The 55,719-nt window shown below is 71.9% G+C and carries 52 protein-coding genes and 3 tRNA genes (1 of these 55 only partly in view); 25 read left to right on the top strand and 30 right to left on the bottom strand.

The genetic code is table 11. From position 1 onward, the window contains the following. The 9 genes in view from JNB62_RS14700 to ftsH are tightly spaced (at most 11 nt apart) and all read right to left on the bottom strand, a layout consistent with a single transcriptional unit that may run on beyond the window. On the bottom strand, positions 1-387 hold the 5' portion of the coding sequence (locus tag JNB62_RS14700; RefSeq protein ID WP_220301646.1) for a Rossmann-like and DUF2520 domain-containing protein. It extends 327 nt beyond the left edge of the window; only the first 387 of its 714 coding nucleotides appear in the window; its start codon is at positions 385-387; its stop codon lies beyond the left edge, outside the window. Further along, positions 384-2,081 carry a PH domain-containing protein gene (locus JNB62_RS14695; protein WP_223231169.1) on the bottom strand — a complete coding sequence of 566 codons (1,698 nt, stop codon included), beginning with the start codon at positions 2,079-2,081 and terminating at the stop codon, positions 384-386. Before JNB62_RS14695 ends, JNB62_RS14700 begins: the two co-directional genes overlap by 4 nt. After that, positions 2,078-2,716: a PH domain-containing protein gene (locus JNB62_RS14690; protein WP_220301645.1), complete on the bottom strand. Its 639-nt coding sequence runs from the start codon at positions 2,714-2,716 to the stop codon at positions 2,078-2,080. The genes JNB62_RS14695 and JNB62_RS14690 overlap by 4 nt, the downstream gene beginning before the upstream one ends. Then, entirely contained in the window at positions 2,655-3,155 is a 501-nt protein-coding gene (locus tag JNB62_RS14685) for a DUF3180 domain-containing protein (RefSeq protein WP_220301644.1), read from the bottom strand. The genes JNB62_RS14690 and JNB62_RS14685 overlap by 62 nt, the downstream gene beginning before the upstream one ends. Continuing rightward, a complete protein-coding gene (gene folK, locus JNB62_RS14680) occupies positions 3,152-3,706 on the bottom strand; it encodes a 2-amino-4-hydroxy-6-hydroxymethyldihydropteridine diphosphokinase (RefSeq protein WP_220301643.1) in 555 nt (184 codons plus the stop codon). The genes JNB62_RS14685 and folK overlap by 4 nt, the downstream gene beginning before the upstream one ends. Next, positions 3,703-4,086, bottom strand: coding sequence for a dihydroneopterin aldolase (gene folB / locus JNB62_RS14675; protein WP_220301642.1), 384 nt, complete (start codon positions 4,084-4,086; stop codon positions 3,703-3,705). Before folB ends, folK begins: the two co-directional genes overlap by 4 nt. Then, positions 4,059-4,880: a dihydropteroate synthase gene (gene folP / locus JNB62_RS14670; protein WP_220301713.1), complete on the bottom strand. Its 822-nt coding sequence runs from the start codon at positions 4,878-4,880 to the stop codon at positions 4,059-4,061. The genes folB and folP overlap by 28 nt, the downstream gene beginning before the upstream one ends. 11 nt (positions 4,881-4,891) lie before the next feature. Beyond that, positions 4,892-5,482 carry a GTP cyclohydrolase I gene (folE, locus tag JNB62_RS14665; RefSeq protein WP_220301641.1) on the bottom strand — a complete coding sequence of 197 codons (591 nt, stop codon included), beginning with the start codon at positions 5,480-5,482 and terminating at the stop codon, positions 4,892-4,894. Positions 5,483-5,491: 9 nt separating this feature from the next. Further along, positions 5,492-7,498 (bottom strand): ATP-dependent zinc metalloprotease FtsH, encoded by a 2,007-nt coding sequence (gene ftsH / locus JNB62_RS14660; RefSeq protein ID WP_220301640.1) that lies wholly within the window; start codon positions 7,496-7,498, stop codon positions 5,492-5,494. Between the two features lie 187 nt (positions 7,499-7,685). Between ftsH and JNB62_RS14655 the strand changes: the two genes are divergently transcribed. Next, entirely contained in the window at positions 7,686-8,726 is a 1,041-nt protein-coding gene (locus JNB62_RS14655) for a hypothetical protein (protein WP_220301639.1), read from the top strand. Positions 8,727-8,744: 18 nt separating this feature from the next. Here the strand turns inward: JNB62_RS14655 and hpt are convergent, their stop codons facing one another. Further along, positions 8,745-9,296, bottom strand: a complete 552-nt coding sequence (gene hpt, locus JNB62_RS14650; RefSeq protein WP_220301638.1) for a hypoxanthine phosphoribosyltransferase — start codon at positions 9,294-9,296, stop codon at positions 8,745-8,747. Between the two features lie 13 nt (positions 9,297-9,309). Then, a complete protein-coding gene (gene tilS, locus JNB62_RS14645; protein WP_220301637.1) occupies positions 9,310-10,308 on the bottom strand; it encodes a tRNA lysidine(34) synthetase TilS in 999 nt (332 codons plus the stop codon). A gap of 245 nt (positions 10,309-10,553) precedes the next feature. On the opposite strand from tilS, the gene ppa reads away from it, so the two are divergent. Then, positions 10,554-11,087: an inorganic diphosphatase gene (ppa, locus tag JNB62_RS14640; RefSeq protein ID WP_220301636.1), complete on the top strand. Its 534-nt coding sequence runs from the start codon at positions 10,554-10,556 to the stop codon at positions 11,085-11,087. Between the two features lie 69 nt (positions 11,088-11,156). Here the strand turns inward: ppa and JNB62_RS14635 are convergent, their stop codons facing one another. Further along, positions 11,157-12,443 carry a M23 family metallopeptidase gene (locus JNB62_RS14635; RefSeq protein WP_220301635.1) on the bottom strand — a complete coding sequence of 429 codons (1,287 nt, stop codon included), beginning with the start codon at positions 12,441-12,443 and terminating at the stop codon, positions 11,157-11,159. 319 nt (positions 12,444-12,762) lie between these two features. Between JNB62_RS14635 and JNB62_RS14630 the strand changes: the two genes are divergently transcribed. The 3 genes from JNB62_RS14630 (at position 12,763) to JNB62_RS14620 (ending at position 13,075) form a co-directional block, all read left to right on the top strand. Continuing rightward, a tRNA-Glu gene (locus tag JNB62_RS14630) sits at positions 12,763-12,835 on the top strand. A 21-nt stretch (positions 12,836-12,856) separates the two neighbouring features. After that, positions 12,857-12,930, top strand: a tRNA-Asp gene (locus tag JNB62_RS14625). A gap of 72 nt (positions 12,931-13,002) precedes the next feature. Next, positions 13,003-13,075, top strand: a tRNA-Phe gene (locus JNB62_RS14620). Between the two features lie 95 nt (positions 13,076-13,170). Here JNB62_RS14620 and JNB62_RS14615 read toward each other — a convergent pair. Continuing rightward, positions 13,171-13,767 carry a hypothetical protein gene (locus tag JNB62_RS14615; RefSeq protein WP_220301634.1) on the bottom strand — a complete coding sequence of 199 codons (597 nt, stop codon included), beginning with the start codon at positions 13,765-13,767 and terminating at the stop codon, positions 13,171-13,173. Between the two features lie 146 nt (positions 13,768-13,913). On the opposite strand from JNB62_RS14615, the gene JNB62_RS14610 reads away from it, so the two are divergent. From JNB62_RS14610 to JNB62_RS14600, 3 genes are all read left to right on the top strand, one after another. Beyond that, positions 13,914-14,522: a TetR/AcrR family transcriptional regulator gene (locus tag JNB62_RS14610; RefSeq protein ID WP_220301633.1), complete on the top strand. Its 609-nt coding sequence runs from the start codon at positions 13,914-13,916 to the stop codon at positions 14,520-14,522. Between the two features lie 120 nt (positions 14,523-14,642). After that, a complete protein-coding gene (locus JNB62_RS14605) occupies positions 14,643-16,022 on the top strand; it encodes an MFS transporter (RefSeq protein WP_308291818.1) in 1,380 nt (459 codons plus the stop codon). 41 nt (positions 16,023-16,063) lie between these two features. Beyond that, positions 16,064-16,429 carry a VOC family protein gene (locus JNB62_RS14600; RefSeq protein WP_220301632.1) on the top strand — a complete coding sequence of 122 codons (366 nt, stop codon included), beginning with the start codon at positions 16,064-16,066 and terminating at the stop codon, positions 16,427-16,429. Between the two features lie 16 nt (positions 16,430-16,445). Here the strand turns inward: JNB62_RS14600 and JNB62_RS14595 are convergent, their stop codons facing one another. Continuing rightward, entirely contained in the window at positions 16,446-17,042 is a 597-nt protein-coding gene (locus tag JNB62_RS14595; RefSeq protein ID WP_220301631.1) for a TetR/AcrR family transcriptional regulator, read from the bottom strand. Between the two features lie 108 nt (positions 17,043-17,150). Between JNB62_RS14595 and JNB62_RS14590 the strand changes: the two genes are divergently transcribed. Together JNB62_RS14590 and JNB62_RS14585 are read left to right on the top strand one after the other, a co-directional pair. Continuing rightward, the gene (locus JNB62_RS14590) at positions 17,151-18,170 is read left to right on the top strand and encodes an aldo/keto reductase (protein WP_220301630.1); all 1,020 of its coding nucleotides are present in this window, start codon (positions 17,151-17,153) and stop codon (positions 18,168-18,170) included. Between the two features lie 83 nt (positions 18,171-18,253). Beyond that, positions 18,254-19,297 (top strand): CorA family divalent cation transporter, encoded by a 1,044-nt coding sequence (locus JNB62_RS14585; RefSeq protein WP_220301629.1) that lies wholly within the window; start codon positions 18,254-18,256, stop codon positions 19,295-19,297. On the opposite strand, the gene JNB62_RS14580 is transcribed toward JNB62_RS14585, so the two are convergent. From JNB62_RS14580 to JNB62_RS14565, 4 genes are all read right to left on the bottom strand, one after another. Further along, positions 19,275-19,673 carry a VOC family protein gene (locus tag JNB62_RS14580; protein WP_220301628.1) on the bottom strand — a complete coding sequence of 133 codons (399 nt, stop codon included), beginning with the start codon at positions 19,671-19,673 and terminating at the stop codon, positions 19,275-19,277. The two genes, JNB62_RS14585 and JNB62_RS14580, sit on opposite strands and share 23 nt — an antisense overlap. A gap of 86 nt (positions 19,674-19,759) precedes the next feature. Further along, positions 19,760-20,461: a helix-turn-helix transcriptional regulator gene (locus tag JNB62_RS14575; protein WP_220301627.1), complete on the bottom strand. Its 702-nt coding sequence runs from the start codon at positions 20,459-20,461 to the stop codon at positions 19,760-19,762. A 21-nt stretch (positions 20,462-20,482) separates the two neighbouring features. Further along, entirely contained in the window at positions 20,483-21,037 is a 555-nt protein-coding gene (locus JNB62_RS14570) for a dihydrofolate reductase family protein (protein ID WP_220301626.1), read from the bottom strand. 132 nt (positions 21,038-21,169) lie between these two features. After that, complete coding sequence (locus JNB62_RS14565) at positions 21,170-22,099, bottom strand: hypothetical protein (protein WP_220301625.1); 930 nt, start codon at positions 22,097-22,099, stop codon at positions 21,170-21,172. A gap of 391 nt (positions 22,100-22,490) precedes the next feature. Here JNB62_RS14565 and JNB62_RS14560 point away from each other — a divergent pair, with 391 nt between their 5' ends. The 3 genes from JNB62_RS14560 (at position 22,491) to JNB62_RS14550 (ending at position 27,035) form a co-directional block, all read left to right on the top strand. After that, positions 22,491-22,967 carry a DUF2975 domain-containing protein gene (locus JNB62_RS14560; protein ID WP_220301624.1) on the top strand — a complete coding sequence of 159 codons (477 nt, stop codon included), beginning with the start codon at positions 22,491-22,493 and terminating at the stop codon, positions 22,965-22,967. Next, positions 22,967-23,227, top strand: coding sequence for a helix-turn-helix domain-containing protein (locus tag JNB62_RS14555; RefSeq protein ID WP_220301623.1), 261 nt, complete (start codon positions 22,967-22,969; stop codon positions 23,225-23,227). Before JNB62_RS14560 ends, JNB62_RS14555 begins: the two co-directional genes overlap by 1 nt. Before the next feature lie 352 nt (positions 23,228-23,579). Beyond that, on the top strand, positions 23,580-27,035 hold the full coding sequence (locus JNB62_RS14550; protein WP_220301622.1) for an SCO7613 C-terminal domain-containing membrane protein: 3,456 nt from the start codon (positions 23,580-23,582) through the stop codon (positions 27,033-27,035). Between the two features lie 6 nt (positions 27,036-27,041). On the opposite strand, the gene JNB62_RS14545 is transcribed toward JNB62_RS14550, so the two are convergent. Further along, complete coding sequence (locus JNB62_RS14545; RefSeq protein ID WP_220301621.1) at positions 27,042-27,557, bottom strand: glycine cleavage system protein R; 516 nt, start codon at positions 27,555-27,557, stop codon at positions 27,042-27,044. 21 nt (positions 27,558-27,578) lie between these two features. Further along, positions 27,579-27,944, bottom strand: coding sequence for a hypothetical protein (locus JNB62_RS14540; RefSeq protein WP_220301620.1), 366 nt, complete (start codon positions 27,942-27,944; stop codon positions 27,579-27,581). 134 nt (positions 27,945-28,078) lie between these two features. Here JNB62_RS14540 and JNB62_RS14535 point away from each other — a divergent pair, with 134 nt between their 5' ends. Continuing rightward, positions 28,079-29,233 carry a polysaccharide deacetylase family protein gene (locus tag JNB62_RS14535; protein ID WP_220301619.1) on the top strand — a complete coding sequence of 385 codons (1,155 nt, stop codon included), beginning with the start codon at positions 28,079-28,081 and terminating at the stop codon, positions 29,231-29,233. A gap of 30 nt (positions 29,234-29,263) precedes the next feature. On the opposite strand, the gene JNB62_RS14530 is transcribed toward JNB62_RS14535, so the two are convergent. Further along, entirely contained in the window at positions 29,264-30,445 is a 1,182-nt protein-coding gene (locus JNB62_RS14530; protein ID WP_220301618.1) for a glycosyltransferase, read from the bottom strand. 121 nt (positions 30,446-30,566) lie between these two features. On the opposite strand from JNB62_RS14530, the gene JNB62_RS14525 reads away from it, so the two are divergent. From JNB62_RS14525 to JNB62_RS14495, 7 genes are all read left to right on the top strand, one after another. Continuing rightward, positions 30,567-30,830, top strand: a complete 264-nt coding sequence (locus tag JNB62_RS14525) for a glutaredoxin family protein (RefSeq protein ID WP_220301617.1) — start codon at positions 30,567-30,569, stop codon at positions 30,828-30,830. Positions 30,831-31,370: 540 nt separating this feature from the next. Continuing rightward, the gene (gene kynA, locus JNB62_RS14520; protein WP_220301616.1) at positions 31,371-32,219 is read left to right on the top strand and encodes a tryptophan 2,3-dioxygenase; all 849 of its coding nucleotides are present in this window, start codon (positions 31,371-31,373) and stop codon (positions 32,217-32,219) included. Continuing rightward, a complete protein-coding gene (locus JNB62_RS14515; RefSeq protein WP_220301615.1) occupies positions 32,219-33,199 on the top strand; it encodes a hypothetical protein in 981 nt (326 codons plus the stop codon). Before kynA ends, JNB62_RS14515 begins: the two co-directional genes overlap by 1 nt. Further along, a complete protein-coding gene (locus JNB62_RS14510; RefSeq protein WP_220301614.1) occupies positions 33,186-34,442 on the top strand; it encodes a kynureninase in 1,257 nt (418 codons plus the stop codon). Before JNB62_RS14515 ends, JNB62_RS14510 begins: the two co-directional genes overlap by 14 nt. Before the next feature lie 220 nt (positions 34,443-34,662). Continuing rightward, entirely contained in the window at positions 34,663-36,051 is a 1,389-nt protein-coding gene (locus tag JNB62_RS14505) for an MFS transporter (protein WP_223231168.1), read from the top strand. Positions 36,052-36,547: 496 nt separating this feature from the next. Next, a complete protein-coding gene (locus tag JNB62_RS14500; RefSeq protein ID WP_220301613.1) occupies positions 36,548-38,347 on the top strand; it encodes an aldehyde dehydrogenase family protein in 1,800 nt (599 codons plus the stop codon). Further along, positions 38,344-40,017: a GMC family oxidoreductase gene (locus JNB62_RS14495; protein WP_220301612.1), complete on the top strand. Its 1,674-nt coding sequence runs from the start codon at positions 38,344-38,346 to the stop codon at positions 40,015-40,017. The genes JNB62_RS14500 and JNB62_RS14495 overlap by 4 nt, the downstream gene beginning before the upstream one ends. A 434-nt stretch (positions 40,018-40,451) precedes the next feature. Here JNB62_RS14495 and JNB62_RS14490 read toward each other — a convergent pair whose 3' ends face one another. After that, positions 40,452-41,699, bottom strand: coding sequence for an FAD-dependent monooxygenase (locus JNB62_RS14490; RefSeq protein ID WP_223231167.1), 1,248 nt, complete (start codon positions 41,697-41,699; stop codon positions 40,452-40,454). Between the two features lie 105 nt (positions 41,700-41,804). Between JNB62_RS14490 and JNB62_RS14485 the strand changes: the two genes are divergently transcribed. Next, positions 41,805-42,389 carry a TetR family transcriptional regulator gene (locus tag JNB62_RS14485; protein WP_220301610.1) on the top strand — a complete coding sequence of 195 codons (585 nt, stop codon included), beginning with the start codon at positions 41,805-41,807 and terminating at the stop codon, positions 42,387-42,389. Between the two features lie 429 nt (positions 42,390-42,818). Here the strand turns inward: JNB62_RS14485 and JNB62_RS14480 are convergent, their stop codons facing one another. From JNB62_RS14480 to ypfJ, 3 genes are all read right to left on the bottom strand, one after another. Further along, positions 42,819-44,384, bottom strand: coding sequence for a DEAD/DEAH box helicase (locus JNB62_RS14480; RefSeq protein WP_220301609.1), 1,566 nt, complete (start codon positions 44,382-44,384; stop codon positions 42,819-42,821). 343 nt (positions 44,385-44,727) lie between these two features. Further along, positions 44,728-45,759 carry a prolyl aminopeptidase gene (pip, locus tag JNB62_RS14475; RefSeq protein ID WP_220301608.1) on the bottom strand — a complete coding sequence of 344 codons (1,032 nt, stop codon included), beginning with the start codon at positions 45,757-45,759 and terminating at the stop codon, positions 44,728-44,730. Further along, a complete protein-coding gene (gene ypfJ / locus JNB62_RS14470; RefSeq protein ID WP_220301607.1) occupies positions 45,756-46,631 on the bottom strand; it encodes a KPN_02809 family neutral zinc metallopeptidase in 876 nt (291 codons plus the stop codon). The genes pip and ypfJ overlap by 4 nt, the downstream gene beginning before the upstream one ends. 95 nt (positions 46,632-46,726) lie before the next feature. Here ypfJ and JNB62_RS14465 point away from each other — a divergent pair, with 95 nt between their 5' ends. Genes JNB62_RS14465 through JNB62_RS14455 form a run of 3 tightly spaced genes read left to right on the top strand, consistent with a single transcriptional unit; the run spans position 46,727 to position 50,098 of the window. Next, complete coding sequence (locus JNB62_RS14465) at positions 46,727-47,776, top strand: malate dehydrogenase (protein ID WP_220301606.1); 1,050 nt, start codon at positions 46,727-46,729, stop codon at positions 47,774-47,776. 39 nt (positions 47,777-47,815) lie between these two features. Further along, complete coding sequence (locus tag JNB62_RS14460; protein ID WP_220301605.1) at positions 47,816-49,585, top strand: cation:proton antiporter; 1,770 nt, start codon at positions 47,816-47,818, stop codon at positions 49,583-49,585. 45 nt (positions 49,586-49,630) lie between these two features. After that, positions 49,631-50,098: a recombinase family protein gene (locus JNB62_RS14455; RefSeq protein ID WP_220301604.1), complete on the top strand. Its 468-nt coding sequence runs from the start codon at positions 49,631-49,633 to the stop codon at positions 50,096-50,098. Positions 50,099-50,564: 466 nt separating this feature from the next. On the opposite strand, the gene JNB62_RS14450 is transcribed toward JNB62_RS14455, so the two are convergent. The 5 genes from JNB62_RS14450 to JNB62_RS14430 form a co-directional block, all read right to left on the bottom strand. Continuing rightward, positions 50,565-51,311, bottom strand: a complete 747-nt coding sequence (locus JNB62_RS14450) for a hypothetical protein (protein ID WP_220301603.1) — start codon at positions 51,309-51,311, stop codon at positions 50,565-50,567. Continuing rightward, on the bottom strand, positions 51,299-52,963 hold the full coding sequence (locus JNB62_RS14445; RefSeq protein WP_220301602.1) for a serine/threonine-protein kinase: 1,665 nt from the start codon (positions 52,961-52,963) through the stop codon (positions 51,299-51,301). The genes JNB62_RS14450 and JNB62_RS14445 overlap by 13 nt, the downstream gene beginning before the upstream one ends. Next, the gene (locus JNB62_RS19455) at positions 52,963-54,303 is read right to left on the bottom strand and encodes an FHA domain-containing protein (RefSeq protein ID WP_220301601.1); all 1,341 of its coding nucleotides are present in this window, start codon (positions 54,301-54,303) and stop codon (positions 52,963-52,965) included. Before JNB62_RS19455 ends, JNB62_RS14445 begins: the two co-directional genes overlap by 1 nt. Next, positions 54,303-55,160 carry a PP2C family protein-serine/threonine phosphatase gene (locus JNB62_RS14435; RefSeq protein WP_220301710.1) on the bottom strand — a complete coding sequence of 286 codons (858 nt, stop codon included), beginning with the start codon at positions 55,158-55,160 and terminating at the stop codon, positions 54,303-54,305. Before JNB62_RS14435 ends, JNB62_RS19455 begins: the two co-directional genes overlap by 1 nt. Further along, positions 55,160-55,719, bottom strand: a 560-nt coding sequence (locus tag JNB62_RS14430; RefSeq protein WP_220301600.1) for an FHA domain-containing protein, incomplete at its 5' end; no start/stop codon positions are given. The genes JNB62_RS14435 and JNB62_RS14430, both read right to left, overlap by 1 nt.

The raw sequence follows: 55,719 nt of genomic DNA, 5'->3' as shown, positions 1-55,719 counted from the left end.
CGAGGTGCCGCTGAACTCGATGGCGGGGTGCACGGCCAGCGGGATCGCCCCCTTCGCGACGGCGGGAGCGAGGATGCCGGTCCCCCACGCCGGGTCGGTGTGCAGGACGAGCTGGCCCGGCTGCCACGCGCCGACGTCGGCGAGCCCGGCGACGAGCCCCTCGAGCTGGTCGTGCGGCACCGCGACGATCACAAGCTCGCTGCGGCGGGCGACCTCGGTCGCGTCGAGCACGGGGACTCCGGGCAGGATCGCCTCGACGCGCTCCGGATCCGACCCCGCGGTGACACCCACCACGGCGTGGCCCGCTCCACCGAGGGCCGCGCCGAGCACCGGCCCCACGCGCCCGGCGCCGATGATCCCGACTCCCAGCCTGCCGTCGCGGGTCATGCCGCCGGCCCCGTGGGGTTCGCGGGCGGAGCCGGCTGGGCCGACGGGACCGCCGGGGCCGCGGCATCCACATCGTCCTCGGCCCAGCGATGGGTCCGGTCGGACTGCGATGCGCGCACCGCCGCGCGGGCCACGTCATCGAACAGGCGCAGCGCAACCTCACGGTCGATCGCCGCCAGGAACGGGGTGACGGGGCCCTGCACCACGTGGGCACGCCCGTTCGTGACGCCGGTCAGGCGATCCAGCGGGCCCTGGTACAGCCCGAAGCTCTGCAGGCGGGCGAGCGGCAGGATCACGATCTTGCGCCACACCACGCCGCGCCGCATCAGGAGCTCGTCGTCGGTCAGCAGGAAGCCGTTGCGGCGGTACGACAGCGGCCGGATCCACCACGCTCGACGCGGCGTGTTCGTGAACGCGTCGTCCTGGGTCGGACCGAACATCCCTTGCTGCACGATGAGCGCCCGCTCCGGCTCGGTCAGCGCGGGCTGCACCAGCCGCAGCACGCGCTCGACGTCGGCCACCGTGCCGACGGGCAGCACGGTCGTGAAGTCGTCGTTGGTGCCGTCCGACGCGCTGCGCCCGGTGAGGCGGTTGATGCGGATCGTCCACCAGCCGGCGGGACGCCACAGGATCGGCTGCGTCACCTCGACCGCGTGGACCCGCCCGGGCGGCAGGATCTCGGTGATGGTCGTGGTGAGGCCGTACGTGATGCGCACGCCGTCGGGCGTCGGTGCGATGGAGTACCGCAGCGACTTGAAGATCGAGCGGACCCAGTACGCGCCGAAGCCGATGATCGCCGGCACGAAGCCGAAGAGCATCCACGTCACGCCCTGCGTGACGCCGACCACGATGGCCACGACGGCGACGAGGAGGCCGACCGTGGACATGCTGAGGACATGGGATGCCACCAGCCGGCCGAGCGGGATGTGCACGACGGACTCCGGCTCGGCCACGGGCGCTTCGGGCCCCTCGATGATCCCGGTGAGCTCGCGGCTGACGGTGAGACCGATCGCCGCGGTGCGTCTCGCCGGACGCGGAGCACCCGCGGGCGGGGCGGCATCCGCGAGCCGGCGGCCCGACGCGAGCCGCAGGATGTCGGCGCGCACCGCCTCGGCGTTCGCGGTCGACAGGTACTCCAGCTTGACATTGGCCGACATGCCGGCGCCGACGACCTCGAGCTTGGCCATGCCCAGCAGCCGGGCGACCATCGGCCGCGTCAGGTTGACGCCCTGCACGCGATCGAGAGGAGCGCGACGCTGGGTGCGGAACAGGATGCCGCTGCGCACCTCGACGTCGTCCTCGGTGATGCGGAAGGTGTGGAACCGCCACGACGTGTAGAACACCGCCACGAGGATGATGAGCACCGCCAGCACCGCCAGCGCGGCGAGCACGTACAGGTTGTTCGCGACGACGAAGTCGATCGGGTCGCCGCCCATCTCCTCCCACTCGACGACCTCGTCGCCGACGCCGGGGGCGAGCCACGGCAAGAAGATGTACACCAGCCGGTCGCGCAGGTTCGAGACGATGATGCCGATCACGACGAGCAGGAACAGCCCGCCCCGCAGCAGCGGGGTCAGCGGATGCAGGCGGTGCCACTCGCCATCGCTCAGCGGGGAGCGGACGAGCTGCGTCGGGGGCGCGGCGGGTCCGTCGACAGGGTCAGGGACCGGCCCCGCGTGGTGCTCAGAAGTCATAGCCCCGTGCGCCGGCTCTCCGCCACCTCGATGAGGTGGTCGCGCAGCGTCTCGGCCGTCGCCTGCGGCAGCCCTGGGATCACGACGCCGGTCGCGGCCGCCGCGGTCACGAACTTGAGCTGCGCGATGCCGAAGCCGCGGTCCAGCGGCCCGTGGGTGATGTCGATCAGCTGCATGCGGCCGTAGGGCACGGCGACGAATCGCTGCCACAGGATGCCGCGCCGGAAGACGAGGTCGTCCTCGCGCAGGCGGTAGCCGATCGCGCGCGCCTGGCGCGGCATGATCGCGAGCGTCCAGATCTGGATGACTGCCAGCACACCGCCGACGAGCCACGCCCACGGCTGGTGCAGCAGGAGCGCCAGCACGAGGGTCGCGACGACCACGACGGCCAGGAACGAGCCGTGCGAGATGAGCTGCACGGTCACGTACTTGGGCGAGATCTGGTGCCACACGCCGCCCTCGAGCACGAGCCGGTTCGCGGACTTCGGCTCGACGATCCGATCGAACGACTGTCCGTCGGCCACGTCGGCCGCGGGCACCGGCGCCGCGGAGGTCGCCGGCGGCTCGGTGGCGTCAGTGACCCTTGAGGCGGGGCTCGAGTCCGGAGTCGTCCCCGGATCCGGGCTGTTCGTCATCGTCGTCCTTCCGGATGGTGCACAGGTGCTCGGCGACGAGTCCGGCGGCCACCAGCACGGCGCCGCACACGGTCGTCGCGATGACCGTTCCCCACGAGCCTATCGACGGCGTGACCGGCCTGGTCGCGAGGAAGATCCACAGTCCGCCGCCCAGACCGCCGATCGCGGCGCCGACGATGCTCGACGCCTTCGCCAGCATCGCGATGCGCAGCGCGCGGAACGGGTTGACGACCGCCTTCGACGTCCCGCGCGTCGCACGCCGGATCGGCACCGCCAGGGCGATCACGATCGCGCCGAGCAGCACCAGCAGGATCGGCAGTGTGACGGCGGGAGTGAACGTCGAGCGCCCGGCCGAGGTCAGCAGCTGGTCGACGAGGAACCCCGCGGCGACCCCGAGGACCGCCGCGACGATGAGCACGCCGGCACCGGTGCGCTTCATTCCGCCCCCTGCAGTCTGCGCAGCGCCTCGTCGACGCGCCCCACCCCGGGGAGCACGGCGTCGGGGTCGACGGCCAGCCACCGACCGAGCACGAAATCACGCTCGGCGGCGCGGGGATGCGGCAGCAGCAGTCGGGGGTCGTCGCTGACCACGTCGCCGTAGGCGATGAGGTCGAGGTCGAGGGTGCGGTCCTCCCACCCCGCCTCCCGTGCCGAGCGCTCGACCGAGCGCACCCGGCCGTGGCGTCGCTCGACGGCGTGCAGGTACTCCAGCAGCACCGACGGCGCCAGACGCGTGGTGAGCACCGCCACGGAATTCAGGTATGCGGGGGCCGCGGCATCCCTTCCCTCGGGCTTCAGCGCGACCGACTCGACGGGCTCGGCGGCCCGCACGGCGTCGACGAGCGGCAGGCGCGCGAGGTCGGTGATCGCGGCGGCCATCGTCTCGGCGCGGTCGCCGAGGTTCGCCCCCAGCGCCACCACGGCCTCGACGGGCGTGCGCGGATGCGGCTCGGCCTCACGGTCGAAGCCCTGCGCCAGTCGCCGGTTCACGCGCCCGCTCCTCCGCCCGCGCCGCGCCGGATCGTCACCGACACGTCGGCGAACGGCACCGTGATCGGCGCGTGCGGCTTGTGGATCGTCACCTCGACCGCGCGCACGAGCGGGTGCCCGAGCAGGTCGTCGGCGATGCGGGCGGCGACGCCCTCGATGAGGTTCAGCGGATCGCTGCCGACGAGCTCCACGATGCGCTCGGCGACCTCGCCGTAGTGCACGGTGTCGGCGACGTCGTCGGATGCCGCAGCCCGCGTCGTGTCGACGAACAGGGTCACGTCCACCACGAACTCCTGGCCGTCGCGCCGCTCGTCGGCGAAGACGCCGTGGTGGCCGAAGGCCCGGACGCCGGTCAGCGTGATCTGGTCGAGGGGTTCCATGCCGCTCCTTCCTCCCAGCTGCGCGCGATGATGAGAGCATCCCGCGTGCCTGCGACATCGTGCACGCGCACCGCCCAGGCGCCGGCCTGCGCCGCCAGGACGCTCGTCACGGCGGTCGCGAGATCGCGGCGCCCCTCGTCGACACCGGCCGGTTCGCTCGACAGCGCCTCGGCCAGGAACCGCTTGCGGCTCGTGCCGACGAGCACGCGCGCGCCCGGTCCGACCAGGCGCTCCAGCCCGCGCAGCACGGCCCAGTTCTGGTCGCCGCGCTTGCCGAAGCCGATGCCCGGATCGAGGATGACCCGCGACGGCGCGATGCCGAGGGATGCCGCCACCTCGACCCGTTCGCGCAGTTCGGCGACCACCTCGCCGACGACGTCGGCGTACTCCGCTCGCGCGTACATGTCGGTCGAGTGCCCGCGCCAGTGCCCCAGGGCGACGTCGGCGCCGGTGGGGGCGACGGCCGCGAGCATGTCGGGATCCGCGAGCCCGCCCGACACGTCGTTCACGATCCGCGCACCCGCCTCGACCGCCGCGATCGCGGTCGAGGCGTTCATGGTGTCGATGCTCACCGGGATGCCGGCCTCGGCGAAGGCGCGCACGACGGGCATCACCCGCTCCTGCTCGACCCGCGGGTCCACACGCTCGGCGCCCGGACGCGTCGACTCTCCGCCGACGTCGAGGATGTCGGCGCCCTGCGCGCGCAGGCGGAGCCCGTGGGCGACGGCGGCGTCGGCATCCGCGTAGCGTCCGCCGTCGCTGAACGAGTCGGGCGTGACGTTCACGATCCCCATGATGAGCGCGGTCACGTGCGGCCGGCTCCGATCAGCGCGACGATCTCGGCGCGGGCGGCGGGTTCGGCGAACTCGCCGCGGGCCGCGATCGTCACGGTCGAGGCATCCGTCTGGCGGGCGCCCCGCATCGTCACGCACTCGTGCGTCGCATCGAGCACGACGAGCACGCCCCGGGCGTCGAGCGACCCGGCGATGACATCGGCGATCTGCTCGCCGAGGCGCTCCTGCACCTGCGGGCGCGACGACAGGATCTCGACGACCTTGGGGAGAGCCCCGAGCCCGACGACCTGCTCGCCGGGCAGGTACGCCAGGTGCGCGTGACCGCGGAAGGGCAGCAGATGATGCTCGCACACGGAGCGGAACAGGATGTCGCGGAGGATCACGGCCCCGGACGGCAGGGTGTCGGGCGCGGGGCCGCGCGACACCGAGATCGTGTGCGCGAGCGGCGCCGCGGCGTCCGCGCCCACTCCCGCGAAGAACTCGGCGTACGCGTCGGCGACCCGCTCGGGCGTCTGCCTCAGTCCAGGGCGTTCGGGATCCTCGCCGATCGCCTCGAGCAGCTCGCGGACGAGAGCGGCGACGCGTTCACGGTCGACGGCCACGGGCGCGCCTCAGGCGGTCGCGGGACGCGCCTGCCCGGACGGACGGCGCTTCGCGGCCTTCTCGGCCGTCGCCTTCTCGGCTTCGACGCTCGCGGCCAGGCCCGCCTCGTCGCGACGCTGCGGCACCTCCACCGGAGGCAGCTCCGAGACGGGGCGCTGCTCGCTCGACAGCCACTGCGGACGCGGGGGCAGCCGCTTGACGTCCTTGAAGATCTCGGCGAGCTCCAGGTGGTCGAGCGTCTCCTTCTCGAGCAGCGCGAGCGCCAGCTTGTCGAGGATGCCGCGGTTGGCGTTGATGACCTCGTACGCCTCGTTGTGCGCCTGCTCGATGAGCTCGCGCACCTGCGAGTCGACGCGCTCGGCGATGCGCTCCGAGAAGTCGCGGCCGTGACCCATGTCGCGGCCCATGAACACCTCGCCCGAGGACTGGCCGAGCTTGACCGGGCCGATGTCGCCGGTCATGCCGTACTCGGTGACCATCTTGCGGGCGATGTTCGTCGCCTTCTCGATGTCGTTCGAGGCGCCCGTGGTCGGGTCGTGGAAGACGATCTCTTCGGCGACGCGACCGCCCATCGCGTACGTCAGCTGATCCTGCAGCTCGTTGCGGGTGACGGAGTACTTGTCGTCCAGCGGCAGCACCATCGTGTAGCCGAGCGCCTTCCCGCGCGGCAGGATCGTGATCTTCGTGACCGGGTCGGTGTGGTTCATCGCCGCCGCCGCGAGCGCGTGGCCGCCCTCGTGGTAGGCCGTGATGAGCTTCTCCTTGTCCTTCATCACGCGCGTCCGGCGCTGGGGACCGGCGATCACACGGTCGATGGCCTCGTCGAGCGCGCGGTTGTCGATCAGCTGCGCGTTCGAGCGGGCGGTCAGCAGGGCGGCCTCGTTCAGCACGTTGGCGAGGTCGGCACCCGTGAAGCCCGGGGTCTTGCGGGCGACGACCTCGAGGTCCACGCCGTCGGCGAGCGGCTTGCCGCGGCCGTGCACCTCGAGGATCTTCTGACGGCCCTTGAGGTCGGGCGCGTCCACGCCGATCTGACGGTCGAAGCGGCCCGGACGCAGCAGGGCCGGGTCGAGGATGTCGGGGCGGTTGGTCGCCGCGATGACGATGACGTTCGCCTTGGGGTCGAAGCCGTCCATCTCGACGAGCATCTGGTTGAGAGTCTGCTCGCGTTCGTCGTGCCCGCCGCCCAGGCCTGCGCCGCGGTGACGGCCGACGGCGTCGATCTCGTCGATGAAGATGATGGCCGGGGCGTTGTCCTTGGCGTTGTTGAAGAGGTCGCGCACGCGGCTCGCGCCGACACCCACGAACATCTCGACGAAGTCCGAGCCCGAGATCGAGTAGAAGGGCACGCCGGCCTCGCCGGCGACGGCGCGTGCGAGCAGGGTCTTGCCCGTTCCGGGAGGGCCGTACAGCAGCACGCCCTTCGGGATGCGCGCGCCGACGGCCTGGAACTTCGACGGGTCCTTCAGGAAGTCCTTGATCTCTTCGAGCTCTTCGATCGCCTCGTCGGAGCCCGCGACGTCCTGGAACGTGACCTGCGGCATCTCCTTGGTCACGAGCTTCGCACGCGACTTGCCGAACTGCATGACCTTGCTGCCGCCGCCCTGTGCGCTCGACAGGAGGAACCAGAACAGCAGGCCGAGCAGCAGCATCGGCAGCAGCAGCGAGAGGAACCCGTCGAACCACGTGGCGCGCGGCACCTCGTCGTTGAACCCGTCCTTCGGGTCGGCCGCGTTGATCGCCTCGACGACCTCGTCGGCGCGGGCCGTGACGTAGTAGAACTGCACGTCGGTGGAGCCCTCGTACTCCTTCGACAGCTTCATGTCGACGCGCTGGTCGCCGTCGGTGTTGACCACCTCGGTGACGGTCTCGCCCTTGAGCAGCTCGAGACCCTCCTGCGTCGAGATCTGCTTCGCGCCGTTCAGGCTCGAGATGAGCGAGAACCCCACGATGAGGAAGACCCCGATCAGCAGGACGTAGAAGAGCGGGTTGCGAGTGATCTTCTTGAAGTCCATGGTGCGGGCCCGAGCCCGATCCCTTTCGTCGACGACCCGTCGCGGGCACGATTACCCCCGTCGACGGTTGTTTCAGGGTACAGCGGGCTTCCTAGGCGCCGTCTGTGCATTCGCCCCGGGCGTAATCCTGACAGCCCCGGTAGCGTGAGGGCCAGGCGCCGCACGAGCCCACGACGAGGAGGACCGCGTGCCCCGGATCCGCACCCGCCTCCGTGCCGTGACCGTCGTGGCCGCGGCTCTCGTGCTCACCGCCTGCGCCTCCGCGCCGCCCGCGGCCGACGCCGAGATCATCGCCGAGATCTCCTGCGCGGGCTCGGACCCACTCGGTGGCGACACCGGACCCCGCGCCGGAGCAGTGCCCGAGGGCTTCGTCCCGGTCGCCGTGGTGCGCTGCCTTCCGTTCCAGACCGCCGAGGACGGCGACGGCGTCTGGTCGGTCACCGCGCGCGAGCGGCTCGAGGGCGACCTCGCTCCGCTGCTGGCCGCGCAGAACTCCCCCGACGACCCGCCGACACTGGGCGCGTGCGCGCTCAGCATGATCATCGCCCCGCAGTTGTGGCTGACGGATGCCGGCGGCCGAGGCATCCGGATCCGCTTTCCCGCCGACGGCTGCGGCCAGCCCAAGGTCGATCTGATCGAGGACGCGATCGCGAAGCTCGACGTGGTGCGCACCGACGAGGACCAGCGGGTGCTCGCCCAGCCGCGGGACGCCGTGGACGCAGGCTGCGAGGCCACGTGGCCTGCGCAGCCGCTACAGCTGGCGCCCGTCGAGGATCTCGAGGCGTCCACGCCAGGGGGTGCGCAGGCCGTGCCCGCGCCGGACCCCGGTGTCACGGGGATCCCGTGGGCGCCGCCGCGCGCTCCGGCGCCCGGCGAAGCTGACGCGCTGACCCTGTGCGCGTACTCGACGGACGAGACCGCGCAGCCCCGGCCCACCCCTTCGCCGCACGCGACGGCATGGACGAGCGTCACCGTCGGCGGGACCGCGTGGTTCACCGGCTCGCGGCGGCTCGACGCCGACGAGACCCGTCTCGTCCTCGAGGCCGTCGCGAACGCGCAGCCGTCGGCGGAGCGCTGCCACGATGAGCCCCGCGCGCTCGTGGTGCTCCACGCGGACGACGGCTCGGCGCCGATCACGGTCGAACTCGACGGCTGCCGCCGCCTCGTCGTCGATCCTCTGACGACCTACCAGGCGTCGCCCCAGCTCATCGGGCTGCTGGCACGATGAGACGCGCGGACGGTCGCGTCAGCTGTAGACGTGCGGCGCGAGCACCGCGACATCGCGAAGGTTGCGGTACTTCTCGGCGTAGTCGAGGCCGTAGCCGACGACGAACTCGGTCGGGATGTCGAACCCGACGTACTTGCAGTGCACCTCGACCTTGGCGGCCTCGGGCTTGCGCAGCAGTGCGAAGACCTCGACGGATGCCGCACCGCGGGCCTCGAAGTTCTCGAGCAGCCAGCTGAGCGTCAGCCCCGAGTCGATGATGTCTTCGACGATCAAGACGTGCTTGCCGAGGATGTCGGTGTCGAGGTCCTTGCGGATCTGCACGACACCGCTCGACTTCGTGCCGGCGCCGTACGACGACACGGCCATCCAGTCCATCGTGACGTGCTTCTTGAGCGACCGCGAGAAGTCGGCCATGACCATGACCGCCCCCTTCAGGACGCCCACGAGCAGCAGATCCCGGCCGTCGTAGTCCGCGGCGACCTGCTCCGCGATCTCGTCGAGCTTGGCCCGGATCTCCTCCTCGGTGACGAGGACTTCGGTGATGTCGCTGGAAACGTCGGCCGCTCGCATGCAGAGAGTCTATTCAGGCCCGGGCTGAGAACTCGATGCGTCCGCCCACGCGGCGGGCGCGGCATCCCGGCAGATCGATGGGTCCCTGCCCCGTCCAGTCCGTCACGAGCCGCGCCACCTCGAGCGTCTGCGACCGCGTGAGGCTCTCGTGGAACTCGCTGGCCACGACGAGCCGGATGATGCGGTGCCGCAGCGCCGCGGGGTTCGCCGCGAGCGCGGCCGCCGACACCGAGATGCCGGCCTCGGCGTGCTCCACGATGTCTTCGATCGTCTCGCCGATCATCTCGTCGAAGGCCGCCGCGTCCTCGCGCAGCTGAGCGGCCGTGCGGGCCAGCGCCTCCGCGATCCCGGGGCCGAGCTCGGCCTCCATCACGGGCAGCACCGTCTCGCGCACGCGCACGCGCGCGAAGCGGGTATCGCGGTTGTGCGGATCCTCCCAGGGTTGCAGTCCGTCCGCGATGCAGGCCGCGCGCGTGGTCGCGCGCCCCACGCCCAGCAGCGGCCGCAGCAGCAGCACACCGTCGATCGCGGATGCCTCGGCCATGCCCTGCAGGCTCGTCGCCCCCGATCCGCGCGCGAGGCCCAGCAGCACGGTCTCGGCCTGGTCGTCCAGGGTGTGCGCCGTGAGGATCGCCGCGGCGCCGAGGGCCGACGCCTCGGCAGCGAGCGCCGCGTACCGAGCTTCGCGTGCGGCCGCCTCCGGTCCGCCGGCCGTGCCGACCGCGACGCGCACGACGCGGGCTTCGAGTCCCAGCGCCTCGGCCTGCGCGGCTGCTGCGGCGGCGGCATCCCCCGATCCCTCTTGCAGGCCGTGGTCGACGGTCACCGACACAGCGCGGAGGCCGCGCTTGGGCGCCTCGAACGCCGTCGCGGCGGCCAGCGCGAGCGAGTCGGCGCCGCCCGACAGCGCGACCACGACGACGCCGCCGGGATCGACGACGGCCAGCGCCTGCCGCACGGCGAGGCGGACCTCGGCGACGGCGGGGTCCAGTCCGGGTCTGCGCTCGTCCACCCGTCAACGGTAGTCATGCAACCGGTCGTTGAGCGAGCGAAGCGAGACGAAACACAGCGGCCCTCGTCGGCATCGCATGTGCGGGGTGGGTATCGACGGCGGGGTGCGACGTTCCGTCTCCGCGAGTCGGTCGCTGAGCGAGGAGCGCAGCGATGAGACGAAGTGTCCTCGCTCCGCTCAACGACCGGGACGGTGGCGGATTAGGCTGGTCGCGGCATCCGCAGACTTTCCGAAGGAGCACCACTATGGGCGCGTACGACGCCGTCATCGAGATCCCGCGCGGCAGCCGCGTGAAGTACGAGGTCGACCACGGCACGGGCCGTGTGTTCCTCGACCGCATCCTGTACACGCCGATGGGCTACCCCACCAACTACGGGTTCTTCGAGAACACCCTCGGCGAGGACGGCGACCCCCTCGACGTGCTCGTGATCCTCGACGTCGACCTCGCGCCGGGCATCCTCGCGAGCGTCCGCCCCGTCGGCGTGCTCAAGATGAGCGACGAGGCCGGCGGCGACGACAAGGTCGTGGCCGTGCTCGCCAAGGACCCGCGCTGGGCGCACATCCAGGACGTCGCCGACATCCCGGAGTACCTGCAGAAAGAGATCGCGCACTTCTTCGAGCACTACAAGGACCTCGAGCCCAACAAGTGGGTCAAGGTCGACGAGTGGGCCGACGCCGCCGAGGCCGAGCGCCTGGTCGGCGAGGCGTTCGACCGCTTCAAGGAGCACGAGGGCCAGACGCTCACGCAGGGCGAGGGCATCGCGCCCAACACGCTCTGACGACAGACATGTGAAGAGGTGGATGCCGGGCGCCCGGCATCCACCTCTTCTCTCTGTTCTGGGGGCCTGTCAGACCGAGATGCCGCGGGCGGCCATGAACGGCACCGGGTTGACGGTGCCGCCGTTGACGTAGACCTCGAAGTGGCAGTGGCAGCCGAACGAGCGACCGGTGTTGCCTTCGCTCGCGATGAGCTGGCCCGCCGACACCCACTGGCCCACGCCCACGAAGATGCCGCCGTTGCGGATGTGACCGTAGCCGGTTCCGATGCCGCCGCCGTGGTCGATCTTGACGTAGTTGCCGTAGCCGCCGTTGTAGCCGGCGTAGACCACGCGGCCCGCGGACGCCGCGTAGATCCCGGCTCCGCAGCCTGCGGCGAGATCGACGCCCGCGTGGAAGGTGCTGGCGCAGCCCTGGCTGCCGCACTGGCTCGCTCGCCAGCCGTACCCCGAGCTCTGCCAGCCGGACGACGGTCGGGCCCAGCCGGAGCCGACGACGGCACCTCCGCCACCGCCGCCTCCGCCGCCACCGCCCGACGCTGCTTCCGCGTCGCGTCGGGCCTTCTCTTCTGCCTCGCGCCGTGCCTTCTCTTCCGCCTCCTTGCGGATGCGCTCGCCCTCCTGGTACTCGGCGATGGTCCTCGCCGTGGTGTCCTGCAGGGCCGCGAGCTGCGCTTCGAGTTCGCCCTTCTTCGCGTTCTGCGCGTCGAGCGCAGCCTGGGCAGCCTCGGCGGCCTGCTGAGCGGCGATCATCTTCTCTTCGGCGATCTTCTGCAGCCTGTCGCGCTCCGTGCGCTGCACGGCAGCCTGGTCGCTGAGGCTCTGGGCCGAGTCGCGGGCGGTGACCGCCTGGGCGTAGAGATCCTGGTTGCGCTCGACGAGCTTGTCCATCGTGCCCAGGCGCGTGAGCAGATCATCGGCCCCCGCGGCGGATCCCGAGAAGAACAGCTCCATCGACGTGTCGTCGCCGCCGTTGCGGTACAGCTGTGCGGCGACACGACCGGCCTTGGTGGCGGCGTCGTCGGCCGCCGCTGCCTGCTCGTCGGCCTGCCGCTGCAGCTCGTCGGCACGCCATGCGGCGACGAAGAACTCCTGCTGCGCGGCATAGAACTCGTCGCCGGCCTGCTTGGCCAGCTGCTGCTTGGCGGCGACTTCGGCTTCCAGACCCGCGATGAGGTTCTGGATGTTGGTGATCTCGGCGGCCTTGGCCGTCTCGTTGGCCTTCGCGGCCTGGACGTCGTCCCACGAGGGGTAGTCCGCGGCGTAGGCGCGACTGCCGAACGGGTTGAGCGCGGTACCGAAAGAGCTCAGGGCGGCGACGCCCAGGATGCCGATGCCCAGCGCGGTGCGGCGGTTCATGCCCGGCCACAGACGCTTCTGCTCGGCAGGCGAAGGGGCGCATCCGCACTCGGGATCTACCTCGTCGGACGCCTTCGTGGTGACGTTGTCGGGCTGCACGGGTCCTCCCCCCTCGCGACGTCAACGTTTTTCACATTAGCAACATCGGTAACATGCGCAACCCCCAGCTCCGCACGTCGAACGCCGCCTTCGGGGAGCGGTCACCCCGCCAGTGTCTCCCCGGAGCGGGCCTTCCACAAGGGCGCCACGCCCTCGATTCGCGTTTTGCCGGATGTTTACGTATGCTTGGTCCTCGGCAGTGAGCCCCTGCGGTTCACCCGGCCCCATCGTTTAGCGGCCTAGGACGCCGCCCTTTCACGGCGGTAGCACGGGTTCGAATCCCGTTGGGGTCACGCCCACAATTCAATAAGCATGGCCCTGTAGCGCAGTTGGTTAGCGTGCCGCCCTGTCACGGCGGAGGTCGCGGGTTCAAGTCCCGTCAGGGTCGCTCCGAGCGACGGGCCCTTTTCTTGAAGAGGGCCTTTCGTCTAGGAAGCGGCAGATCTTGCATGTGCCGCTCGGCTCTGTAGCTCAGTTGGTAGAGCGTTCGACTGAAAATCGAAAGGTCACCGGATCGATGCCGGTCGGAGCCACAAGGGTGATCGTTACAATCACCCCAGGAACCCTCGCGTAGCTTCTACATCGCGGGGGTTTCGTCTTTTCCGCGAGTCGCAAGATGACGACGACGTCACGACCGGAGCGCGAGCACCACGACGACGACGGCGACGAGGACGTCGAGCACGGCGCAGAACTCCGCGAACCTCTGGTCCACGACGCGGTGCGCGCGATGATGGACGAGGTCCCACGCGGCATGGCCGAGCAGCGCCGCGCCGACGAGCACGCCCCCGACTGCGGGACTGAGCTGCACGGCCACGTACGCCAGCGCGCCGAATGCCGCCATGCCCGCGACCTGGAGCGGGAACGCCCACCACGGGCGAGTGCGCCGGGTGACGAGTCCGAACGTCAGGAGCACGGCGGCCAACGCGAACAGCCAGGGCAGCGCATCGACGGCGGCGAACTTGTCGAGGCCGATCAGCGCGAACGTGACGGCGAACGCGATCCACGCTGCCGCGCGGCGGCCCGTGGCACCCGCGGCCAGGTAGACCAGCCCCGAGGCGACCACGACCGGAGCGGCGTCGCGGGCGTCGCCGAGCCCGTACGCCGTGCCGGCGGCGACGAGCACGCCGAGAGCGGCGGGCCACACGCGGCGCCACGACAGCCCGCGGCGATCCTCCCTGCGCCCGATGGAACGCGACTCGTCCGCCACAGAAGGGGGAGCGCTCATCTTCCGCCCACTTTCTTGAACATTGATGTACAAGTACCGGAGACTATACAGCCGTGTTCAGGTTTCACGGAAGGGGGGCGACGACCAGGCCGGGCGCCGACTTCCGGATAAAGTGAACATCGGTGTTTGACCTGAAGGGTGGGCCGATGGCGGAAGTCCGGACCAAGAGCGGCGAACCGGCGAAGACAGCCGAGACCAAGCGGCCAAAGCGCGCTGATGCACTGCGGAACATCGAGGCGATCATCGACGCGGCGACACGGATGCTGGCGGTCGATGCAGACGCGAGCCTGAACGACATCGCCAAAGGTGCGGGCGTGGGGCGCATCACGCTCTACGGCCACTTCGACTCGCGGGCGGCGCTGCTTCGCGCGGTGGCGGATCGAGCTATCGCCCAGAGCGACCGGCAATTGGCCACTCTGGACCTCGAAGGCGATCCTCGGGCCGCACTCGCACGACTGCTGGAAGCCTCGTGGGAGCTGACGCACCGCTACGGAGCCCTGGTGATCGCCGCCTCGCAGGCCCTGTCACCCGAGCAGTTGCAGCGCGTGCACGACGAGCCGGCCGCGCGCGTCCGCGCGCTGCTGGAGCGGGGTCGCGCCGCGGGGGCGTTCCGGGACGACACCCCGATCGAGTGGCAGGTCACCGTGATCCAGGCGATCCTCCACGGGGCATCGACCGCGGTGTACCGCGGGGAGATCGCGGCGGAGGACGCGCCCGGACTCGTCCGCGACACGGCGCTCGCAGCCCTCCGGTAGAGGCACGCCGCCACCCACGGGCAGAGGCGGGGCGGGTCCGTCTCCCGCTCTTGTCGAACATGGATGTACGAGATACCTTTACTCGTACACTGCCGTTCGATTTAGAGGAGGTGCCCCCTCGTGACCGACCCGCAGTTCGCCGCCACCGCGGCATCGGCGCCGCTGGATCCGCGACGCTGGCTGATCCTGGCCGCACTCGGGATCGCACAGCTGATGCTGATCATCGACGTGACCGTGGTCGCCGTCGCCCTTCCAGACCTGGGCGCTGATCTGGGGCTCGACCGTGCGGGAGTCGCCTGGGTGGCGAGCATCTACGCGCTCGCCTTCGGTGGGCTGATGCTGCTCGGCGGCAGAGCAGCCGACATCGTCGGCCCGCGAAGGCTCGTGCTCGCCGGACTCGTCGTGTTCACCGCCGCGTCGATGCTCGCCGGTCTGGCGTCCGGCGTCGAAACGATGCTCGCAGCTCGGGCGCTGCAGGGCGTGGGGGCGGCGATGATGTCGCCGGCCGCCCTGTCGGTGATCGTGCGCACCTTCAGCGGAGCCGAACTGACGCGAGCACTCGGCGTGTGGTCGGCCCTCGGGGGAGCCGGGGCGGCCGTGGGCGTCCTTCTCGGCGGCGTCCTCACCTCCGGGCCGGGCTGGCCGTGGGTGTTCTACGTGAACGTCCCGCTGGGTGTGCTGCTGCTGGTTGCGCTGCGGAGGTGGGTGCCGCCGCTCGCGGGGGACGGCGGCAGGCTCGACGTCGCCGGCGCCGTCCTGGCCACGGCATCCACGGGCGCGGTGGTCTACGGGCTGATCTCGGCCGGCGACTCGGGGTGGGTGAGCGTGCACACGGTGCTTCCCGCGGCCGTAGCGATCGCCGGGTACGCGCTGTTCGCGTGGCGCATCCGGACTGCGTCCACGCCGCTGGTCGAACCGGGGATGCTTCGCCGCAGGCCGATCGTGCGTGGTCTCGCGCTCGTGTTCGTGGCGACGGCACTGATGATCTCGGTGTTCTTCCTCGGATCGTTCGGGCTGCAGCGATCGCACGAGCTCACGGCGCTGGAGACGGGGCTGTCGTTCCTTCCGGTCGCGGCCGGAACGATCCTTGGCTCCGCGCTCGCCGGACGAGTCCTCCCCCGCTGGGGCGTGCGCGCCGTCTCGGTGGCCGGCCTGATGATCGCCGCGATCAGCATGGCCGCGGCAGCCGCGATCCCGTCCGTCGTCGCCCTGATCGTGTCGACGACGGCGGCCGGCTTCGGCATCGGCGCGGGATTCGTCTCCGCAGCCGCAAGCCTCTTCTCCGCCGTCCAGCCCCACGAAGCCGGAGTCGCATCGGGCGCTCTGAGCACCTTCCACGAGTTCGGCGCGGCGACAGGCGTCGCCGCCGTGTCCAGCGTCGCCGCGGCGGCGCTGGTCACTCCTGCCGCGGACGCATTCGCCTCCGGCTACTGGTTCGCCGCAGTGGTCGCCGCCGTCGCCGGCCTGCTCTGCCTCGTCCGTCCGAAAGAACGACGCTGACGTCCCGAGAACACCTGACACGCAGACTGGAGCACACCCTGATGCCTACGAACGCCCGGCCCCTCGACCTCTTCGCGGGGATCCTCGTCGACGACCTGGCGGTCTCCGTCGACTGGTACACACGTCTGCTCGGCGCCGAGCCGTCCTTCCGGCCCGACGACACGGAGGCGGTCTGGACCGTCGACGAGCATCGGTTCGTCTATCTCAAGACGGGCCAAGGCGCACCCGGGAACAGCCTCGTGACCATTCTGGTAGGTGACCTCACGGGGTTCCTCCGCGACGCCGAGGAGCGCGGGGTCATCCGCGATGACCTCGAGGACTACGGTGACGGAGTGCTCAAGGCCGTCTTCCACGACCCCGACGGGAACGAGTTCGGCGTGGGGGTCGTCCCGCCGCAACAGCACTAGCGCCGCTCCACAGGCCTCAGGACGAAGCGCTCTGCGCAGACGCCGCCGTCAGCCCGTCGAGCAGGACGCCCACCATCAGGCCGTCGTACGCTCCGGATTCGGTGCGGCTGTCGACGAGGCGGCTCAGCGCATGGATGAGCTCCTTGGCAGGGACGCCGGGGCGGATCGTCCCGTTGGCCGCGCCGGCGTCGAGGATGCGCTGCACTCTCGGCCCGAGGACCCCGATGAACTGCTCCGGCAGGGGAGCATACGCCGGATCGCCCGAGTGCAGCGCCGCCGCCAGGCCGCGCTTGGTGCCGACGAACCGGGCCAGACTCTCGGCCCACAGACGGATCGCCTCAGCGGGAGGATGTTCCGCCGCGAGCCGGTCCGCCTCCGCCGCGGTCGCGTCCAGTTCGCGCCGGAAGACGGCGGTGATCAGGTCCGAGCGCTGCGGGTAGGCGCGGTAGATCGTGCCGACGCCCACGCCCGCGCGCGCGCTGATCTCACGCATGGGCGCATCGACGCCGAGCTCAGCGAAGGCGGACTTGGCCGCTTGCAGCACCGCTTCGGTGTTGCGCACCGCGTCCGCGCGCTTGCGGCGGGGCTCGGCGGTCTCTGGGCCGACGGTCATCGCAGATCCCCCTTTGCAAACGGAACAGCGTTCCGTATAGTTGCGGAAAGGTGTTCCGCTTGTTCGAGCCTATCGCGTTCGAGGTGTGGACACCGGTTGGAGGACACCATGAAGTACCGCGTACTCGGTCGCACCGGCATCCAGGTCTCGCCCTTCGCGCTGGGCGCGATGATGTTCAGCTCGTTCGGCAACAGCGATCAGCAGGAGGTCGACCAGATGGTCGGGCGCGCGCTCGATGCGGGGATCAACCTCGTCGACACCGCCGACGCCTACGGCGACTCCGAGGAGATGGTCGGACGCGCGCTCAAGGGGCGCCGCGACGACGTCATCCTCGCCTCGAAGTTCTCGCGCCCGATCGGCGACGACCCGAACCACCAGGGCGGATCCCGCCGGTGGATCATCACGGCCGTCGAGAATTCGCTGCGTCGACTGCAGACCGACCACCTCGACCTGTACCAGATGCACCGCCCCGACCCGGCGACGGACATCGAAGAGACCCTCTCGGCCCTGACCGACCTGGTCCGCAGCGGAAAGGTGCGCACCATCGGCTCGTCCGACATGCCCGCCTCCGAGATCGTCGAGGCGCAGTGGGCGGCAGAGCGGCGGGGCCTCGAGCGCTTCCGCGTCGAGCAGCCGCACTACTCCCTGCTCGACCGGGGCGTGGAGCGCGAAGTGCTGCCGATGGCCCAGAAATACGGCATGGGCACGGTCATCTGGAGCCCGCTCGCGAGCGGCATGCTCACCGGCCGCGTCCGCCGAGGCCAGGAGAGCGACCTGCGCCGGACCCGGATGTTCGCCGCGCTCCGGGACGAACGCCGCATCGACGCCGTCGAGCAGTTCGTCGCGCTGGCCGAGGACGCCGGCATCCCTCTCACGCACCTCGCCCTCGCCTTCGTCATCGCCCATCCGGGTGTGACGGCAGCGCTCATCGGCCCCCGGACCATGGAGCAGCTCGACGACCTGCTCGCCGCGGCCGACGTGCAGCTCACGGACGACGTCCTGGACCGGATCGACGAGATCGTCCCGCCGGGCACCGGGGTCGGACGGATGGACCAGGAGTACAACACCCTGCCGATCCTCTCCCCCGGACTGCGGCGGCGAGCGCCGCAGGAGCGCTCGGCGGCGTGACGGACGCGGCGTGGCGAGGCAACGGCCTCGCCACGCCGGTGCGCCGGGTGACGTGCGCACCGGGAGCGCCTTAGGCTCGCCCCATGGGCGACACCGCCGTTCCCGACGGACCGCGTGCGCAGCCGGGAGCCGGCGACTCCCCGCGGCTGCAGGCGTTCCTCGTCACACCCGACATGCAGGAGCTGGCCGACTTCGACCTCCGATCCACCCCGGAGATCGTCGCTCGGGCGCGCCGCCACGACCAGTTCGTCTGGCTTCACGTGACCGACCCCGACGAAGAGACCGTCCACGCGGCGCGCGAGACCCTCGGCATCCACCCCATCGCCGCGGCCGACGTGGCATCGGGCCGGCAGCAGCCGAAGGTGCAGAAGTTCGACGAGCATCTCTTCGTGATGCTGTGGAGCATCCTGGACAGCGCCGACGGGGAGGGACTGGTGCTGGGTCAGACGTTCCTGTACATCGGGGACGGGTGGCTGCTCACCGTGCAGCGCGCCGAAGGCGGCAGGCTCACCGACTTGCGCGGGCTGCTGGCGGACGCACCGCCCGAGCTGCGGAACGGCGCGATGCCCGCCGCGTACACGTTCATGGCGGACGTCGTCGACGGGTACGCGAAGGCTGCCGCCGACGTCGAGACGGAACTGCAGAAGCTCGAAGAGCAGGTCTTCAGCGACTCCGTCGACGAGGACCACCGCGAGATCTACCGGGTCCGCAAAGACATCGGCCGGGTCGACCGCGCGGTGTCGAGCATCGCCGCCGCCCTGCGCGAGAGCACCAGTCACCTGGAGTCGCTCACGGTCGGTAAAGAGCACATCGTGCCCTATCTGCACGACCTCCTCGACGACGCGGCGGGCACCGCTGCGCTGATCAACAACCAGAGCAAGGCGCTGGATGCCGTCCTGTCGAGTCACGAGAACAACGTCGCCGCGCGACAGAACAAAGACATGCGCACCATCTCGGCCGTCGCGGCACTGCTCGCTCCGCCGACCCTGATCGCAGGGCTCTACGGGATGAACTTCAAGAACATCCCCCTCGTGCAGTGGGAGTACGGCTGGCTCGCCATCGGCATCGCCATCGTCGCCATCGACGTCGTGATCTACGTCATGTTCAAGCGTCGCCGCTGGCTCTAGCCGGCGGCGCGGCGGGCCGGCTGAACAAGTTGACGAGGTTCCCGTCCGGGTCGTGGAACAGCGCGGACCGGTTGCCCCACGGCATCGTCGAGGGCGGCAGGACGACGTCCGTCAGTTCGGATTCCAGTCGCGCGAACTCGGCGTCGACGTCCGCCACCTCGAACTCGACGATGATCGAGCGGTTCGACGCGGCGAGGAGGGTGTCGCCGAGCATGGCGACGGTCGCCGGACTCGCGATCGCGAGCGTGGCCCCGCCGCCGCCGATCTGGGCGAACACGGGCGCCGGCCGCACCGCGGTCAGCCCGGTCACGCGCTCGTAGAACGCAGCGAGCCGATCGACGTCGTCGGTGATGATGCGGATGGATGCGAACGGCACGGGTACCTCCTGGCGGATGCGGAATCGACGACCACCAGCCTTGCAAGGGCACGCGACACCGTCATGTCGGTGTTCGCCAGGATTCTTCAGACCAGATCCTGGACGACCGAGCGGAGCGTCCCGTATGGGATCTCGAGGTCTTCCCGCCGGAGCCGGCGGGGCTCGGGGCGCTCGTCGGTGACGTGGACCGAGATCATGCGATCGCCGCGGAACGCCCGAACGCCGTCGCGGAGCCGGCACCAGCCGATCAGGTACCACACGCCGTCCCGGCCGATGGAGCCGAGGGGCTCGACCTCGCGCTCGCTCACGCCGCCGGTGCGATCGCGATAGACCAGCCGCACGACCCGGTCGGCCCGAAGCGCCGCCGCGAACTCCGGCGGAACCGGGTCCTCCGCCTCCGGCTCGAGCAGATGGACGCGGGACGCGACCCGCGTGGCGCGGCGGGCATCCTCGTCGGGCATCACCGCGAGCAGCTTCCGCATCGCCGCCCCGGCCGAGTGCCGGAACGGCCCGCGACGCAGGGATCCGAGTCCGATCAGCAGGGCGAGCGCCTCGTCCGGGGTGAAGCCCATCGGACCGAGCGTCGCCGCCGTGTCGATCGCGTAGCCCCCGGTGCGACCGGCCTCGGCCCAGATCGGCACGCCCGACTGCTGCAGAGCGGACAGATCCCTCTCGATCGTCCGCACAGAGACCTCGAACCGCTCGGCCAGCCAACGCGCGCTGCGGCGCTGCGGCGCGACGGCCCGCAGCTCTTCCACGAGCGCATAGAGACGATCGGTGCGGTTCACGCGTCGCCGACCCCTTCCGGATCAGACGACGCGGTAGCCGAGGTACACGAACCCGTTCGCGAAGCGTCGCTGGTCGAACAGCTCCAGGTCCAGGCGCAGGCCCTCGTCCAAGAACCGCGTGCCGCCGCCGACGACCGCGGGGGCGACCACGACGTGCACCTCGTCGAGCACGCCCGCCCGGGCGGCGGCCGAGGCAAGCCGACCTCCGCCGATCGCGACCGGGGCGGGTGAGGCATCCACGAACTCCCGCACTTCTACGGGGTCGAAGATCGGACGCAGCTCGGTGCGCCGCGTGGTCACCGCCCCGAGACTCGACGAGTACACGATCTTGTCGATGTCGCGCCACTGCAGCGCGAACTCGCGCTCGGCGGCGGGGAGGTCATCGAGGGCGAGGTCGTCCCACACCTTCATGACCTCGTACACCTTGCGGCCGTAGAGGTGGACGCGCGCGGGCGCGACCAGCTCGTTGACGAAGGAGTGGACCTCGGCGTCGGGGGTCGCCCAATCCCAGCGGCCGTCCGGACCGGCGATGTAGCCGTCCAGTGACGCGGAGTTGAAGTAGATCAGCGAGCCCACGTCCGGCACGCTACTCCCCGCACCCGACACCCGCGACACCGGTCCTGACGCGGACGCGGAACGGGCGCCCCGCTGTTCGCGGGACGCCCGTTCCTGCGTGCGGAGGGTGAACTCCGGCAGTGTCACCTGCGATCAGCGCCGGGCCACGGACGCCCGGACCGTCGCGCCGACTCCTGCGAGCAGCGCGATGACGCCCGCCACAGCAAGCCACGGCGAAACCCCTCCGCCCGTGGCCGCGAGCGACGCCGACTGCGCTCGGTCCGCCGCCGGGGCGTCCGCGACGGGCGGAAGCGGCGTTTCTGCCGCGGGCGGCTCGGGCACGACGGCCGGCTCGGGCACGACGGCCGGCTCGCCGGTCGGGCACTCATCCGCGGTGGCGGGCTCCACGCTCGTCTCGGTGGTCACGCTGGGCTGCGCAGCCACCCACGCGCCCTGGGAGGAGTTCCACCGCCAGTCCGTCGTGGTGATCGTGCGGGTGCGCGTGTGCGTGGCAGCTTCGCAGTCGAGGTCGGTGATCTGCCACTCGCCGACATCCACTCGCGCCTGCGGCTTCACCGGCGGGTTGCCTTCCTCTTCGCACGTCACCGCTTCGTGCTCGATCGTCTGCGCGGGAACGTAATCGGGGTTGTCGACCTCGATCGTCGGCTCACCCTGAGCGGGAGTCCCCGGCACGATGGTGATGATGGGCTCGAAGAAGAAGTAGCTGGCGCTCCCGTTGCCCTGGTGCACGACGCCGGGCTGATCGCCCTTGGTGTCGTTCGTCACGCCCACCTCGTGCCAGCCGTCGCCCGGCGGCGGAGTCGGAGTGGCCTCGACGGGTCCGCCTGTCCAGTTCCACTTCACGTATCCGGTGACGACTTCCTGATCCGGCGTGGCGGGGACGTAGTCCGGGTTGTCGATCACGATGGTCGGCTCACCGACCGCAGGGATCGTCTCGGTCCAGGCGGGTGACGGCGTACAGACCGGCGGCTCCGTTTCCGCGGCGCCGGCAGCGGACGCGGTGAAACCCGTCAGACCGCTCGCGAGCAGCAGTGCCGCCACAAAGGTGACTTTCTTCCTCATTCTCTCTCCCCTTCCCAGAGCAGCGGTCACGGCGACCGCTGCCGAGCGGTCGCCGATGGGCGCCGACGGCGGAAGAGACGCATAGAGCAATGAGGCGATGCGGGCGCATCAGCCTTCTCCCGAAGAAATCCCCAGTGGCGAACCAGTCGCCGCTCCCCAGCCGCCGTCCTCGTCGTTCCCGCCCCAAGCGGGCCGACGAGGGACCGCGTCACAGGGCAAGACGGGTAGGACGCCGTTTCATGACGCGTAGCCACGGATTTCTCGAGACCGCGAGGCGAGGGCGACCGTGCGTCGTTCGCAGGCGATCCTCAGGTTCGGCTCTTGCGGGAGAGACGGATGCCGCCACTATTGTTTTTCGATAGGTACATGCCGTTTATCGATAGGTGAAGTGATGCAGCGCACGACGATCGTGGTCTTGAAGGTTCTCATCGCCGGGCTGCTCGCCCTGCTGCTGATCTGCCAGATCTTCGTCGTGCCCGCCGTCGCCGCGCAGTCCGCGATCCGGTACTCCGAGATCGCGTACTTCGAGGTTCCCGGGACGATCGTGGGCATCCTCTTCCTGCTCTGCGTGCAGGTGGTGCTGGTCTGCGTGTGGCGGCTGCTGTCGCTCGTGCGCGAAGACAGCATCTTCAGCGACAGCGCCTTTCCCGACGTCGACGTGAGCCTCGCGGCCGTTGCGTTCGCGACCCTGCTCGTGCTGATCGCGCTGGTCGCTCTGAGCTTCACCGGGTTCATGACGCCCTCGATCACCCTGCTGCTGCTCCTCGGCGTCGTGGTGGGCGCCGGCCTGTCGCTGCTGATCGTGGTGCTGCGCGGACTGCTGCGCAAGGCGTCACAGCTCGAGGCCGACCTGTCGGAGGTGGTGTGATGCCGATCATCATCAACCTCGACGTGCAGCTGGCGAAGAAGAAGATGTCGGTCACCGACTTCGCCGCCGCGATCGACATCACGCCCGCCAACGTGTCGGTGCTCAAGAACGGCCGTGCCAAGGCGGTGCGCTTCACGACGCTCGACGCGATCTGCCGTGTGCTGGAGTGCCAGCCCGGCGACATCCTGGAATGGGTGCCCGACGACCACCCGTCCGCCGCCGCGGCCGCGACGGCCTCCGAAGGCGGGGCGGCCGAATGACCGCGGCCCCGCCGGCGCGCCGGTCGCCGGCGTGGAGCGACACGGCGATCGCCCAGCTGCTCGACGTCGTCCGGTGCCCGGTGTGCGCCGGAGGCATCGTGTCGCAGCGTCGCTGCCCCGCGTGCGGCGCCGACTTCGCCGGGCCGATCGGCCGCGACCTGTGGGTCGCGTCGCAGCGCGCGGTCGAAGCGCTCAAGGCGCGCCAGGCCCTACTCGACCGGGTGCCCTCGCGGCCCGTGCCGGCCCCGCCGCCACGACCGCGGTGGCGGGCGCACCCGGGCCGGCGGCATCCATCCCCGCGGCCGGCGCCGGGGGCGTCGGAGTGTCGGGACCGGTCCGCACGGCCGGCCCCATGCCCCCGCCCGGATCGTCGGCGTCGGTGCAGTCGGTGCTGGCAGTCGCGGGCGCAGGACTGGTCGCCGTCGCCGCGCTCGTGTTCACGTTCTTCAACCCCGACCTCGAGGATCCGTGGGCGCGCACGGCGATCATCGGCGCGATCGCGGCGGCGTTCCTGGCCGGCGCGCCGCTGCTCGCCCGCCGTCGGCTGCGGTTCTCGGCCGAGGCGGTCGGTGCGCTCGGAGTCGCGTTCGTCGCGCTCACGGTGACGGCGGCGCTGCCGTTCGCGCTCAACGGGTGGGTGTCGGCGGCGCTGGCCGCGCTGGCCGCAGGCGGAGCGCTCGCACTGCTCGGCCCGCGGGCGGGCATCCGGGTGTGGCTGTGGTGCGGCGTCGTGGCCCTCGCGTTCGTGCCGGTGCTGCTCGGTCTCGGCGGAGGATGGATGCCGGCGGCCACGGCCGGCTGCCTCGCCTCGGCTGCGGCGTCCGGCGCGCTCGTCGCGCGCGTGCCCCGGACTCCGGAGCGGATCACGCTCACCGTCCTGCAGTTCGGCTTCGTCGTGACCGCGATCGCGACGATCCCGTTCCTCTCCGCCGCGACCGCCGCGCCCACAGCGATCCTCGCGTGCACGACATTCGTCGCCATCGCCGCGGTCGCCGTCGCGTCGGCGCAGCACACCGCCGGCGCGGCGTGGAGCGGCATCGCGGGCGCCGCGATCGTCGCCGCCGCGACGTCGTCGACCCTGGAAGCGCTGTCGTCCCCCGCGGCCGCCACGTGGATCGCCGCCCTGCCGACAGCGGCAGGGCTCGGGCTGGTGCTGGTCGGCACGCTGACACCCCTGCACCGCATGGTGTCGCGCGGCGCGCTGTTCATCGGCGCTGTCGCGGTGGTCGCGGCAGTCGCGGTGGCGCCGACGCTCATCGCGCTGCTGGCCCTCACCGCGACCGTCGCCGGCCGCGGTCGGGTGCGGCTGCTCCCCGACGGGGAGTGGGCCATCACGGCGGGCCTCGCCGACCTCGCGCTGACGCTCGCGCTGTTCGCCGCGATCACGCGCGAAGACGCGGCCGACCGGCTTGTGAGCCCGCGGGCGTCGGGCGACGGAGCGGACGCGGTGGCGGCATCCCCTGTCGCCGGGGTCCAGCCGGGCGAGCCCGGTGTCGGCGACGGACCCGGTGGCGCGGGGATGCCGCAGCCGCTCGGGACGCGCTGGCTCGGGTTCCTCGGCGCGTGGTACGCGGCGCTGGCATTCCTGACGGTGCTGACGCTGCCTGAGGTCGAGCCGTGGGCGCGCATCGCGATCGGGCTCACCGCCGCGGTCTGCGCGAGCGCGGTCGTCGTCACGCTGCTGCGGGACGCGTCGGCGGCCGTCCGCATGCCGCTCGTGGCGGGCGCGCACGCGGCGGTGCTGCTGGCCGCCGTGCTGTCGTGGGGCGATCCGACGCTGACGGTGTGGGCGGGTGCCGCCGTGGTCGCGACGATCGGGATGCTCGCCGTCACGGTGCCGCGCAAGGGCCGGTTCGTGCACGTCGGCGCGGGATTCGCGTACGCGCTCGTGGTGCTCGCGACCGCCCTCGGCCGCGCCGGCGCCGACACGATCGTCACCGTCTGCCTCACCACGTGCGCCGCCGGTGCGGTCGCGATCGCCGCGACGTTCGCGCGGCGCGTGCCCGTCCGCGAGTGGTACGCGGTGCTCGTCGTCACCGCGGTGCCCTTCGCGATCGGCGTGGTGCAGGTGGTGTTCGAGCGCAGCGGGTGGACGGCACTGTCGACCGCCGTCATCTTCTGCCTCGCCCTCGCGCTGACGGTCACGACCCGACCCGCCCTGGCGCCCGTGGTGCGCACGATCGCGGCCGCGGCCCTCGTGCCGTCGATCGCCGTCGTTGCCGTGTGCCTCGGAGCGCAGGCGCTGCCCATGAGCGGATCGCCGGTCGTGCTGCCGGTCATCGCCGCGATCGTCGGCGCGACGCTCGCGTCGGGCGACCGCATCGGCCTGGCGCTCGCGCGCCGGCTGCCGCGCACCGCCTGGCACCCGGCCGGGCTCGCGATCGAGGCGTCCGCACTGCTCACGGCGGCCATCGCGGTCGGACTGTCGCTTGTCCGCACATCCGCAGGACTTCCGACGACGCTGCTCGTGCTCGTGATCCTCGGCGTCGGCTTCGCGGCGACCGCGGTGGCCTCGCCCCGCCGGTACGCGTGGCCGCTCGCCGGCGCCGCGTTCACAGGCGCCCTGTGGAGCGCGTGGGGCATCGCGGGCGTGACAGGTCTCGAGCCCTACCTGCTCCCGCCCGCGCTGGGCGCCGCCACCGTCGCCGTCGTGCTGACCGCGCGCGGCCGCCGCGCGACGGGCCTGTACGCCGTCGCGCTCGGCGCGGCGGTCGTCCCGGTGCTGTTCGCCGCGGGACTGGGCCGAGGGGATGCCGTCCCCTCGTGGCTCGCCGACGACAGCGGCAGCCCGGCCCGGGCGTACGCGCTGGTGGCATCGGCCTGGCTGCTGGTGGCGGCATCCCTCGCCCTCTCTCGGGCGACAGCGCCATGGGCACGGCGCCTGCGCGTGCTGCGCACGCCGACCCTCGCCGTCGCCATCGTCGCGTCGGCCGCGGCAGCGGTGCAGGGCGTGCAGTGGGGCACCGGCGCCACTGCGGCGCCGACCGATCCGGCGATCGTCGGCGCGCTGACGTTCGGGCTGATCGGCGCGGGGGCCGCGGCGAGCGCCGCACGGCTGCTGCACCGCCACGCGACGGCAGGCTCGGCGCTCGCGCGCACGCGCTGGCTGGGTGCTCCCGCGGTGCTCATCGCCGGCATCGCCGCCTGGCCGGCGATCGAGCGGGACTGGCTCGTCATCTGGACGATGTGGGGGCTCGCGATCGGGTTCCTGACGCTCATGGTCGCCGTCGCCGTGCGCGGACTGCGCGGTGCGACCGGGCTGCCTCCGGTGTGGTTCCTGTTCGCGGTGTCGTTCGTGACGGCGGTCGTCGCGTGGAGTCCGCGCGACCTGCGCGTGGAGTGGTTCTCACTGCCGCTCGGCGCGTTCCTGCTCGCGGCGGGCGCCGCGGCGATGCGTGGGGACGCGGTGCCACGCACAACCCCGTCTCTGATGGCGTGGCCGACGGGCTGGACCGGATCATGGGCGCTGCTCGCCCCCGGACTCGTCGTGATGCTGAGCGCGTCGGTCGCCGCGACCTACACCGATCCGCGCACGTGGCGGGCGATCCTCGTGATGGCGATCGCCCTCGTCGCGATCCTCGTCGGGGCGACGCGCCGGCTCGCCGCGCCGTTCGTCATCGGGATCGTCGTGCTGCCGGTCGAGAACGTGCTCGCCTTCGTGGTGCAGATCGGCCGTGGCATCGAGGCGATGCCGTGGTGGATCACGCTGTCGGTCGTCGGCGCCGTGCTGCTCATCATCGCCGTCGCGTACGAGCGCCGGGCCGACGGCGGATCGGGTCTCACAGCGCGCCTGCGCGACCTCTCGTGACGGGCGTCACGAGCCGAGGGTCACGTCGACCTGGATCTCGGTCGCGAGACGCTCCAGCTCGGCGGTGAGGGCGTCGAGATCGACGGATGCCGGCACGCGGGCCTCGACCCTCGCCTCGAAGAGCCTGCCGCCGTACATCGCGGCGTCCGTCGTGCGGGTCGACATGCGGTCGATCGTGACGCCGTGCGCGGTCAGCACCGCGCTGATGTCACGCACGATGCCGGCGCGGTCGTTGCCGACGACCTCGAGGGCCAGCGGACGGCTGCCGGTGGCGATGCGAACGGCCTCGGCGCCGGGGTGGACGGTGACCTTCAGGAGTCCCTCGAGCGACGACAGCGCAGCGCGCAGGGCATCGGCGCGCTCGGGGGCGACCGAGACCTCGATGATGCCCGCGAAGGCTCCCGACAGCTCGGCGAGCTGGCTGGTCTCCCAGTTGCCGCCGTGCGCGCCGACGACGTCGGCCACCGCTGCGACGAGTCCGGACCGGTCGTCGCCGACCACGGTGAGCACGAGCGTCGTCATGGCCTCACTGTACCGAGGCGGTCACCGCGGAGCGAGGGCGTCGCCGACCGGGAACGGCAGCGAGAAGCGCTCGGGGTTCGCTCCCACGGCCGAGGCCGCGCCGTATTCGTCGTCGACCACGACGACGCCCCGCGGGCTCGCCTCGCCGATGCGCACCGGCCGCTCCGAGCCGTCGGGCAGGCGCAGCGTCCACCGGTCCGCCAGATAGCCGATGCCGAGCTCTTCGAGCAGCTCCTCCGCGTCGAGCCAGTCCATCGGCGCACCGTCGCCGGGCGTGCGGTCGCGGCCGAGCAGGTCGAACACGCGGAACCCCTCGCCGTCGGCGCACATCCATCCCAGCACCTCGCCGTCGGGGCGCCGGTGCTCGATCCAGTCCTCGGGCAGCATCCGTCGAGCGTAGCGGTCCCGGCGGGCGCGGTTCTCCACATCCCGGGCCGTCACACGCGCCACGGGACGGCATCCCGGTAGTCTCCAGGGGAGGCGGCCGCGAGGGGAATCGCGGCCCGGATCTGGGGATTCGTATGGCCACATTCGGCACGCCCGCACCCGGGCCCCACAGACGGCGCCGCGGGCGGGTGTTCGCCGGAATCGCGATCGCGGTGGTGGTGCTCGCCGCTGTCGCCGGCACGGTCACCGCCATCTCGATGGCGCGAGCGGGAGCGGGCGCCGCACGCGACGCCGTCCCGACGAGCACCGTCACCCCGACCCCGACACCCACGCCGGCTCCGCTCACCCCCGAAGAGCAGCTGCTCGCGACGACGACCGATCCGGCCGCGTGCGCGGTCAGCTTCGCGGGCGACGGCATCACCGACGCGCCGCAGCTGCAGGTCCAGGGCGCGCTGTACGCGGGCCTGCCGATCCCCGCTCGCGACGGCCTCGTGTTCGCGGGGTGGTACGCGACGCCGGCGGACGCCGCGGCACTCTCGATCCCGGGGCGGGTCAACGGGTCCGAACCCGTCTCCTGCATCGACCAGCGCGTCACCCTCAACGCCGCGTGGGTCAGCCCCGAGCAGAACGCGGCCGAGGACGCCCGCATCCCGATCCTCATGTACCACCAGTTCACGGTGAAGCCCGAGGGCGAGAGCGGCTGGCTGCGCGGCAACTACGCCTACATCGGCGACTTCGACGCCCACATGAACCACATCGCGACCGGCGGCTTCTACCTGCCCACGTGGGACGAGCTGTCGGCGTTCATCGACGGGCGGCTGTTCCTTCCGAACCACTCCGTGATCGTCACCGACGACGACGCCGACCAGTCGTGGTTCGACCTGGCGGTGCCCGTGGTCGACAAGTACCGGGTGCTGGCGACGTCGTTCATGATCACCGCCTACCGGCAGGACCCGGCGCCGAGCACATACGTGCTGCGCCGCTCTCACACCCACGGCATGCACCAGGCCGGCGACAACGGCAAGGGGCGCATGGTCAACTGGACCGCCGATCAGATCGCCGCCGACCTCGAGACCTCGGCCGGCATCCTCGGCGTCAAGGAGGTCATCGCGTACCCGTACGGCCACTACAACGACACCGCGAAGCAGGGGGTCGCACAGGCCGGCTTCGAGATGGCCCGCACGATCGAGCCGGGCTACGTCACGATCGGCACCGACAAGCTCGCCCTGCCGGTGCAGCGCGTCAATTACGGCATGGGGCTGGACGCCCTCATCGGCATGATCGGATGAGTGGATGCCGGGCCCCCGGCATCCACAGGACTACAGCTCTCCGGGGGCCGTGGCCTGCGCGTCGAGCTCTTCGACGAATCCGCGCGCCGGGGATGCCGAGGCGCCGGCCTTGCGCGGCGCGTAGACGACGAGCGAGTGGAACACGAAGCGCACGAAGAACGCGAGGACGAGCGTGATGGCCGTCGCGACGACCGCCGACACGTGGCCGCCAGACACCATGAGCGCCACGATCGGGATGCGGATGACGGCTTCGGCGTTGTTGAACGCGAACGACTTCGCGAACCGCTGCCACACGCCCGACGCGTTCTCGCGCATGTCCTGGAAGACGAACCGCTCCTGCAGCAGGAAGTTGCCGACGATCGTGACTTCGGCGGCGATCACCGCTGCGACGATGTAGTCGACGCCCAGGTGCGTCAGGGCCCACACGATGGCGACGTTGGCGATCGCGCCGAGCCCGCCGATGATGGCGAACAGCGACATCTTGCCGAACCGCAGCGCCGTCAGCTGCGTGAGGAAGTGCACGCCCTGGCGCACCGACGCCTTCGACTCGCCGGCGTGCCGGTCGGCGAAGTCGAAGGGCACCTCCGCGACCCGCATGGGGCGTCGCGCGAGGATCTCGAGCAGGATCTTGAACCCACGCGGCTTCAGTTGCGCATCGTCGACCGTGCGGCGGTCCACGAGGAAGAAGCCGGTCATCGGGTCGGAGACGTCTTTGAGCCGGATCGGGAACATCGCGCGCGTGAGCGCCGTCGCCCCCTTCGACACGAGCACCCGCGTGCGGTCGGCCAGCCCCTCGGCCGTGCCGCCGCCGGCGTACCGCGACGCGATCACGACGTCCACGTCGCCGCGTGCGAAGCGCCGCCACAGCGCGGGGATCTCTTCGGGCGGGTGCTGCAGATCGCCGTCCATCACGAGGCACGCGTCCGACGCGGCGGCCGCGAATCCCGCCATGACGGCCCCGCCCAGCCCGCCGGTCGGGTGCTCCCGGTGCAGCAGCCGGATCGGAAGAGGGGATGCCTCATCCGCCGCCCGCTCGGCCGCCACGCGATCCGCGACCTCGCCGATGACGTCGGGGGTGGCATCCGTCGAGTCGTCGACGAAGACGATCTCGGCATCGATGCCGGCACCGTCGACGGCTGCCGCGACGCGACGAACGAGCTCCTCGATGTTGGGAGCCTCATTGAACGTCGGAACCACGATCGACAAGAGCATCGCCGCACATCTTTCCACGCGCACCTGAACGGCCGGTTGCGTGTACAGGCAACCCTGGGCATACGCCCGGCCGGCACCTGGTTTCGGCGCCCGCCCAGGCGGGGCGCGAGACAATGGAGGCATGACCTCCCCCTCGGACTCCACCATCACGATGTTCGGCGCCGACTGGTGCCGTGACTGCATCCGCACGAAGAAGCAGCTCGACGAGCTCGGCATCTCGTACACCTACGTCGACCTCGTCGCCGACCCGGCCGCCGCCGACGTCGCGCGCGACATCTCCGGCCGCACCAACATCCCCGTGGTCGTGTACCCGGACGCCTCGCACCACGTCGAGCCGTCGAACGCCGACGTCGAGGCCAAGCTGCGCGAGCTCTCCCTCATCTGACGCTGTTCGTCGCGCGGGCGTTTCGTCTCGCTCGTTCCTCGCTCGCTCAACGACCGGGTGCCGGTCGTTGAGCGGAGGGCGCTCTGCCCCCCCGCAGACGAAACGCCTCGCCGGGCGGCCCTCCACCGGGTGTGCCGGTCGTTGAGCGGAGGGCGCTCTGGCGCCCCGCAGACGAAACGCCTCCCCGGGCGGTCGGCCCTCCACCGGGTGTGCCGGTCGTTGAGCCGAGGGCGCTCTGACGCCCGCAGACGAAACGCCTCCCCGGGCCGTCGGCCCTCCACCGGGTGTGCCGGTCGTTGAGCGGAGGGCGCTCTGGCGCCCGCAGACGAAACGCCTCGCCCGGCGGTCGGCCCTCCACCGGGTGTGCCGGTCGTTGAGCCGAGGGCGCTCTGACGCCCGCAGACGAAACGCCTCGCCCGGCGGTCGGCCTGCACCGGGTGTGCCGGTCGTTGAGCCGAGGGCGCTCTGACGCCCGCAGACGAAACGCCTCGCCCGGCGGTCGGCCTGCCGTGACGGCATCCCGTCTCCTAGGCTGAGGCCGTGAGCGTCGAACGCAACACCCGCGAGATCGAGGGAACGGTCGTCACCGACTTCGACGACCGCATGAGCTACGGCGGGTACCTCGATCTCGAGACGCTGCTGTCGGCCCAGCGGCCGCTGAGCGACCCCGAGCACCATGACGAGCTGCTGTTCATCGTGCAGCACCAGACCACCGAGCTGTGGCTGAAGCTGGTTCTGCACGAGCTCGCAGCGGCGTGCCGGCTGCTGCGCAAGGACCAGCTCGCCCCCGCCCTCAAGTGCATCGCGCGCGTCAAGCACATCCAGAAGACGCTCACCGAGCAGTGGTCGGTGCTGGCGACGCTCACTCCGGCCGAGTACGCGCAGTTCCGCGGCGTGCTCGGCAATGCGAGCGGCTTCCAGTCCGCGCAGTACCGGGCGGTGGAGTTCACGCTCGGCAACAAGAACGCCGCGATGCTGCGGGTTTTCGCGTCGGATGCCGCGGCCCACGCGCTCGTCGAGCAGGCGCTGCAGGCACCCAGCCTGTACGACGAGTTCCTGCGGCTGCTCGCCCGCACCGGCTATCCGATCCCGGAATCGGTCCTGGAACGCGACGTGACGAAGGCGTGGACGTACACCCCCGAGCTCGTGCCCGTGTTCACCGAGGTCTACCGCGATCCGCAGACGCACTGGGCGGCGTACGAGACGTGCGAGGAGCTCGTCGACCTGGAAGACAACTTCCAGCTGTGGCGCTTCCGCCACCTCAAGACCGTCGAGCGCATCATCGGCCAGAAGATCGGCACCGGCGGCTCCAGCGGCGTCCCGTTCCTGCAGCGGGCGCTCGACCTCACCTTCTTCCCCGAGCTGTACGCCGTGCGGACGGAGCTGTGATGCACGGCGACCCCTTCGCGCTGCGCGAGCTGCTCGGTCCCGACGCGGCACTGTGCCGGCGTGCGATCACCGGCGAGCACGGTGTCTCGCTGCCGCCGTTCACCGACCACCACGTGCACCTGCACCTCATCGACGAGCACTCCCTCGCGCCCGGCGGCATCGCAGCGGTCGTCGACCTCGGCGGCGACCCGGTTGCGCTCGCACAGCGCCCCGCGGACGCCATTCCGCGGGTGGCATACGCCGGCGCCTTCCTCACCGCGCCGGGCGGCTACCCGGCCGGGCGGCCGTGGGCGCCGCCGCAGATCGTGCGCGAGATCACCGACTCGTCGACGCACCCCGGGGTTCCGGGCGGCGCCGCGACGGCGGTGGACGAGCAGGCGTCGTTCGGGGCATCCGTCATCAAGGTCGCGCTCAACAGCGTCACCGGCCCGGTCCCCGATGCCGAGACCCTCGCGGCGATCGTCGCCACGGCCCGCGACCGCGGACTCCCGGTCGTCGCGCACGCCGAAGGCGAAGGGATGCCGCAGCTCGCTGCCGCGGCGGGCGTCGACGCGTTCGCGCACACGCCGTTCGACGGGTTCGTCGGCCGTGCCTTCATCGCGCATGCGGTGGCGGCGGGGCAGGTGTGGATCTCGACCCTGGCGATCCACGAGGGCCGGCCCGAGGCCGCCGAGGCCGCCCGGCTCAACCTGGCGGGCTTCGCCGCCGCCGGTGGGCGCGTGCTGTACGGCACCGACCTGGGCAACGGCGACCGGCCCGTCGGCATCATCGCCGAGGAGGTCGCCGAACTCGACCGCGCGGGCGTCCGCGGCGCCGCGCTCATCGCGGCCATGGCCGATCCCTGGCCGGCCGCCGCGCCGCCGTCGGGCGTGTCGACGTTCGTGCCCGGGGATCCGCCCGCACGGCTCGACGAGGTCGCCGCGTGGCTGCGCGGAGCCACGGTCGTCCCCAGCGAGGAGCTGATCCATGACGAGTGCTGAGACCGTGGCCGTCGAGACGCTCGCGGACGAGGCATCCGCTCTCGACTCCGCCGACCCGCTGCGCGAGTACCGCGACCGGTTCGTCGGTGCCGAGAGCTCGCTCGTGTACTTCGACGGCAACTCGCTCGGACGCCCGCTGCGGGCGTCGGTGGACCGCCTCGCCCGATTCGCGCAGGACGAGTGGGGCGGGCGGCTCATCCGCGGCTGGGACGAGTCGTGGATGCAGCTGCCCTTCGACATCGGCGACGCCCTCGGGCGCACCGCCCTCGGCGCAGCGCCCGGGCAGACGGTGATCGGCGACTCCACCACCGTGCTGCTGTACAAGCTCGTGCGCGCCGCCTTCGACGCCGCCGTGGCCGCCGACCCCGCGCGCGTCGAGATCGTGGTGGACCGCGACAACTTCCCCACCGACCGCTACCTCGTCGAGGGCATCGCCGCGGAGCGGGGCGGGACGGTGCGCTGGATCGACGTGACACTGGACGCCGGCGTCGACGCCGCGTCGCTGCGCCGTGCGGTGGGTGCCTCGACCGCGGTGGTCGTGCTGTCGCACGTCGCGTACCGCTCCGGATTCCTCGCGGATGCCGCGACCCTCACCCGCATCGCGCACGATGCCGGCGCGCTCATCGTGTGGGACCTGTGCCACTCCGCGGGCTCGGTGCCCGTGCAGGCCGACGCCTGGGACTTCGACCTCGCCGTCGGCTGCACGTACAAGTACCTGAACGGCGGCCCGGGGTCGCCGGCCTTCGCGTACGTCGCGACCCGCCTGCAGGACCGGCTCGTGCAGCCCGTCCAAGGGTGGATGGGCACGGCCGACGTGTTCGCGATGGAACCCGCGTACCAGCCGGCACCCGGGACGCGCCGCTTCCTGTCGGGTACGCCGCCGATCGTCGGCATGCTCGCGATGCAGGACACGATCGCGCTGCTGGACGAGGTCGGCATCAGGGCGGTGCGCGACAAGTCCGTCGCGCTCACGTCGTTCGCCGTGCGTGTGGCCGATGCGCTGCTCGCCCCTCTCGGCGTGGTCGTGGCGTCGCCGCGCGACCCCTCCGCGCGCGGCGGACACGTCACGCTGTCGCATCCGGCGATGCGCGCCGTGACCGCGCGGCTGTGGACGCAGGACGTCATCCCCGACTACCGCGACCCCGGCGGCCTGCGCATCGGCCTGTCGCCCCTGTCGACGTCATTCGCCGAGACGCTCGCCGGCCTCCGCGCGGTCGAGGCGGCGCTGCGCGCCGAGGCCTGAGGCGAGGCGGGGCGGTCCGCGGGCGGTTGTCGGCGCCATCCCGGGTCGTTCCTGGCGACTCGCCACGAACGACCGGACCACGCCGCAGTTCCTGGCGACTCGCCAGCACAGCCGACGGGCAGCAGTCTGTGGCGAGTCGCCAAGAACGACCGGACGACGCCGCAGTTCTTGGCGACTCGCCACGAACGACCGGGGACCGAGGCTGACCTACACTGGCGCGATGAGCAATGAGGCTCCGGCGGCACCCGAAGCCGCGGCATCCACTTCTTCGCGCCTGAGCGCAGGGACGATCGCGCGCTACGCGACCGGGTCGCTCGGCACGGGCGGGTTCGCGACGCTGCCGGGGCTCGTGCTGACTTACTACCTCACCGACTCGCTCGGCGTCGCGGCGCTGGCAGCGGGAGCCGTCATCACGATCGCCAAGGTGTGGGACGTCATCATCGACCCGGTCATCGGCGCGCTCAGCGACCGCGACCTCGCGCGCCACAGCAGCCGTCGCCGGCTGATGCTGATCGGCGCGTGCGCGCTGCCGGTGCTGTTCTCGCTGACGTTCGCGGTGCCGCCGGCCCTCGGACCTGTCGCCGCCGGGATCTGGGTGCTGCTGGCGTTCACCCTCACCGCCACCGCTTTCAGCCTCTTCCAGGTGCCGTACATCGCGCTGCCCGCGGAACTCACCCCGCGGTACGACGAGCGCACGAGGCTGCTGACGTGGCGCGTCGTCGTGCTCACCCTGGCGATCCTGCTGTTCGGCGCCGGCGGACCCGCGCTGCGCCGCGTGTCGGACGATCCGGTCGTCGGCTACCTCGTGATGGGCGTCGTGTGCGGCGTCGTCATCGGGATCGGGATGCTGGTCTCGACGACCGTCGCGCGGCGCTCAGCCGTCGCGCCCGGCGCGGCGCCGGTGGGCGAGAAGACGGGCATCCGCGAGCACTATGCCGCCGGCATCCACGCCCTGCGCCGCAGCCGCCCCTTCCGGCTGCTGCTCGCCACGTTCGTGCTCCAGGCGCTCGCGACCGGCCTCATGCTCGCCGGCGCGCAGTACGTGGCGACGTGGGTGCTGCACTCGGAGGCCGCCGTCGAGCTGCTGTTCGTCGCGCTCATCGCGCCGGCGCTGCTGGCCGCGCCGGGCTGGGGCGTCGTCGCCCGGCGCATCGGCAAGGAGCGCACGTTCGCGATCGCGAGCGTCTTGTTCGGCGTCGCGGCCCTGTCGATCCTCGGGGTGCTGTGGGCGCCGGGCGACTGGATCTACGTGCCCGTCGGCGTCGCCGGCATCGCGTACGCGGGCATGCAGTCGCTGCCGATGGCGATGCTCCCCGATGTCATCTCGCACGACGAGCGCACGCACGGTGCCGGACGCGCCGGGGAGTTCAGCGGCGTCTGGACGGCGGGCGAGACCGTCGGCTTCGCGCTGGGCGCGACGACGCTGTCGCTCATCCTGGCGCTGACCGGCTACGTCTCACGCGCGGCCGGTGAGATCGTGCAGCAGCCGGATGCCGCCGTGACCGGCATCGTCGTCAGCTTCAGCCTCGTGCCCGCCGTGCTGATCGCGGCGAGCCTCGTGACGCTCGCCCGCTACCCGCTGCGGCGCGCCGACATCGACGCGTCCTGATGCGGCGGTGCGGCATCCACCGATCCTCGTCGCGCGGCCGCCGCACGCGCCGGACGTGGCGCACAGAATCGGATCCGCACAAGCGGAGCTGCCTCCGACACGCCGACGACGGGATGCCGCCACCCGGCCTGTCGCCCGCGACCTCCGCGGGAGCGGATCCGCGGCTGTGCACGAGTGCGCGCGGGCCGGCGGCATCCACCGATCCTCGTCGCGCGGCCGCCGCACGCGACGAGCGTGGCGCGCAGAATCGGATCCGCACGAGCGGAGCGACCCTGCGACACGCCGACGAGGGGATGCCGCCACCCGGCGTGTCGCCCGCGACCTCCGCAGGAGCGGATCCGCGCCTGTGCACAAGTGCGCGCCGGCCGGCGGCATCCACCGATACTGAGTCGCACCGCCTGTGGAACTGCGTACCGCGCGGACGGCCCGTGACGTAGGATGCCCGGTGACGGACTCACCCGACCCGGGTTCCGGGCACGAGTTCGAAGGAGAGCGCATGTCCCCCACGTCGTCGACCCCTGCGAAGCCGCGTGCCAAGAAGGCCGCGTCGAAGGATGCCGGTCCGTCGCTGCCCGACGAGGAGCGCGCGGCCCTCGACGCCGACATCGACCGCCTCGAAGCGGGCTCACGCGTGTGGGCGGCTCTCACGCTCGACCAGCGTGCGCGGCTGCTCGGCCGGGTGCGCGACGCCGTGGGCGCGGTGGCGCAGGAGTGGGCCGACGCGGCCACCCTGTCGAAGGGCCTGGAGCCCGGACACGCACTGTCGGGCGAGGAATGGCTCGGCGGCCCCTACGCGATCATCGGCCTGCTCGACGCCCTGCGCGAAACGCTCGAGGCGCTCGCGAGGGGCAAGAGCCCGCTCGACGGCGTGAAGCTCGACGAGGCTCCGGGCGGGCGCCTGCGCGCGCACACGTTCCCGCTGAACGGCACCGAGCGGTTCCTGCTCTCGGGCTTCACCGGCGAGGTGTGGTTCGAGCCCGGCGTGACCGCCGCCGAGGCGCGCCGCGAGGCGGGCCTCGGGCAGCTGAGGCCGACCGAGCCCGGCGGCGTGGGCCTCGTGCTGGGCGCCGGCAACGTCACCTCGATCCCGGTGGCCGATGTGCTGTACGAGCTGTTCGCTCACAACCGCGTGGCCCTGCTCAAGGTCAACCCGACGCAGGACGCGCTCGTGCCCGTGTTCGAGCGCGCGCTGGCTCCGCTCATCGAGCCCGGCTTCGTCCGCATCGTGCGCGGCGGCGCCGCCACCGGCGCCTACCTCACGTCGCACCCCCGCCTCGTGCACGTCCACATCACGGGATCGGCCGCCACGTTCGACGCGATCGTGTGGGGCGCTTCGACAGGCTCAGCGACCGAGGGGGGCGACCGCACCGCTCCGAAGCTCAAGGTGCCGATCACGGCGGAGCTCGGCGGCGTCTCGCCCATCATCGTCGTGCCGGGCCAGTGGTCGGCTGCCGACCTGAAGTACCAGGCCGAACACGTCGCCACCATGCGGCTCGTCAACGCGGGGCACAACTGCATCGCCGGCCAGGTCGTGATCGTGAGCGCGGACTGGCCGCAGCGCGCGGAGTTCCTGCATCGCCTGCATGAGGCCTACGCCGCCGCGCCCGAACGCCCGGTGTGGTACCCCCGCAGCGACGAGCGGCTCGGGGCCGCGGCATCCAGCTATCCCGATGCCGTGTGGTGCGCCGATCACACCCGCGCGATCGTGGAGGTCAAGGACGGCGACGACCCGGCGCCCGTCGAGACGACGGAGTACTTCGCGCCGATCTTGGGCGTCGTCGAGGTGGGCGGCACGGGGCAGGAGTTCCTCGACGCGGCCGTCGCCCATGCGAACGACCGACTCACCGGGACCCTCGGCGCCAACGTCCTCATCGACCCCGTGACCGAGGCGGCGCTCGGCGAGGGGTTCGAGCGGGCGATCGCCGACCTGCGCTACGGCGACATCGCCATCAACACGTGGACGGCCTTCAACTTCCTCACCGCACGCCTGACGTGGGGCGGGTTCCCCGGTGCGACGCTCGCCGACGTGTCGAGCGGCATCGGCGTCGTGCACAACGCGCTGCTGCTCGACCGGGTCGAGCGGTCGGTCGCACGCGGTCCGTTCCGCCCCTTCCCGCGGTCGATCGGCGACAAGCTCCGGTTCCTGAGCCTGTCGAAGGGCACGATCCTGCCGACGCCCCCGTGGTTCGTGAGCTCGCGCACCGGCGCCGAGGTGAGCGCCGGCCTCACGCGCTACCTGGTCGACGGCAGGATCCCGGGCCTCGTCGCCACGCTCGCGAAGGCCATGCAGGCATGAGCCGCGCCTCGCGGCCGGAGCGGTTCGGCCGTGACGGGCTGGAGGCCGACTACGTCGTCGTGGGCGCAGGCTCCGCGGGAGCGGCTCTCGCCGCCCGCCTCAGCGAAGACCCGACGGTGTCGGTGCTGCTGCTGGAGGCCGGCGGGCCCGACAAGGCCATGGAGCTGCACGTCCCCGCCGCGTTCTCGAAGCTCTTCCGCGGCCCGTACGACTGGAACTACGACACCGTCCCCCAGCCCGAGCTCGAGGGTCGCACGGTGTACTGGCCGCGCGGCAAGACGCTGGGCGGCTCGTCGTCGCTCAACGCGATGATGTGGATCCGGGGCTTCGCCGCGGACTATGACGAGTGGGCGGATGCCGCCGGCCCAGGCTGGTCGTGGGACGCCCTGGTCCCGTACTTCCGCCGGGTGGAGCGCACCGCCGATCCGGTCGATCCGACACAGGGCACCGACGGCCCGCAGGCCGTCGAGCACCAGCGCGACCCCCGGTCGCAGACCGCGGCGTTCCTGGAGGCGGCGCGTGAGGCGGGGCATCCCGTCACTCCTCCCAATCTGCCGGCGGGTCAGGGATTCTCGCAGACCATGGTGAGCGAGACCGCGGGCCGGCGCGCCTCGACCGCCGATTCGTACCTGCGGCCGGCGAAGCGACGGGCGGGGCTGCGCGTGCTGACGGGCGCGCACGTGCGGCGCGTGACGTTCGACGCTCCGGACGGCGGCGAGCCGCCCCGCGCGACGGGCGTGTACGTCGACGTCGACGGCATCACGCGGCACGTCCGGGCCCGGCGCGAGGTGGTCCTGTCGGGCGGTGCGATCAACACGCCGCAGCTGCTGATGCTGAGCGGCATCGGCCCGGCCGCGCACCTGGCCGAGCACGGGATCGAGGTCGTCGTCGACGCGCCCGACGTCGGCACGAACCTGCAGGACCATCTGGTCGCCGGGCTGGCACCGGCCGCCGACGCGGGCACGCTGTACGACGCCGAGAAGGCCATCGAGCTCGTGCGCTACCTGACCGGGCGGCGAGGCATGCTGAGCTCGAACGTCGGCGAGGCGTACGGGTTCGTACGCACGCCGGTGGCGGACCGCGCCGGTATGCCCGACGGCCTCCCCGACATCGAGATCATCTTCGCGCCCGTCCCCTACGTCGGTGAAGGCCTCGTGCCGACGCCCCGCCACGGGCTCACCATCGGGGCGATCCTGCTGCGCCCCCGCAGCCGCGGGACCATCCGGCTCGTGTCGGCCGATCCGCTGGCCGCGCCGCTCATCGACCCCGCGTACCTCTCGGACGCCGAGGGCCTCGACGCCGCCACGATGCGGGCCGGTCTCGCCGAGTGCGAGCGCCTCCTCGACACCGACGCGCTCCGCAAGGTCACGACGGGCGACTGGGTGCAGCCTGAGGGCGGCGAGCGCATGACGCCCGAGGAGCGGGCCGAGCTCTCGATGCGCCGCTACTCGCACACCCTGTACCACCCCGTCGGCACGGCCCGGATGGGGACGGATGCCGCATCCGTCGTCGACCCCGAGCTGCGGGTGCGCGGCGTCTCAGGGCTGCGCGTGGGCGATGCCTCGGTGATGCCCACCGTGATCCGCGGCCACACGAACGCGCCGGCGATCGTGATCGGCGAGGTCGCAGCGGACCTGCTGCTCGGCCGCCGCTCCGGCCCTGGTCGTTGAGCGAGCGAGGTACGAGCGAGACGAAACGCCCCGACCGCACGACCAACCTCGCACCAGTCTGCGTTTCGTCTTCGGGCGCCAGAGCGCCCTCCGCTCAACGACCGGCACCCGGCCGTTGAGCGAGCGAGGCGAAACGCCCCGACCGCACGGACGACCTCGTGCCAGACCGCGTTTCGTCTGCGCGCGCCAGAGCGCGCTCCGCTCAACGACCACCCCCCCCGGTCGTTGAGCGAGCGAGGTACGAGCGAGACGAAACGCCCCAACCGCACGGACGACCCCATGCCAGAGCGCGTTTCGTCTGCGGGCGCCAGGGCGCCCTCCGCTCAACGACCGACACCTCCCGGTCATTGAGCGAGCGAGGCGAAACGCCCCGACCGCACGGACGACCCCATGCCAGAGCGCGTTTCGTCTGCGGGCGCCAGGGCGCCCTCCGCTCAACGACCGGGAACCACCGGCACGGCCACCTCGGGCAGCGGCAGCGTCTCGCCGCCCGAGAACATGCGGCGCACGAGGGGCAGCATGGCCTTCGAGAACATCACGCGAGTCATCGCGCGCGACACGGCCGCCTCGAACCTCGTCGCCGGCACCATGCGCTTGATGCCGCCGCCCGGGATCTCCTTGCCCTTCTCGGCGAACGGAGCGATGTCGTCCGTGTAGCGACGCAGCGCACCGGGTGCGTCGCCGGGCGTCGCGGCGATCCGCGCCGCCAGCAGATACGCGCCGATGAGGGCGGTGGCCGTCCCCTGTCCGGTCATCGGCGAGCCGCAGGACGCGGCATCCCCGAGCAGCACCACACGGCCGTTCGTGACGTCGGGAACGTCGATGCGCACGAGCTCGTCGAAGTACAGATCGGATGCCGCACCCAGCGCCTCGAGCACGGCCGGCGCGTGCCAGCCGGCCCCCGCTATGCGCTCGCGGATCAGCGCCTCCTGAGCGGCCCGGTCGCCGCGCAGCGACGGGTCGCGGTCCATGCGGAACGTGAGGATCGCCTTCGACGTCGTGGGGTCGAGGTCGGGGCGGATGCCGAACGTGGCACCCGGCACGAAGCGCAGCGCGAACCAGTTCTCTTCGAGGTCGGCGGGCGTGAGCATCGTGAAGAAGGCCATGTAGCCGCCGAGGTAGGTGGCGAACTGCTCGTCGGGCCCGAACGCGAGGCGGCGGGTGAGCGAGTGCACCCCGTCGGCGCCGACCACGACGTCGACGCGGTCGGGCTCCGCGTGCTCGAACTCGACGTCCACGCCGGTGGCATCCTGCGTCAGGGCCGTCAGGCGATCGCCGAAGCGCAGGTCGAGGAGGCCCGGCGCCACGTCGGCCGCGGTGCGGAGCGCATCCAGCAGCACCTCGGCCAGGTCGCCGCGGGCGATCTCGATCTCGGCCACCGCACCCTCGCCGTCGAAGTCGGCCATCGACATGCGGCCGAACACCTTCCCTTCGCCGTCGACGTACGACATGCCCTCCTCGTGCACGCGGTAGCGGTCGACGCCGGGCATGATCCCCATGCGCTCGGCCACCTCACGGCTGGCGCCTCGGAGGTCGACGGCCTGCCCGCCGGCGCGGGGAGCCGCCGCGCGCTCGACGACCGTGGTGCGGATGCCCGAGCGCACGAGCTGCAGGGCAAGGGCGAGGCCGGCGATGCCGGCACCGGACACGAGGACGTGCGGTGTGCGATCGAAGTCGTTCATGAGGCATCCCATCTGTTTTAGACATCTGTGTGAGACATATGTCTAACAGATGGTTTGCACGTTTGTCTAGGACATGCGTCTCACACAGCTCGGTAGGATGGTCGCATGGGCAATCGCGAAGACCTCCTGGCCGGTGCACGACAGGTGATCCTGGAGCGCGGGGTCGCGAAGGCGACCGCACGTGACATCGCGGCGGCCGCGGGCGTCAGCCTCGCCGCCATCGGGTACCACTTCGGCTCGAAGGACGAGCTCGTCAGCGCCGCACTCACCGAGTCCCTCGGCACCGGCATCGGAGACGCCATGGAGGCCGTCGTCGACGAGACCGCCGCCCTCCCCCTGCTCGAGGGGTTCGCCGCGCTGTTCGACCGCATGCCCGAGATCTTCGCCGCCAACCGTGAGGCGCTGGTCGCGAGCTTCGAGAATTCGGTGATGGTGTGGCGCGACCCGGCCGCGAGCCGAACGCTCGCCGCCGCCATGCAGGAGGCTCACCTCGGCATCGTCGAGGTCCTGCGCTCGGCTCGCCCCGAGCTCGATGCCGCCGACGTCGACGCCATCGCCAAGCTCGAGTTCGTGCTGGTTCAGAGCCTCGGCCTGCTGTGGATCATCAGCCCGGACTCGCTGCCGAGCGGCCAAGAGCTCGCCCGCGCCGCCGCGGCGATCGCCCGCGACGGCGGCCGGACCGAGGCCTGACTCACCGCGCTTCGGCCCGACCCGCCGTCGCCGCGGGCTGCGTTGTCGGCGAGTCGCCACGAACCACGCGCAGCCCGCGCGAAACCTGGCGACGCGCCACGAACCACACCGGACGGGGCGAGCCAAGCAGCCCAGACACCAAGCCGGACGGCATCCACCGCCGCTCGATCCTGGCGACTCGCCACCAACCCCACACACCGCGCGCCGAACCTGGCGACTCGTCACGAACCACACCGGACGGGAACACCCAAGCAGCCCCAGACACCAAGCCGGACGGCATCCCACGCCCCGCTCGATCCTGGCGACTCGCCACCAACCCCACACGCCCCGCGCCGAACCTGGCGACTCGCCACGAACGACACCGGATCGCGAACGCAGAAACGCCCCTGCCGCAGTGCGACAGGGGCGTTCCGAGAACCTCAGAGAGGGTCAGCGACCGCCGCGGCGGTTGCCGCCGTTCTGACGGACGACCGAACCGACCATGAGCTTGCCGGTGCCGCCGGACGAGGCGCGGCGGCCGGGCGTGCGCGGGTTGCCCGACTGCTGCTGACCGCTGCGCGAGTGCCCGGCGCTCTGGTCGTGACGGTGGTGCGAGGACTTCTCGTGAGTGGATGCCGCATCCCGGCGCTGACCGCCGGCCTGCTGCTGTCCGCCCTGGCCGGAACCGCCGCGGCGACGACGTCCACCGCCCGAGCCGGAGCCGGCGCCGCGGGCCTGGCCGGCGGCATCCCGCTCCTCGCGCGCAGCGCGCTTGCGCTGGGCGTTGGCGCCCTGGCTGGTGCCGCGCACCGGAGCCGCCACCGGCACGGGCTTGACGTAGGGGGCGACCTGGCCGACGAGCGCGGTCACCTCGGGCGACTCGGCCGTGACGGCCACGGGCTCGACCGAGATCGCGGCCTTGCGCAGCAGCTGCGACACGTCGCGCTTCTGCTCGGGGAGCACGAGCGTGACCACGGCACCCTCCGCCCCCGCGCGGGCCGTGCGGCCCGAGCGGTGCAGGTACGCCTTGTGCTCCATGGGCGGGTCGACGTGGATGACGAGCTCGACGTCGTCGACGTGCACGCCGCGGGCGGCGACGTCAGTCGCGACGAGCACCTTCACCTCGCCGGACGAGAACGCCGCGAGGTTGCGGTCGCGAGCGGCCTGCGACAGGTTGCCGTGCAGGTCGACCGCGGGGATGCCCTGCGCCGTGAGCTGCTTGGCGAGCTTCTTGGCCTGGTGCTTGGTGCGCATGAACAGAATGCGACGGCCCATGCCCGACGCGAGCGCGGCGACGACGTCCTTCTTGGCGTCGGCGTCGGCGAGCGTGAACACGTGGTGCGTCATCGCGGCGACGGGCGAGTGCGCCTCGTCGACCGAGTGCAGGACCTCGTTCTGCAGGAAGCGGTTCACGAGCTTGTCGACCCCGTTGTCGAGGGTCGCGCTGAAGAGCAGCCGCTGGCCGCCGGCCGGGGTGGCGTTGAGGATGCGCGTGACGCCCGGGAGGAACCCGAGGTCCGCCATGTGGTCGGCCTCGTCGATGACGGTGATCTCGACGGCGTCGAGGTGCACGAAGCCCTGCTTCATGAGGTCTTCGAGTCGGCCGGGGCAGGCCACGACGATGTCGACGCCGGCGTTGAGCGCGTTGACCTGGCGGTTCTGGTTCACGCCGCCGAAGATCGTCGTCGTGGTGAGATTGTAGGCCTTCGCGAGCGGCGCGAGGGTCGCGTCGATCTGCGTCGCCAGCTCGCGGGTCGGGGCCAGCACGAGGCCCAGCGGGCGGCCCTTGCGGCGAGGGCCGCCGGCCAGGGTCGTGCCCAGGCGCGCGACCATGGGGATCGAGAAGGCGAGCGTCTTGCCCGAACCGGTCTTGCCGCGGCCCAGCACGTCGCGGCCGGCGAGCGTGTCGGGGAGCGTGTCGACCTGGATCGGGAACGCGGTGGTCTTGCCGGCCGCGGCGAGCGCGGTGACGAGGGGCTGAGGCACGCCGAGCGCGCCGAAAGTCATGTCGGTCATGAGTGTCTGTCTCTGGGCACACGGGTGCCCTGTCGGTGGCCGGGGCGGATCTCGCCCTCGGGTCGCCGTACGAAAGATGTCAGCCGGTGCACTTCGGGACGAGTGGATGCCGGCGAGGGAAGCGTTCTACGACGCGAGAAGCGCACGAAGGCGCTGCAAGGTTCTCCACCCTACCAGGGGCCGGCTGGGCGTTCCCCGCACCGGGGCCGGTCGTTGAGCGGAGCGACGAAGGAGCGAAGACGAAACGCGGTGGGGCGATCTCGAGAACCCCGGGCCCCGCATCTGCCGCGAGGGCGACCGGCTCCGATGAGCGGCTCGCGGCGTTTCGTCTCGCTCCGCTCGCTCAACGAGCGGAGTCGGCGTCCGACAACGCGGTCTGCGTCTCCGCCTCGGTGCTCCGCGACGCCGCACCGAAACGGTCGGTCGCGGCCCTGAGCGCGGCGGCGATGCCGGGCTCGGAGGCTGCGTGGGCGGCATCCGGAACCATCACGAAGTCCGCCTCGGGCCACGCGCGGTGCAGGTCCCACGCGGTCATGGCGGGCGTGCACACGTCGTAGCGCCCCTGGACGATGACGGCGGGGATGTGGCGGATGCGGTCGACGCCGGCGATGAGCTGCTCGGGCTCGAACCAGCCACCGTGCAGGAAGTAGTGGTTCTCGATGCGGGCGAACGCCACGGCCTCTCGCGGCGACGTCATCGATGCGACGAGCGACGGATCGGGACGCAGTGTCAGGTTCGACGCCTCCCACTTCGACCACGCGATCGCGGCGGGCACGTGGACCGCGGGGTCGGGGTCGCTGAGCCGCCGGTGGTAGGCCTGCATGAGGCGCGAGCGCTCGAGGATCGGGATGGGGGCGATGAAGTCCTCCCACCGGTCGGGGACGATGGATGCCGCGCCGCCCTCGTAGAACCATTCCAGCTCGTGGCGGCGCAGCGTGAAGATGCCGCGCAGGACGAGCTCGGTGACCGCGCCGGGATGCGCCTGGGCGTAGGCGAGAGCGAGTGCGCTCCCCCACGAGCCGCCGAACACCTGCCATCGTGCGATCCCGAGGTTGCGCCGCAGCAGTTCGAGGTCGGCCACGAGGTGCCACGTGGTGTTGTGCCGCAGGTCGGCGCGGGGCTCGCTGGCGTGCGGCGTGGAGCGCCCGCAGCCGCGCTGGTCGAGCAGGATGACGCGGTACACGGAGGGGTCGAAGAAGCGGCGGTGCCAGGCCGACACGCCGGCACCCGGACCGCCGTGCAGGAATACGACGGGCTTGCCGTCGGGGTTGCCCACCTGCTCGTAGTAGAGGCGGTTGCCCTCGCCGGCGATCAGCGTGCCCGTGTCGTACGGCTCGATCGGCGCATACAGGATGTCGTCGAGCTGCTCGTTCATAGGCTTCCCCCGGGCACGGAGAAGGTGTCACACGCCGACGCGCCGCCCTGGTAGCCGAGCTGGAACCAGCGCTGCCGCTGGTCGCTGGAGCCGTGGGTCCAGGTCTCGGGGTTGGTGAAGCCGCCCGATCGCTGCTGGATGTTGTCGTCGCCGACGGCGCCCGCCGCGTTGAGGGCGTCGGCGATCTGCTCCTGTGTCGGCGGCTGCAGGTACGGCACCCCGTTGTCGTCGACCTGCTCCGTCATGGCGCCGACCCACGCGCCGGCGAAGCAGTCGGCCTGCAGCTCGGTGCGAACGCCGTTGCTGGTGGCACCGGTGCCGTTGTTCGGGTGCTGGTCCATGATGCCGGTGATGTTCTGCACGTGGTGCCCGTACTCGTGGGCGAGCACGTACAGCTGGGCCAGGTCGCCCGCCGACGCCCCGAACTGCTGACGCATGAGGGCGAAGAACGTGGGGTCGACGTAGACGGCCTCGTCCGGCGGGCAGTAGAACGGGCCGGTCTGGTTGGATGCCGTGCCGCACGACGACGACGCCGAGCCGTTCACAATGACGAGCGTGGGCTCGCGGTACCCCTGCACCTGCGTCGCCCAGTACTCGTCGAGCACGACGCTGCCGGCCGCGAGGCGGCAGTCGTCGTTCGCGTTGGCGTCCGCGCCGGTCTCGCACTGCGCGATCTCGGTGTCGCCGCCGCCAGAGGCCTGGCTGCCCGGTGCGAGCGGCAGCACGCTGGAGAAATCCTGCCCCGTGAACAGCTGCAGCAGCAGCACGGCGATGGCGCCGAGGCCGACCACCCCGCCACCTGCGACAGCCACGCCCGCCCCGCGACGCCTCGCCGTGTTCCCCCCGACGTTGGCGTTCTCGTTGAACGTCATGTCTGTCACGGTACCGCGAGAGCCTGATCGGGGCACGGAACCTCCCGGGATATGGCGCGATCCGGCAGAGGATGCTAGGGGCATAGGCTCAGGTCATGGCCAGTGCACCCACGACCGTGACCATCACCGGCGGCGGCGGGCAGATCGGGTACGCCCTGATGTTCCGCATCGCCGCGGGCGACATGCTCGGCCCGGATCGACCGGTGCGACTGCGGCTGCTCGAGATCCCGCAGGGCATGAAGGCGGCCGAGGGTGCGGCCCTCGAACTGCAGGACTGCGCCTTCCCGCTGCTGCAGGACGTCGAGGTGACGGACGATCCGCTCACCGCCTTCAACAGCGCCCGCATCGCGATGCTGGTCGGCGCCCGTCCCCGCTCGGCGGGCATGGAGCGCGCCGACCTGCTGGCGGCGAACGCCGGCATCTTCGGTCCGCAGGGCAAGGCGATCGGAGCCGTCGCCGACGACGACGTGCGCGTGGTCGTGGTGGGCAACCCCGCCAACACGAACGCGCTCATCGCCGCGGCATCCGCGGCCCCGCATGTTCCGTCCGAGCGCTTCAGCGCGCTCACGCGCCTGGACCACAACCGCGCCGTCGGCCAGCTCGCCGCCGCGCTGCAGGTTGCGGCCGGCGACATCGACGACGTCACGATCTGGGGCAACCACTCGGCGAGCCAGTTCCCCGATGTCACCCACGCCTCCGTGCGCGAGGGCGTGATCGATCGGATGCCGGTGCTCGAGGCTCTCGCCGAGCGCCTGGGCGGCGAGCGTCAGGCGCTGGCCTGGCTCGACGACACCTTCATCCCGCGGGTCGCCAAGCGCGGGGCCGAGATCATCGAGGTGCGCGGCTCGTCGTCGGTCGCTTCGGCCGCGAATGCCGCGATCGACCACGTGCGTGACGAGCAGCTGGGCACCCCGGGCCGCGCCTGGACGTCGGCGGCCGTCATCTCGCGCGGCGAGTACGGCGTGCCCGAGGGGCTCGTGTGCTCGTTCCCTGTGAGGTCCGACGGAACGGGCCTGCTCGGCGAGGGGTACCAGATCGTCGAGGGCCTCGACCTCGACGACCGCGCGCAGCGCCTGCTGGCGGCATCCGTCGACGAACTCGTCGCCGAACGCGACGCCGTGCGGGCGCTCGGCGTGCTGGGCTGACGCGCAGCGCCGGACGGCCCGCGCAATAGGCTCTGAGCCATGGAAGCGCTGGTCGTCGTGATCCTGGCCGTTCTCGCGATCGCCATCGCGACGGCCATCGCCCCGAAGGTGCGCATCGCCGGTCCGCTCATCCTCGTGGTCGTCGGCGTCATCGTCGGGCTGCTGCCGTTCGTCGACATGCCCGAGATCGATCCGGAGTGGATCCTCATCGGCGTGCTGCCGCCGCTGCTGTACTCGGCGGCGGTCGCGATCCCCGCGATCGAGTTCCGCCGCGACTTCGGCCCCATCGCCGGGCTGGCGTTCGTGCTGGTGCTGATCAGCTCGGTCGCGCTCGGTCTGCTGTTCCACGCGATGATCCCCGGCGTCGACATCTTCCTGGGCGTCGCCCTCGGAGCGATCCTCAGCCCCACCGACGCGGTCGCCACCTCGATCGTCAAACGCCTCGGCATCTCGGGTCGCGTGGTCACGATGCTCGAGGGCGAGAGCCTGCTCAACGACGCCACGGCGCTCGTGCTCATGCGCACCATGGTCGCCTCGGCGGCCTTCGCGATCTCGGCGAGCGCGGGCGTCGAGGCCACCGACGCCGCCTTCGGATTCCTGCCGGCCTTCGCATGGGGCGTGTTCATCGCGGTCGTGATCGGCGGCCTCGTCGGCTGGCTCAACCTGCGGCTGCGCGCGCTCATCCCCCACTCGGCTGCCAACACGGCGGTCGGGTTCGTCGTGCCGTTCGTGGCCTACCTGCCGACCGAGCAGCTGGGCGGATCGGGTCTGGTCGCGGCGGTCGTCGCGGGCATCGTCACCGGCCAGGGCGCCGCGCGCAGGTTCACGCCCGAGCAGCGGCGATCGGACGAGCTCAACTGGCGCACCGTCGAGCTCATGCTCGAGGGCGCCGTCTTCCTCATCATGGGCCTCGAGCTCGAAGACATCGTCGGCGCCAACTTCGAACAGCACAACGGACTGGGAACCGGCCTCGGCATCGCGGCCCTCGCGTTCGCCGTCATCGTCGCGGTGCGGGCCGCCTACGTGTCGCTGCTGGTGTGGGGCCAGAGCAGACGGGCCAGACGCAAGCAGCGGCAGCGCGGCAGGCTCGAGTCGTTCACGGTGCGCCTCGACAAGATCGCCGACGGGTCGGAGCCCTTCCCGCAGCGCGGCAGCGGGCCGGCGCCGGCACTCGACGACCCGCGGGCGCGGCGACGGCTCGGTTCGATGCGCCACCGCGTGACCCGCATGCTGCAGGACCTCGACTACTACCAGTCCGAGCCGCTCGGCTGGAAGCACGGCACCGTCATCGTGTGGGCGGGCATGCGAGGCGTCGTGACGCTCGCGGCCGCGCAGACGCTGCCGCGCGACACGCCGGCGCGCGAGCTGCTCGTCCTGATCGCGTTCGCCGTGGCGATCGGCAGCCTCGCCATCCAGGGGTTCACGCTGCCGTGGCTGGTGAAGCTGCTGAAGTTCCCGGTGTCGACAGGTGACGAGAGCCTGCAGCTCGAGCTCGATCGCCTTGACGACGAACTGCGCCTGGCTGCGGCATCCGCTCTTCGCGACCCGAAGCTGACGCGACGCGACGGCACGCCGTTCTCGCCCGAGCTGATGGCGCGCAACGCCCGCCTGATGGAGCCGCGCGACGACAAGCTCGGCGCGCTCACCGGCGAGATGCTCGAACTGCGCCTGGCGTCGATCGAGGCGATGCGCGCCGAGCTCAGCACGCTCAGCCACGGCGGCGCGTACAGCACGGCGGCGCTGCGCCGCGCCCTGGCCGAGCTCGACGCCGACCAGCTCAGCGTCGAGCTGCGCCTGCGCGACGAGTGAGCACGCCCGGGTGAGACAATGGGGGCCGAGCAAGGGGGCACTCACATGAGCGACACGACACGGCGGGCGGAATCCCAGGATGCCGTCACGCCCGACACCGCGCCGCTCACTCTTCCGCACACCGCGGCCGAATGCCCCAAGTGCTTCACCGAGCTGCAGGGCGATCGCACGTGGTGGCTCGCCCGTCCGGCCGGATCACGTCTGGTCGGCCTCGTCATCGCACGCGACGACATGCCGTCGGTGGTCGAGCAGCGCAACGACCTGACACGGTTCGGCGTGCCGATCGAGGGCTTCCGCCACCCCGCGCCCGAGACGCTGGAGTCGTGGGAGGAGCGGCTGACGCGCCTGTTCGGCCGCCTGACGCGCGGCGACGTCGTCGTGGTGGCCAACGTGCACGCGCTCGGCCGCGACATCGACGAAGAGACCCGCACGGTGGCCGAGCTGCACCGCCGGGGCATCGTGGTGAAGGTCGTCAGCCACGGCGGCCGCCACCTCTACGACGCGGGGCGCTAGCTGTACTGACGAAACGCGGCCTGGCACGAGGCCGACCGTGCGGCCGGGGCGTTTCGTCTCGCTCGTACCTCGCTCGCTCAACGACCGGGAGGTCGAGCGGAACGCGCCCTGGCCCGGGGCTGCTCGTGCCGCCGGGGCGTTTCGTCACGCTCGTACCTCGCTCGCTCAACGACCGGGAGGTCGAGCGGAACGCGCCCTGGCCCGGGGCTGCTCGTGCCGCCGGGGCGTTTCGTCTCGCTCGTACCTCGCTCGCTCAACGACCGAGGGTCGAGCCGAACGCGCTCTGGCCCGGGGTCGCTCGTGCCGCCGGGGCGTTTCGTCTCGCTCGTACCTCGCTCGCTCAACGACCGGGAGGTGCCGGTCGTTGAGCGGAGCGCGCTCACGCGCGCGCAGACGAAACGCGGACTGGCACGAGGCCGACCGTGTGATGGCGTGTCCTCGCTCGCTCGACGACCGGTCCGGCGGCTCAGTCGTCCGCGCCGCTCAGCGCGTTCTGCTTCTCGAGATCGAGGAGCGGGAGATCCTCGCGGGTGACCATGCGGGCCGAGATCGCGTGCTCCACCAGGCGGACCCGCCGGTTCGTGGCGTAGGAGCGGACGCCGCCGCGCAGACCCGGCACCCCCGAGCGATCGAGCTTGTCGCACACGTTGTCGAGCTTGCGGTTGAACCGCGTGAGGGTCCAGCCGAGGCGCTCGGCGGCCTGCGCCGATGTGGGCAGCTCGCTCATGCCCGTGCCCTCACGGCGCAGCACCGGCTCGGCGAGCGCGAGGATCATGAGCTTCTGACTGTGCGTCAGAGGCACCTCCCCGATCGTCGAGAGCCCGTCGTCATCGTCATCGAGCGGCGGATGCGTCTCGCGGAACGTCGGCTCGGCCGCGTGGATCGTGAGCTCGTACGTCGTCGGACCCGCACTGAAGATCACGGTGGTCGCGGCGAACACGAGCGGCAGGCGCGCACCGGGCGCGAGCCACGCCTGGACGCGACCGCCGGTGTCGGTCACCGTCGCCGACAGGCGGGTGCCCACGTTCGACAGCAGCCACAGCCCGTCGACGTTCTGGATCGTGAGGAAGTTGCGGTGCAGGAAGAGGTTGTCGTCGATCGCGAGGTCGCCCTCGCGGCCGACGGTGAACACCTGGTCGGGTGCGACCTCGAACTCCTCGCCGGCGAACTCGACGCTCAGCTGATCGGTGGCGGGCGGGGTCACGGGAGGCATCCCAGGGTCGGCTGCGTCTGCTCGCGCCCGTTGTAGCGAACGAGCCACACGTTGATGCACGTCTGCCCACTGGCCGAGACCGGCACCGTGTACTCCGCCTCCTCGACCGTCTCGGAAGGCGGATCCGGGTCGGTGATCGAGGGGAGGCTGACCCGATAGTAGTCACCCTCCTGCGGGTCGGGGTTCGTCCACGTGAACGTCGCGTTTCCGTCAGCAGCGGTGCCCGTGACCTCCGGGATGGCAGGGACCACGCCCCCGATGCCCTCCTGCGGATCCTGCGGGTCGGACTCCGCCTCGGTCTGCTGCGGCGCCGGGGTCCCGCCCAGCAGGCCCGGCAGGGAGACGCCCACGATGATCGCGACCACCACGAGCGCGGCGGCGCCGAGCCCGATCCACAGCCCGGTCCGGCGGGGCCGGGTCGCGATGGCCGGCTCCCCCTCGTCCGGGACGGGTGCCGTGGGCAGCGGGACCGGTGACCGCATCACGGTGTGGTCGAGCGAGACCGGAAGCGACGACGGCTGGTCGCGGCGCATGGTCTCGGCGGTGGCCGAGGGCGTCGCCCGCAGGACTGTCGCGGCGTCCGCGGGTTCGAACGAGGGCGCCGTCACAGGAGCGAAGCCCGTCGTCGTCGCCGGCGGCGGCCCGAAGCGCGGTGCGACCGGCGCGGTGGTCGCCGACGGGCGGGTCATGCCCGCGGCGGGCGTCGTCTCGGGGTCGATGCTGACGACGCCGCGCACGCGCGTGAGGCCGTCGTCCTCGTCCCGCTCGATGTCTTCGGGGGCCTGGTCGTCCAGGATGTCGATCGGCGTCACCGAGTGCGACAGCTCGATCTGCACCGTCTGCAGCGCTCGCGCGAACGCGAGCGCGCTCTCGTAGCGGTCGGTAGAGGACTTCGACATCGCGCGGTCCAGCACGCGCTGGAGGGATGCCGGCACGTCGGCGCGTCCGAGGGGCGGAAGCGGCAGCGTCTCGATGCGCGAGATGAGCTCGGCGGCGCTGTTGCGCTGACCCGGCAGCTCGAACGGCGACCGGCCGGCGAGCAGTGTGTAGACCGTGGCGCCGAGCGCATAGACGTCGGAGCGCGGATCGCTGCGCGGCACGTCCGCGAACGACTCCGGCGGCGACCACGGGATGGACAGCCCGGCCGACTCTGCTGCGGCGCTCGTCGTCGACGCGATGCCGAAGTCCGTGAGGGCCGGCCTGTTGTACTCGGTGACCAGGATGTTGGCGGGCTTGATGTCGCGGTGCAGAACGCCCGCGCGGTGCGCGGTCTCGACGGCCGCGGCGACCTGCACACCGACACGCAGCGACTCGGCGATCGAGAACGGCTCGCGCCGGTACCGCACCTGCAGGTTCGGACGCGGGCAGTACTCCATCACGAGGTACGGGCGCCCGTCGCGGGCGACGCCGGCCTGATAGATGGTGACGATCGCGGGATGCGTCGAGAGCATCGCCATGACGTTCGCCTCGGCCGTGAACTCCTCGACCGAGTCGCTCGACATGCGGTCGGTGAGCAGCACCTTGACCGCGACGCGACGCTTGGGCAGCGCCTGCTCGTACAGGTAGACGTCGGCGAACCCGCCCGAGCCCAGCAGGTCGACGTACGTGAAGCCCGGGAGGTCGGGCGGCGCCATGGGCGCGCGCTTGGCCATCAGGTGAGCCCTTCGATCGCGACCGTGATGCCGTCGCCGAGGTCGAGCACGTCGCCCGGGATCACGACGGTGGCCTCGCCGGGGTGCAGCCGCACCGGGTCGGACCCCGGACGCAGCAGCGTCGTGCCGTTGGTCGTGCGCAGGTCGGTCGCGACGATGCTCTCGCCCTCGACGCGCAGCTCCACGTGGCTGCGCGAGATGTCCTGCTGCGGGCTGTCGACCGCGACCAGGTGCGGCAGGTCGGTGCCGCTCACGCGCGTGGATCGTGGCCGACGGCCGATCACGACCGTGCGGTCCAGCAGCACGACCTGCCCCGTCGAGACCCGGATGCGCCCCGGCGCCGGCGGGCGCGGCGGAGCCAGCGGCGGCGTGGTCGACGACGGCGCCGGGTCGGCGGCCGCCGCGCGGCCGGCGCGCAGCGCACGCGCCTGGGCCAGTGAGATCGTGGCGCCGTCGTGATCTCCGGGCGCGGCTGCGGCGGGTGCCGGCGCAGCGCCCACCGGGCGGATCACGGTCGCGGCCCAGGGCTGGTCGTCGCCGCCGGGTGCCTCGGCGAGAGTCTCGGGTCGCGACTGCGACAGCTCGGAGTCCTCGGGCAGCAGCGTCTCGTCACCGGCGACGCTCTGCACGGTGCTCGAGTCGATCATGCCCGGGATGTCCGCGAGCCGCGGTGCGTCCTGGACCGCTGGCATGCTCACGACGGACGGCACCGGTGCGGGGCGCGGTGGCGCGACGGGAGCGGGCTGCGCCTCCGCCTCTTGCGCGGGCGCCTGCGGCGGCGCGTCCGCCGGAGAATCGCCCCGTTCCGCGCTCGGCACACGCGCCGCGGCGCGATCGCCCCGCGGGGCCGGGCTCTCCGCGGCCGCGGCGGGGGCGGCCGCGACGGGCGCGGCGCCGGCGGCTGCGGCATCCCACACGATCGTCGACGCCAGCACGACGCCGTCGGCCACCGGGAGCTCGGCGGGTTCGGCGCCGTCGCCCGGCCCCGACTGCAGCGTCACACGCCGCACACCGCGCACGACGCGCTCCGTCCACGTCGTGACACCGGTGCCCGACACGCGCTCGGGCACGTCGGCATCGATGTCCAGTGCGAAGTCGCCGCGCACCGCGATGCGCACGGCATCCCCCTCGGCGAGGGCGACGGCGAACGACGGGATCGCCGTCAGCGACGCCCCGTACGCGCCGGTCAGCGACTCGATGACGCCGCCGAGGCCTCTCCCGTCCGCCACGACCGACCTCACGCGCGCGAGCAGCGCGGCGGAGGCGCCGTGCTCGAACACGGCGAATCCACGCGGCGTCACCGCGACGGGTGTCGAGCCGGGGGCGTACAGCATCGGCATCAGGAACCTCCAGTGACAGCAGCCCGGGGGAGGGTGTCGGCGTCGATGTCGAAATCGGCCGCGACGGCGGGCGCTCCTACCGGAACCGTATCGCGCTCGTTCGGACGATCGCTCCTGCTGCGCACCGCGAGCGCGTCGACGACGACCGCCGTGATGTTGTCGCGTCCGCCGCGCACCATGGCCTCGTGCACGAGTCGCGTCGCGGCCGCCTGCGGGTCGGTCTCGGCGAGGAGGATGCCGTGGATCGCGTCCTTCTCCAGCTCGCCCGACAGCCCGTCCGAGCAGACCAGGATGCGGTCGCCCTCCTCGGCCGGGATGAGCCAGTAGTCCGCCGCAGCGTCGCTGCCTGCGCCGATCGCGCGCGTGATCACATTGCGGCGCGAATCGCGGTGGGCCTCGTCGGCGGCCAGCTCGCCGGCATCCACCAGCTCCTGCACGAAGGAGTGGTCGACGCTCACCTGCTCGAACAGTCCGTCGCTCAGGCGATAGGTGCGCGAGTCGCCGAGGTTGACGGCCAGCCAGTAGCCCTCGCCGTCGATGTCGGCGAGCACGACGCCGGCGAGCGTCGTGCCGGCGCCCGCTCCACCGCCGGGCGGCAGGGCGGCGACGCGACGGCGCGCGGTCGCCAGCGCCGCGTGCATGTCGTCCTGCGTCAGGCTCGGGCGTCCGGTCAGCTCAGCGAAGACGTCGACGACGGCCGCGCTCGCGACCTCGCCGGCGTTGTGGCCGCCCATGCCGTCGGCCACGAGGAACAGGGGCGCCTGCGCGAGGTACGAGTCCTCGTTGATGCGGCGGCGAAGTCCCGGGTCGGTCGCCGCGCCGAACGCGACGATGATCGGTGCGGGCAGCTCGGCCATCATGCGGCACCCACCGTCACGGCCCGGTCGCCGAACTCGAGGCGGTCGCCCGCACGCAGGTGGGTGCGCACACCGGCGACGAGGGGGATGCGCGCCCCGTCGCGCACCAGGATGGTGCCGTTGGTCGAGTGACGGTCGACGATCCACGCCGCCGCCGGGTCGCCGCCGATCTCGAAATGCGTCTTCGACAGCGAGAGGGTCTCGTCGCGCACCGCGATCGCGACCGCGCCCGCCTCGCCTGCGGGGTTGCGGCCGTACAGGGTGCGGCCGTACACCGCCATGCGCGTGCCGTCATCCCACGTCAGCACCGCGATCACGGGAGCGTCGGGGTACAGCGCCGCGCGCTGGGCGGGCGGCGCCACGGCCATCCGGGTCGCCTCGAGGTCGTCGGCGGGGTTCGCGGCCGGCACGACCGCCGGCGCGGCTGTCGCGGCCGGCACGACGACCGGGGCCGACGCGAGGGCCGGCGCGGGGACCGGCGCGACGACCGGGGCGAGATGGGGCGGCGCGATCGCCGGCGTCGACACCGGCGGGGCGGCGACGGGCGCGGTGGCGGGCG

The sequence above is a fragment of the Microbacterium jejuense genome, from assembly GCF_019511665.1.
Classification (GTDB): Bacteria; Actinomycetota; Actinomycetes; order Actinomycetales; family Microbacteriaceae; genus Microbacterium; species Microbacterium jejuense_A.
This window is presented reverse-complemented; position numbering and strand designations above follow the sequence as displayed.

Bases quoted from the DNA above. Each gene is read 5' to 3' on its own strand.
- JNB62_RS14695 (WP_223231169.1), bottom strand. From the start codon at position 2,081: ATGACTTCTGAGCACCACGCGGGGCCGGTCCCTGACCCTGTCGACGGA.
- JNB62_RS14690 (WP_220301645.1), bottom strand. From the start codon at position 2,716: ATGACGAACAGCCCGGATCCGGGGACGACTCCGGACTCGAGCCCCGCC.
- JNB62_RS14685 (WP_220301644.1), bottom strand. From the start codon at position 3,155: ATGAAGCGCACCGGTGCCGGCGTGCTCATCGTCGCGGCGGTCCTCGGG.
- folB (WP_220301642.1), bottom strand. From the start codon at position 4,086: ATGGAACCCCTCGACCAGATCACGCTGACCGGCGTCCGGGCCTTCGGC.
- folP (WP_220301713.1), bottom strand. From the start codon at position 4,880: ATGGGGATCGTGAACGTCACGCCCGACTCGTTCAGCGACGGCGGACGC.
- ftsH (WP_220301640.1), bottom strand. From the start codon at position 7,498: ATGGACTTCAAGAAGATCACTCGCAACCCGCTCTTCTACGTCCTGCTG.
- hpt (WP_220301638.1), bottom strand. From the start codon at position 9,296: ATGCGAGCGGCCGACGTTTCCAGCGACATCACCGAAGTCCTCGTCACC.
- ppa (WP_220301636.1), top strand. From the start codon at position 10,554: ATGGGCGCGTACGACGCCGTCATCGAGATCCCGCGCGGCAGCCGCGTG.
- JNB62_RS14635 (WP_220301635.1), bottom strand. From the start codon at position 12,443: ATGAACCGCCGCACCGCGCTGGGCATCGGCATCCTGGGCGTCGCCGCC.
- JNB62_RS14615 (WP_220301634.1), bottom strand. From the start codon at position 13,767: ATGAGCGCTCCCCCTTCTGTGGCGGACGAGTCGCGTTCCATCGGGCGC.
- JNB62_RS14610 (WP_220301633.1), top strand. From the start codon at position 13,914: ATGGCGGAAGTCCGGACCAAGAGCGGCGAACCGGCGAAGACAGCCGAG.
- JNB62_RS14600 (WP_220301632.1), top strand. From the start codon at position 16,064: ATGCCTACGAACGCCCGGCCCCTCGACCTCTTCGCGGGGATCCTCGTC.
- JNB62_RS14595 (WP_220301631.1), bottom strand. From the start codon at position 17,042: ATGACCGTCGGCCCAGAGACCGCCGAGCCCCGCCGCAAGCGCGCGGAC.
- JNB62_RS14590 (WP_220301630.1), top strand. From the start codon at position 17,151: ATGAAGTACCGCGTACTCGGTCGCACCGGCATCCAGGTCTCGCCCTTC.
- JNB62_RS14585 (WP_220301629.1), top strand. From the start codon at position 18,254: ATGGGCGACACCGCCGTTCCCGACGGACCGCGTGCGCAGCCGGGAGCC.
- JNB62_RS14565 (WP_220301625.1), bottom strand. From the start codon at position 22,099: ATGAGGAAGAAAGTCACCTTTGTGGCGGCACTGCTGCTCGCGAGCGGT.
- JNB62_RS14560 (WP_220301624.1), top strand. From the start codon at position 22,491: ATGCAGCGCACGACGATCGTGGTCTTGAAGGTTCTCATCGCCGGGCTG.
- JNB62_RS14555 (WP_220301623.1), top strand. From the start codon at position 22,967: ATGCCGATCATCATCAACCTCGACGTGCAGCTGGCGAAGAAGAAGATG.
- JNB62_RS14550 (WP_220301622.1), top strand. From the start codon at position 23,580: ATGCCCCCGCCCGGATCGTCGGCGTCGGTGCAGTCGGTGCTGGCAGTC.
- JNB62_RS14545 (WP_220301621.1), bottom strand. From the start codon at position 27,557: ATGACGACGCTCGTGCTCACCGTGGTCGGCGACGACCGGTCCGGACTC.
- JNB62_RS14540 (WP_220301620.1), bottom strand. From the start codon at position 27,944: ATGCTGCCCGAGGACTGGATCGAGCACCGGCGCCCCGACGGCGAGGTG.
- JNB62_RS14535 (WP_220301619.1), top strand. From the start codon at position 28,079: ATGGCCACATTCGGCACGCCCGCACCCGGGCCCCACAGACGGCGCCGC.
- JNB62_RS14530 (WP_220301618.1), bottom strand. From the start codon at position 30,445: ATGCTCTTGTCGATCGTGGTTCCGACGTTCAATGAGGCTCCCAACATC.
- JNB62_RS14525 (WP_220301617.1), top strand. From the start codon at position 30,567: ATGACCTCCCCCTCGGACTCCACCATCACGATGTTCGGCGCCGACTGG.
- JNB62_RS14515 (WP_220301615.1), top strand. From the start codon at position 32,219: ATGCACGGCGACCCCTTCGCGCTGCGCGAGCTGCTCGGTCCCGACGCG.
- JNB62_RS14510 (WP_220301614.1), top strand. From the start codon at position 33,186: ATGACGAGTGCTGAGACCGTGGCCGTCGAGACGCTCGCGGACGAGGCA.
- JNB62_RS14505 (WP_223231168.1), top strand. From the start codon at position 34,663: ATGAGCAATGAGGCTCCGGCGGCACCCGAAGCCGCGGCATCCACTTCT.
- JNB62_RS14500 (WP_220301613.1), top strand. From the start codon at position 36,548: ATGTCCCCCACGTCGTCGACCCCTGCGAAGCCGCGTGCCAAGAAGGCC.
- JNB62_RS14495 (WP_220301612.1), top strand. From the start codon at position 38,344: ATGAGCCGCGCCTCGCGGCCGGAGCGGTTCGGCCGTGACGGGCTGGAG.
- JNB62_RS14490 (WP_223231167.1), bottom strand. From the start codon at position 41,699: ATGAACGACTTCGATCGCACACCGCACGTCCTCGTGTCCGGTGCCGGC.
- JNB62_RS14485 (WP_220301610.1), top strand. From the start codon at position 41,805: ATGGGCAATCGCGAAGACCTCCTGGCCGGTGCACGACAGGTGATCCTG.
- JNB62_RS14480 (WP_220301609.1), bottom strand. From the start codon at position 44,384: ATGACCGACATGACTTTCGGCGCGCTCGGCGTGCCTCAGCCCCTCGTC.
- pip (WP_220301608.1), bottom strand. From the start codon at position 45,759: ATGAACGAGCAGCTCGACGACATCCTGTATGCGCCGATCGAGCCGTAC.
- ypfJ (WP_220301607.1), bottom strand. From the start codon at position 46,631: ATGACGTTCAACGAGAACGCCAACGTCGGGGGGAACACGGCGAGGCGT.
- JNB62_RS14465 (WP_220301606.1), top strand. From the start codon at position 46,727: ATGGCCAGTGCACCCACGACCGTGACCATCACCGGCGGCGGCGGGCAG.
- JNB62_RS14460 (WP_220301605.1), top strand. From the start codon at position 47,816: ATGGAAGCGCTGGTCGTCGTGATCCTGGCCGTTCTCGCGATCGCCATC.
- JNB62_RS14455 (WP_220301604.1), top strand. From the start codon at position 49,631: ATGAGCGACACGACACGGCGGGCGGAATCCCAGGATGCCGTCACGCCC.
- JNB62_RS14450 (WP_220301603.1), bottom strand. From the start codon at position 51,311: ATGCCTCCCGTGACCCCGCCCGCCACCGATCAGCTGAGCGTCGAGTTC.
- JNB62_RS14445 (WP_220301602.1), bottom strand. From the start codon at position 52,963: ATGGCCAAGCGCGCGCCCATGGCGCCGCCCGACCTCCCGGGCTTCACG.
- JNB62_RS19455 (WP_220301601.1), bottom strand. From the start codon at position 54,303: ATGCCGATGCTGTACGCCCCCGGCTCGACACCCGTCGCGGTGACGCCG.
- JNB62_RS14435 (WP_220301710.1), bottom strand. From the start codon at position 55,160: ATGGCCGAGCTGCCCGCACCGATCATCGTCGCGTTCGGCGCGGCGACC.